Genomic DNA, 57,126 nt, shown 5'->3' on the forward strand with positions numbered 1-57,126 from the left:
GCGCTGGTACTTGTCCAGTCCCCACGTGGCGATGGGGCCGAGTGCGGCCTTGAACCCCAGTGCGGCAACAACACTCGATACCTCGAGCTGTCGACGGTCGACTCCGGTGCCGTCGACGATCGTCACCGATTCGACGGAGTCCACGCCCAGGATTTCCTCCACCTCGAACGGCGTGAGGACATCGACACCGGACCGCTCCAGCAAACCGAGGCTGTGAGCGTGGGCCCGAAAGTCGTTGCGCCGGTGCACCAGTACCACCGATTTCGCGATCGGCTCCAGGCTCAACGCCCAGTCGACTGCCGAGTCTCCGCCGCCGACGATCATCACCCGTTCGCCGGCGAGATCATCGAGTTTGGGCACGAAATACCGCAGGCCACGGTCGTGGAACTCGGCTCCGGCCGGCAATGGCCTCGGCGTGAACTTACCGATACCTGCGGCCACGAGAACGGCCTTGCCGACGACGGTCTCGCCCTTGTCCGTCGTGACCCGCACGAAGTTCTCGGATTCCTCGAGTTCGGTCGCCACGTGTCCCATGAGGTACGTCGGCTTCGCCTGATCCGCCTGTTCGACCAATGCGTCGACCAGATGTTGCGCCTTGATCGCCGGAAAACCGGCGACATCGAATATATTCTTCTCGGGGTACAGGGCCGCCAATTGCCCGCCCGGATGGGGCAGAGCGTCGATCACGGTGACCGTCATGCCCCTGAAACCCGCGTAGTACGCACCGTACAGCCCGGCCGGTCCGGCACCGACGATGATCAGATCACTCTCGGAAACCGTTGCGGCACTCACTTCTTCGCCACTTCGTCGATCGAGGGATGGTCGTGCCCAACCGGGCCGAGATCTTCCGCGCCACCGGAAGCATCTGCGTCCTCACAGAATTCGACGGCGATATCGACGAATTGCTTCTGTTCCTCCGGAATCTTGTGCTCCCAGAAGATGGCGTCGTTGGGACAGGCGGGCATGCACTTGCCGCAGTCGACGCACTCGTCGGGATTGATGTACATCATCCGAGCGCCCTCGTAGATGCAGTCGACGGGGCACTCCTCCGTGCATGCCTTGTCGAGCAGGTCGATGCACGCTTCGGTCACGACGTAGGCCATATCGAAATCCTCTTGTTCGTAGTAGGAGAAAGAGTTGTCAGGCGTCGAGCGCTGCGACCTCGACGAGGGTGTCGGAGAACGTCGGAGCGTTCCCGAGGTCGGCGAACACCGTCGGATTGAGTGAGGCCGGGGTCGACAGAGACAGCATGTTCTTGCGCCACGCCCCCATCGCACAGACGGTGACACCCTGCATGACCGACTTGTCGAGTTTGGCAACGACGGTGAATTCGCCGCGATCGTTGAAGACTCGCACCATGTCACCCGAAGCAATTCCCCGCTGTTCGCCGTCCACAGGGTTGATCAGCAGCGTCGGTTCCTTCTGCACTTTGCGGTGCATGTCGAGATTGCCGAAGCTCGAATTCAGGTACGCATGCGATTTGGGCGTGAGCAGATTGAGTGGATACTTCTCTGCCAGTTCGGGATTGGTCCTCGACGACTCGCGCGGCGGGATGTAGTGCGGGAGCGGATCCACCGGTTGTCCCGGCTGGTGATCGTTCGATCCCTGCCGGAACAGCGGCAGCACGAAGTTGCCACCCGCCGCCGCCGAGGACAGAAACTCCGTCTTGCCGGACGGCGTCCGGAAATTGCCCTCTGCGTGCGGTGCGTACTCGTCGGGGCCGGGAAGGTTGAGTCGCTGCCACCCGAGCTTCTTGAGCGAGTCGATCGTGATGCCCTCCATTGCCGGGGCATTCCAGTCGTAGGAGAGGGCGAGGAGTTCTTCATCGGTTCGGGAGAACACCGGTTCGGTGAAGCCCATCGCTGCGGCCAGTCGGCGAAACAGCTCGGTATTGGGGACGGCCTCCCCGAGGGGCTCGATCGACCGGTTGTTGTACGTGACGAACAGGTGGCCCCAGGAAAAGTTGATGTCGTCCTGTTCCAGCTGTGTCGTGGCGGGCAAGATGATATCGGCGTAATCGGCTGTGTCGGTGATGAAGTGGTCGCTGACGACTGTGAACAGATCCTCTCGGCTGAGCCCGTCGATCATGCGCTTCTGATCGGGACACACCACCACCGGGTTGGAGTTGTACACCATCAATCCCTTGAGGGGCGTATCCAAATTCAACCCGCCGGTCAGCGCCTCACCCAGCTGATACAGATTGATGACGCGTGTACCCGGAGTCTGCAGATCCGTCTGCAGAAACTCGGGCCAGTTCACCGGAAACGCCCACAGCGGCAGCTGCAGGATGCCGCCGCCGGGCTTACGCCATGCTCCCACCAACGACGGTAGACAGGAGATGGCTCGGACGCTCTGCCCGCCACCTGCACTGCGCTCGATGGCGACGCCGATCCGAATGACGGAGGGCTGACTCTGTGCGTATTCCCTTGCCAGCGTGTAGATGTCTTCGACGGGAATGCCCGTCTCCTCGGACGCCCATTGCGGGGTGTACTGCTGCACCCGCTCGGCCAATTCGTCGAAACCGATGGTGAAGCGTTCGATGTAGTCCGCGTCGGTCAATCCCTCGTCGATGATCACATGCATCATCGCCAGGGCGAGAGCGCCGTCGGTGCCCGGACGAATGGGGATGTACCAGCTCGCGGCCTTGGCTGTTCTGGTCTTGATCGGATCGATCACCACCACCTTGGCCCCGCGTTTCTTCGCCTCGGCTATGTACGGCCACAGGTGCAGGTTGGTGCTCATGGTGTTCGCCGCCCAGATCAGAATGAACTTGGAGTGGACGAAACTTTCGGGGTCGACGCCTGCCGTGTCGCCCACCGTCATCGCGTAGGCCGTGCACGAGCCGGCATCGCAGTAGGTGCGCTCGGCAACCGTCGCCCCGAGTCGGTTGAAGAATGCATCCCCGACGTTGAGACCCTGCGTGATTCCCTGGGTGCCGAGGTAGTTGCACGGCATGATCGCCTCGGGGCCGAATTCCTCGGCGATGGAGGTGAATTTCTCGGCGATGGTGGCCACGGCCTCGTCCCACGAGATCCGCTCGAACCGTCCCGAGCCCTTGGGCCCGGATCGCTTGAGCGGGTACAGCACTCGGTCCGGGCTGTAGACCTTGTCGAGATAGTTGTCCACCTTCACGCAGAGGCCACCGTTGGTGTACGGGTTGGTCTTGCTCCCGCTGACGCTCGTCGCCACCCCGTCCGCGACGGTCACCACCATCGAGCACGAATCCGGACAATCCTGCGCACACGCTCCGAGAACGGTGAGTTCCGTCGGGCGGTCGGCCGGGGCGTCGTGTGAGCGCGTATCTTTCTGAACAGTCGTCATGGGTGCTCCTCGGCGTGGATATCACTGGTATGTGTTATCCGTAGCCTGCACCGCGAGGACGCTCCCGACAGGACGCCGAGCGCCGTCTACTTTGCACTCTGTGCCCGAAGGCTCATCGCTCAGATCAATCCCTGTTTGCTCGCGGCATAGACGGCCTCGGCACGGCGGGACACCGCAAGTTTGCGCATGATGTTGCTGACGTGAAACTTCACCGTCGTCGCCGAGATGAACAACCGCGTTCCGATCATGTTGTTGGACAGACCCGTTGCCAGTAGCCGGAGCACTTCGAGCTCCCGCTCGGTCAGCCGCTCGATGCTGCTCGGTGTGCCGTTGAGAGAACGAACGACGGCCGACGCGCTCCGGGAATCGAACGCACTCTCACCGCGCGACACCGCGCGGATCGCGCGAACCAACTCGGTGGTGTCGACGTCCTTGACCACATATCCCCGGGCACCGGCATGCACGGCCTCCACCACCAGACGATCGTCGAGGAACGTCGTCAAGACGAGTAGACCGATTCCGTTGTGTGCCTTGGACAACTGCGCACACAGGGCGAGACCCTCGTAATCGGAGCTGGCAGAGAGCTTGAGGTCCATCAGCACGATGTCGGGTGTGACCTGAGCGACGACGGCCAACCCCTCCTCTCGGGTCGACGCCTCCCCCACGATCGTCAGATCCGATTCACGCTCGAGTACCGAACGCAGCCCGTCGCGCAGGATCGCGTGGTCGTCGACCAGGACGATCCGAACCCTGGGCGGCGCCGCCTGAGGCGAACCGTCTCGTACCGCTGTGACGCTCATGCTGTGCCCTTCGTGGAATTCGGGTCGAGCGGTATACGCACTGCCACTCGCACGCCCCCGGTGCGGGCACGGCGGATCTCGAAGACCCCGCCGTGTTCGCGGGCGCGCGCCGCCATGTTCGCCAACCCGCGGTGGCGGCCGTCGACGTCGGTGGACTCGGCCATGTGTAGCATCATGCGCAAGTGCGCCGGATCGCCGTCACCGTCATCGGCAATCGACAGCTGTACCTGATCGAGCGAATAGCTCAATCGAAGAATGGCCCGGGATGCATGTCCGTGCACTGCAGTGTTGAACAACGCCTCTCCGGCGATGCGGAGCAAAGCATGCTCGCATTCGCTGCTCAACTCGACGGGAGTTCCCTCCACCCGCAGCGAGACCTGTAACTCGTCGGGCATGTGGACCACCGAAAGCTGTTCGAGCATTTCGGGAAGCGACGTTCGGTCGGCGTCCTGAGGGTGATTGAGCGCGTAGATCGCCGACCGCAGCTGATCCACTGCCCGACGCGTCAGATCCTTGGCCAGATCCAGCCTGTCACTGCGCTCGTCGGCCGAGATGTCGCTGCGACAGACCTCGATCTGCATACCGGCCGACAACACGGCCTGGGTCACGCTGTCGTGCAGTTCGCGTGCGATGCGATGCCGTTCGTCGTCGAGCACCTGATGCCGATGCGCGGCACCCAGTTGTCTTTGCGTCAGCAGGAGTTCGGCATTGCGGGCGGCGAGGTCGGCCGCCGTTCGATTCGCCTCGGCGTAGGCATTCTCGGTGCGCTCGAGGAGTTGTCTTCGGCTCTGGAACAGAGCCGAATTCTGCAGGGCCACCGCAGTTTGGCTGGCCAGGATGCTGAGCACCGCGGCGTCGGTGGCGTCCAGCACCCGTTGCTCACCGGTCCACGCTGCAAAAGCGCCAACGACACCTCCGTCGTACGCGATCGGCACGAAGGCGTGATGGGCGGAGATCACCGGGGTCAGCCCGTCGCCGCACGTCGACTGTCGGATCGACTCGAGGCAGTCGACGACGTCGTCCGGCAACGGTGGCCCTTCGACGTTGTCGACCAGAAACGGTGTGGCGTCGGGTCCGAGTACCAATCTGCGAGGACCGGCGTCGGGGAACGCCCCGTCGGCGAGAGCGAACACGACCCAGCGCGCACTCAGATGGGCTCGTGCGGCCTCGGCCACAGCACACACCAGCGTTTCCGGACCGTCGACCGTGCGCACCAGCGCTCGCGAGATCAGTTCCAGCGCATAGACAACGCGTTCCAAGCGTTCTGCCGCGCCGCGATACTGGGGGTAGAACGTGTTCTTGCCCGAACGCAGTCCCGTCAACAACGAGAGGTCGGGTCCGGTTGTCACAGTGCGGTCCTGAACAGATCGACCATCTCGCGGTGCGTGGCCGAGCGCGGGTTGGTGGACATGCACGCATCGCGTAATGCGTTGGTGGCCAACACATCGAGATCGGACTCGCTGACGCCGATCTCGGCCAGGCCGGCGGGAACACCGACCTGACGAGCGAGGCGGTCCACTCGATCGGCCACGGCCATGGCGGCCTCCTCCGGCCTGGCCCTGCCCTCGGGTAGCCCGAGACTCGTCGCGATGGCCACGTACGGCAATGGATCCTCGGCAGCGTTGAAACGAATGACGTGTGGCAGCAGCACGCCGTTGATCACGCCGTGCGGGAGATCGAGCAGCCCGCCCACCTGGTGGCTCATCGCGTGGGTTGCACCGAGTATCGCGTTCGTGAATGCCAGGCCGGCTTCCAGACTCGCCTGCGCCATCGACCCTCGTGCAACCATGTCGGTCGGCTCGTCGATGGTGCGAGCCAACTGTGACATCACCATGGTGATGGCTCGGAGCGCATGATGGTCGGTGAGCTGGTTGTGGCCCAACGACACGAACGCCTCTATCCCGTGCGTCAGAGCATCCAAACCGGTTGCGGCGTTCAGCCATTCGGGCATCGTGGTGAGCAACATCGGATCGATTACCGTGATGTCCGGTACCAGGGCTCGGCCGAGAATGGTGATCTTCGTCGAGCGCGCAGTATCGGTGACGATGCAGAACTGCGAGACGTCGGCGCCGGTGCCGGATGTCGTGGGCACCATCACCAGAGGCGGGATCGGCCGCGTGGCCCGATCCACCCCCTCGTAGTCGAGGATTCGACCGCCGTTACCGGCGAGGACGGCAATCCCCTTCGCCGCATCCATCACCGACCCTCCGCCGATCGCCACCAACACGTCGCAGCCGAAGTCCGCGTAGTAACCGTGTCCGGCCTCGATTTCGACGTCCTTGGGATTGGGCGTCAGTGCGCTCCAGACCTGGGGCTCCAGCCCCTGCGCGAGAAGGAGGTCGACGAGCTGGCCGGCCCAGCCACTCTCGATCAACCCGGCGTCCGTGACGAGCATCGGCCGTACCCCTCCGAGACGACGCGTCGCATGCGCTACCTCGCCGAGCGAATCCGGACCGAACACGATCTCGGGCGCATGGAACTTGAGGACACGTGGCGTCTCGGCTCGGCTGCGCCGAGTATCGAGATCGTGCAGCGCCTTGCCTACGTTCGCAGTAGCTGCCTGGTCCACCGTTCACACCCTCGCTGTCCTTCGATCCGAACACGAACCGGACCTGTGATTCAGGTTACAACCTTACGAGCGCAGACGGTCCGTTCCCACCAGCACCGGGCCAGGTTCCTACCTACCCGATCGGGCAGGTAAGCGGTGTGACGGGTCGGGTCATGACAGCGCATGCCCCAGATCGGCGGCCTGCGCCGCCAACTGTTCCCCGTCTCGTGCCACCACCACTCGATCGCAGAATGGCTCGTACTCCTCCATCGAGCACGCGGCCTGCGCCCAGTAACGACGAGCTTCGGGAGTGATCCAGGCGATGCGGTGCACCTTGGACCGAATCTTCTCCAACGCATCGAGTCCGGGCGGCCGTCCGTTGCACCGACCGTCCCCCACGATGATCACCGCGGTGCGCTTGTTCAACACCTCCCCATGCGAGTCCAGCAGGTCCGCGAAGGTCCTGCCGTAATCGCTGCTCGCTTCGAGGTCCAATCGCGCATCTGCGAGTACTGCAGCCAGAGCACCGTCGCCCGTACTCCCGAGCAAGGTGGTCGTCACGTCCACCGGAGAATCGACGAAGCCCATCACAGTGCAGCGATGCGCACGCGAGTGCATCGCCTGGGCAAGTCTGAGCGTGAATGCGGTGATCGGGCGAACGGACAACGAGACGTCCGCCAGCACCAACAATCGAACCTTGTCCGGAACCGGTGTCCTGGTGACCAACCGAAACGGAATGCCGTCCGTGCGCAAGCTCGACCGAACCGTGCGACGCATGTCCAGCGGGCCCCGAGAGTGTTCGCGAGGCCGAGGCCGAGGAGTCCCGCGCATGTGCCGCAACACTTCGTGACTTGCGCGCTCGATCTCGGCATGGCTGTCGATCCCCCGCCCTGCGCCGTCGACCGGCACCGGTGACGACATCGTCCCGGTCAACTCACCCAGAGCTGCGACGAAGGCTTCGACGGCATCGGTGATCCTGTCCAACATCGCCGCGCTCAGCGGCCCGGAATCTCCGCCATCGCCGTACACGCTACTGGGATCGTAGGCATCGAACCATGCCAGGATACTTGCCGGATCCTCCCAGTTCAGTTGCCCTGCAACCGCTCCGCTCGTGCTCGACGCCAACTCCCCTGCAGCCGTCGAACCGGAACGCTCCAGATCGACGGTGTAGGTCACGCCCCGTCGACCCATGTCGCCATCGGTATCGATGGACAGATCGTGATCCTCCGACGACAGACTGATGTCGTCGTCGTCCTTGTGTGGGTTGAAGCCCTTGTCGGCCTCGGGGGCGTCGAGCAGATCTCCGATCTCGACGGCACGCTCGTTGTATTCGGCGTACTTCGCCGCCTCCTGGTCGGCTCCCACGTCGAGATCGGTCGGGAGGCCGCCCGCCACCTGCGCGCCGACCGGCGAAGTGTGGTCGTGGACAACAGCGTTCGAGCCGACTGCGAACAGCGAGTCGAACGCGAGATCGAATCCCTGCTGTTCGTGATCGTACTTCGCGCACGTGGCGCGTAACGCCGCGCGTAGAACCGTCAGGTCACCTGCCCCCAGGAGCCCGAGCACGCGTCGGACTTCGATGACCTCGGCCGGCGACGCCGCCACTCCGAACCGCCGCAGCGTCCGGCCGAACACTGCCGACAGCACGTCGAGTACCACCGACGGAGCGAACGGCTCGACCGCAGTCATCGTCGAATCCCGATGCCGCCCTTGTCCCGTCCACCATGACCCCGGAACGCCGTCGCAGTCGTGTTGACGACGGCTCCGAGAGATGGTGCTGCAGAGGCTGTCTCCGTCGCCGGGCCTGCCATCGCGATCTTCATGTCCGAGGAGTATTTGACCAGCGCGGCGAGCAGATACTTGCGGGTGTCCTCCGTGTGGCCGAGGACCGACGCGATACGAGCCGCGTCGATGACCTCCGAGATCGATGGGCTCTTGCGCAGCGGCAGCGCCCGCAGTTCGGTTGCCAGCGCCACGATGTCGGCTGCGACCCGATCGGGTACCTCCGGAGCGCGGGCGGTGACGATCTCCCGTTCCCGTTCGGCAGAGGGGTAGTCGAGATGAAAGTGCAGGCAGCGGCGTTTGAGGGCGGAAGACAGCTCGCGAGTGTCGTTGGAGGTCAGAATGACCCACGGATCACTTCGTGCGGTGAAGGTGCCCACCTCGGGAATGGTCACCTGCTTCTCGGCGAGCACCTCGAGCAGCAGCGCCTCCATGGATTCCTCAGTGCGGTCGACCTCGTCGACGAGAAGAACCACCGGCTCCTCGGACAGGATCGATTCCAGCAGCGGACGCACCGAGAGGAACGGCTCGGAATACAGGCCGAAGTCCTTGGCGGCGAGCATCTTCGAGGCGTCGTCGATGTCGGTGACGTGCTGGGTCAGCGCACCGATGTGTTCACGCAGCATCTGCACGTGCAGAAGTTGTTTGGCGTAATCCCACTCGTACAGGGCTCGGTTGTCGTCGAGCCCCTCGTAGCACTGCAGGCGCACCAACTTGCGGCCGCTCGCCGCAGCAAGCGATTTGGCCAGCTCCGTCTTTCCGACACCCGCCGGTCCTTCGAGCAGCAGCGGGCGATCGAGCGCTGTCGCCAGATGCACCACGGTCGCCAGGTCGTCGTCGGCGATGTAATCCTGCTCGGCGAGCGCCCTCCGCAGGTCGGCAGCGTCAGTGAATCGAACGGTGTCGGTGTCGTCGCTACGCACTGTCGACAGCGAGGTCATGTGTTTCCCTTCGTAGTGCGGCGGAGCCGCAGTGGTGCGGTTATGCGCCGCCCGGGGCACATAACCGCACCACTGCGCAGCATTAGTACGACTCGTTGATCGCGTGCGAGACGACCGGAATCATCGACTCGACGGTGACCTCGCGGGGGTTACCCGGGGTGCACCAGTCTTCTTGGATGTGCTCGGAGATCTTGAGTACCGACTTCTCGTCACCCTTGATCACGTCGCCCTTACCGGCGTACTTGCCGGTGTTCATCCGGTTCTTGTCGTACGTCGCAGAACGGATCGACCCGAAGTTGTCGGGAATGCCGACGTCCTTCGCGAGCCTGATGGCGGCTTCGACTGCGGCGTCGGCCGCCTGGACGGTGGTCATGTTCTTCGTGTCGACGCCCATGGCCACGGCGATCTCCGCGTAGCGCTCGTAGCGTGAGGGCAGGTTGTACTCCCACACGCGCGGCAGAGCGATGGCGTTGTTGAGGCCGTGAGCACTGTCGTAGAACGCACTGATCGCGTGGGAAATCGAGTGGATGACACCGAGTCCGCCGGAGTTGAACGCCTGCGTGGCGATGTACTGGGCGTTCATCATGCCCTCGCGAGCCTTCAGATTGCCTGGGTCGTAGACGGCCTCGCGAAGGTGCTTGGACACCAGGCCGATCGAGTAGATCGCGTTGCCCAGCGACGGCGCGAAATCGAGACGCGACACGTACGGCTCGGCACCGTGTGCCAGAACGTCGAAGCCACAGAACGCGGTCCATTGCTGGGGGCAGGTGTAGTAGAGCAGCGGATCGTCCAGTGCCAGAGTCGGTGTCGACGCCTCGTCGAAGGCGAGCCACTTGTGCGGCTTCTCCATGTCCGAGGTGTCGGTGATGACGTACGCCCAGGACGTCTCGGAACCCGTTCCGGCGGTGGTCGATACGGCGATATGCGGTGGGTTCTGCTTGTTCGTGGACTTGGAGAATCCCTCGAACTCGTTGATGTTGCGGCCGTCGTGGGCAACGACGACGCGGATGCCCTTGGCCGCGTCGTGGCTGGAGCCGCCACCGACGGAGATGACGCTGTCGCACTTCTCCTTCTGGTAGAGCGCGGCACCGTCCATGACGTTGTAGTCCTTGGGGTTCGACTCGACCTTGTCGTAGAGAACCACCTCGACGCCCTGGTATTCGATCTTGCCGATCAGTTCCTCGATGATCCCGGATCCGCGCAGTCCGGTGGTGACGAGCAGGGCACGCTTGAATCCGAGTTCCTTCGCCTCGACGCCGATCATGTCGTGAGCGCCGACCCCCAGCTTGGCGCGGGGCAGCGGGTGAAACTCCTTGATGGGGAATTCCCAGATCTGATTGAGCTCGATTGCCATCGGTGTCTCCTCGGTGAGTGTGGTCAGGAAACGCCTGGGGTGTGTGATCGGCGTCTCACTGATGACCACCATGGCCGCACCGAGAGGAGATCGGAACACCTGCAGGGCAGAACCGTTCCAACACCGCTGCCGGACTATCCGATTGGGCAGTACATGGTGCCCGTCCTCGGGAGGGGAGATCGAGGAGTGATTGCTGCGCTATCGATTTCGTCGCTGCACAACCGAGAACCCGACGACCGAGATCAGTGCAAGAGCTATGACGAACGCCCCGTACACCTCGACCGTGGTGCTCAATCCGAGCCGATGCACGGCGAGACCGGCGATCACCGCAGGCAGGCTGAAGGCGAGGTAGCTGATGACGAATGTCGTGGCGAACACGCCACCTCGCTCCGCAGCGGGGACCAACGAACCGAGCGTGCGCATCGCACCGAGAAACGTTGCTCCCCAGCCCGATCCTGCGACGACAGCGCCGACGAAATACAGCGCGACCGAGCCGATTTCGACCGACACCAAGGTCAGCGCGACGCCGCTTGCGAGCACCGACGCGCCGATCATCATCACCGTGCGAGGAAGCCCGTTGCGCACGACGACAGCTGCTACCGAGCCCGAGGCGAACAGCGAGAAGATCTCCAGGCCGCCCACGATGTGGTTGTCGATACCGAAGACGGTGCCGATGATCGACGGGCCCAGCGAGAGGTGGAACCCGCCGAGCGACCAGGTCGCGAACAGGGCAGGGGCAATGACCACGAACGGTGCCCGCACCGACTTCGGCAGCGAGGCTCGCGGCAGCAGGGTCGACGCCAGGTGACGTCGGGAATCGAAGCCGCGCATCGCCGACGTCTCCGGCACGAACAGCAGGGCCACGGCCAGTACTGCCGCGGCGGCGATCAACAGGGCGAACACGAGAATTTCGGGTGCCGGCGCCAACTGCACCAACAACCCGGCCCCGATTGCGCCTGCCGCCAGACCGAAGGAGGGGGCGACGCTGTTGAGCAGCGGGCCGGTCGACACGGTGGGCTGCAGATCGATGATGGCCGCACTCATGGCACCCGTCGCCGCGCCTGCGGCGATCCCCTGAACGACGCGAGCAGCGATCAATACCGGAACACTGTCGGCCACGATGAACAACACCAGACTGACGATCAGCAGCAGCAGTGACGCGACCAGGATCGGTTTGCGTCCGATGTGGTCCGACAGACTTCCCACCGTGAGCAGAGTCAGCAGCAGCGCCAGCGCATAGACGGCGAAAACGACCGTGAGGGTGATCGCGCTGAACCTCCACGACTGCTGGTACACCGGGTACAGCGGCGACGGTGCAGCCGAGGACGCCATGAGCACGATGAAGGCGACGCCGACCACCCAGAAGGCATACCGATGCGGAATCCGCGCCGCTGCTCTGCCCTGTACGTCCCGCGTGTCGACACCGACCATGTGCTCATTCCCTCCACTGCAACAACCGTTACCTCAGTGAAAGACAACGCACGAACCCACCGGGCATTCCCCGGCGGCGCGGAACTACCGGGCCCGCGCACCGTCGAGTAGCACCGTCGCCTCGCGGTAACGATGTGCACTCTCCGGCAGTACGCCTTCGATGCCGCTCAGCCACACCGAGACCGATCCGGTGCCGGCCCGCGCCGAACCGACCTCGTCCGCGCGCCGCACCGTCTGATTGGCCACGGCCGCCGCGCTGTCGAACATCGTCACGCCGTCCGGCAGACGCGCGACGATCTCGTCCAGCACCAACGGGTAGTGGGTGCACCCCAACACGATGGACTCGACGTCGTCGGGAGTGGCGGCCACCGCAGCGTCGATGGCCGCACGTATTCCGGTCGAGTCTCCGCGATCGATCGAATCGGCCAGGCCGTGGCAGGCCACGCTGGTCACCGTCCGACGAGAGGCGAATTCGTCGATCAACCGGGCCTGGTACGCACTTGCCGTCGTGGCCGCCGTCGCCCAGATCGCGATCCGATCACTGACCGCCGCTGCGGGTTTGATCGCCGGGACCGTCCCCACCACGGGGATCGAATCACCGAGCGCAGCCCGCACCTGGCTCAACGCCGTCACACTGGCCGTGTTGCACGGCAGCACCACGACCTCGGCTCCGAGTTCGACGGCATGCCGAGCGGTACCGACCACCCGCTCGATCACCCACGCATCCGGTTTTGGACCCCACGGAGCGTTGTCGGGATCCATCATCAGCACCAGATCGAGCTCGGGACGCGACTCACGCAGGCGAGCAGCCGTCGGGAGCATTCCCAACCCCGAGTCGATCAGTGCGACGATCATGCCAGCGCTTGCTCGACGTCGCCCACCAGATCGGCACCGTCCTCGATACCGACGGACAGACGCACCAGGTCGTCCGGGACCTCGAGCAGCGAACCGGCAGTCGACGCGTGCGTCATCGCGCCGGGGTGCTCGATGAGCGACTCGACGCCGCCCAAAGACTCTGCGAGAGTGAAGATCTCGGTCTTCGCGCAGAAATCGAGAGCGGCCTGCTTGCCCCCGGCCAGCCGCACGGAGACCATGCCGCCGAACCGTCGCATCTGCTTCGCGGCCACCGCGTGAGACGGGTGCGACTCGAGGCCGGGGTAGATGACCTGCGAGATGGCCGGATGCCCGTCGAGGAATTCGACGATCTTCTCCGCGTTGTCGCTGTGCCGTTCCATCCGCAACGCGAGGGTCTTGATGCCCCGCAAGGTCAGGAATGCGTCGAACGGTCCGGGAACGCCCCCGGCACCGTTCTGCAGGAACGCGAACGCGGTGTCGAGCTCTTCGCTGTCGGTCACCAGAGCGCCCCCGACGACGTCGGAGTGACCACCGATGTACTTGGTCGTCGAGTGCAGCACCACGTCGGCACCGAGGGACAACGGCTGCTGCAGGTAGGGAGACGCGAACGTGTTGTCGACGACCAGCTTGGCCCCGCCCTCGTGCGCAACGCCCGCGAGCGCCTCGATGTCACCGACGTTGAGCAACGGGTTGGTGGGCGTCTCGACCCACACCAGCTTGGTGTTCGGACGCATCGCGGCGCGGACCTCGTCGACGTTCGAGACCGCGGCCACGGAGTACTCGATGCCCCACTGGGTGAAGACCTTGTCGATCAATCGGTACGTGCCGCCGTAGGCGTCGTTGGGAATGACGAGGTGGTCACCGGGACGCAGCGCCGACCGCAGCATGCAGTCGGTGGCGGCCATGCCCGACGAGAAAGCGCGACCGTAGGTACCGGATTCGATGGCTGCGAGGTTGGCCTCGAGCGGCCGACGCGTCGGGTTGCCGGTGCGCGCGTACTCGAATCCGCTACGCATTCCGCCGACCCCGTCTTGCGCGAAGGTGGAGCTGGCGTAGATCGGCACGTTGACCGCGCCGGTCAGTGGATCGGGCTCGTAACCCGCGTGGACCGCCTTCGTGGAAAAGCCCTGCCAGGAGGTGTTGTCTGCCTTGCTGCGCTGCTCACTCATGGCCTCCACACTAATCGGCCTGCGTCGCCCGGCAGGGGCGTGGGTAACCTGCGAAGACAACCCCCAGCGGAAAGAGGCACCGTGGCCAACTCCCAGAGCGTCGACGAACTGTTCGCGATCGATTCCCTCCTCGACGACGAAGAACGTCAGATCCGGGACACCGTCCGCAAGTTCGGCAACGAACGCATCCGACCACACATCGCCGACTGGTTCGACGAGGGCACCGTTCCCGCGCGTGAACTCGCCAAGGAGCTGGGCTCGCTCGGCCTGCTCGGCATGCACCTCGAGGGCTACGGCTGCGCCGGAACATCGGCGACGGCGTACGGGCTGGCCTGCCTCGAACTCGAAGCCATCGATTCCGGCATCCGCTCACTGGTCTCGGTGCAGGGCTCGCTGGCGATGTTCGCGATCTGGAAGTACGGGTCCGAGGAACAGAAGCAGCAGTGGTTGCCGGGGATGGCCGAGGGTTCGCTCATCGGCTGCTTCGGTCTCACCGAGGCAGACTTCGGGTCCAACCCCGGCGGCATGCTCACCCGCGCCAAGCGCGACGGTGACGACTGGATTCTCAACGGCAGCAAGATGTGGATCACGAACGGTCCGGTCGCCGACGTCGCCGTCGTGTGGGCTCAAACCGACGACAAGGTCAGGGGTTTCGTCGTCCCCACGGACACCCCCGGATTCACCGCCAACACGGTGAAGAAGAAGCTGTCTCTGCGCGCGTCGATCACGGGCGAGCTGGTGTTCGACGACGTCCGGCTTCCTGCCGACGCGATGCTGCCCGAGGCCCGCGGCCTGAGCGGACCGTTGAGCTGCCTCAACGAGGCCCGATTCGGCATCGTGTTCGGAGCGATGGGCGCGGCGCGGGACTGCATCGAATCGGCCGTCGAGTACTCCAAGACCCGCGCGGTGTTCGACAAGCCGCTGGCCGGATACCAGCTCACCCAGGCCAAGCTCGCGAACATGGCGCTCGAACTCGGCAAGGGTCAACTGCTCGCGCTGCATCTGGGCCGGCTCAAGGACAAGGGCGAACTGCCGGGCGAGCGAGTGTCACTCGGCAAGCTCAACAACGTGCGCGAGGCCATCAAGATCGCTCGTGAATGCCGAACCATCCTGGCCGCCAACGGAATCACGTTGGAATACCCCGTACTCCGGCATGCCAACAACCTCGAATCCGTCCTCACCTACGAGGGCACATCCGAGGTCCATCAACTCGTGATCGGGCAGGCGCTGACGGGCTCCAGCGCTTTCCGATAAGGCGGCTGCGCCGCTTGTGAGCGGAACCTCGTAGCCTGCTACGAAGTTCCACTCACATGCCTAGGCACCCTTACTGAGGAAACCGAGCAGATCGTGGCGGGTGATGACGCCGACGGGCTTACCCTCTTCGACGACCATCAGCGCATCGGACTCCCCGAGGGCCTTGGTGGCGTCGGAGACGGTTTCGCCGGCACCGATCAGCGGGAACGGCTCACTCATGTGCTTGGCTACCGGGTCGGCCAACGCTGCGCGACCCTCGAACACGGCGCTGAGCAGATCGCGTTCGGTGACGCTGCCGGCGACCTCGCCTGCCATGACGGGCGGCTCGGCTCCGACGACGGGCATCTGCGAGACGCCGTACTCGCGCAGAATCTCGATGGCGTCACGCACGGTCTCGGACGGGTGGGTGTGCACCAGATCGGGCAGAGCGCCGGACTTGCCACGCAGCACTGCGCCGACCGAGGTCTCCTCGGTGGTGCCGTCCAACCGCGAACGCAGGAATCCGTACGACGACATCCACGAGTCGTTGAAGATCTTCGCCAGGTAGCCGCGACCGCCGTCGGGAAGCAGGACGACAACCAACGCGTCGGGGCCTTCGCGTTCGGCAACCTGAATGGCCGCGACAGCAGCCATGCCGCACGAGCCGCCGACCAGCAGGCCTTCCTCGCGGGCGAGGCGACGAGTCATGTCGAACGAGTCGTTGTCGGACACGGCGATGATCTCGTCCGGGATGGACGGGTCGTAGGCGGTCGGCCAGAAGTCCTCACCGACACCCTCGACCAAGTACGGACGTCCCGTGCCACCGGAGTACACCGATCCCTCGGGGTCGACGCCGATGACCTTGACCTTGCCGCCGGAGACCTCCTTGAGGTACTTGCCGGTGCCGGAGATGGTCCCGCCGGTGCCGACGCCTGCGACGAAGTGCGTGATCTTGCCGTCGGTGTCGGCCCAGATCTCGGGCCCGGTGGTCTCGTAGTGGCTGGCCGGGCCGGCCGGGTTGGCGTACTGGTTCGGCTTCCACGCTCCCTCGATCTCGCGAACGAGTCGGTCGGAGACGCTGTAGTAGCTGTTGGGGTCTTCGGGCGCGACGGCCGTGGGGCAGACGACGACCTCGGCACCGTAGGCACGCAGCACGTTGCGCTTGTCCTCACCGACCTTGTCGGGGCACACGAACACACACTTGTAGCCACGCTGCTGAGCGACGAGCGCGAGGCCGACGCCGGTGTTACCGGACGTGGGCTCGACGATGGTGCCGCCGGGCTTCAACTCGCCCGAGGCCTCGGCTGCGTCGATCATCTTGACGGCGATGCGGTCCTTCGACGAACCACCCGGGTTGAGGTACTCGATCTTGGCTGCGACCGTGCCGGCGCCGTCGCCGATGACGGAGGACAACTTCACCAACGGGGTGTTGCCGATGAGTTCGGTGATGTGCTGTGCGATGCGCATTGCTCCATCTTCCCAGATGCAGGTATCGGACTCTCGGCCACGGCTGTCGACACCCGCATACGATGGTGCGGGGGCACGACGAGAGGGATCGATCTGTGACGGCGAGCGGATGGCGTACCGCCGCGAAAGCGAGCGCCGCGACGGTACTTGCAGGCTCTGGAGCAGGGACTGCGTCCTGGGCCGCGTACCGACATCTGATGGGGCAGGCCGCTGCGGCCCGCGGCGTCATCGGACGCAACATTGCCAAGCCACCCGAGGCCGACGGGGTCTACACCGCCGGCTGCGCGGCACCCGAGCGGTGGCGCATCGGAAGTTCAGCAGATATTCATCTGATGATCTTCGGCGACTCCACCGCGGCAGGCGTGGGTTGCACTGTGGCCGACGAGGTCCCGGGTGTCCTGCTCGCCCGCGGGTTGGCCGAGGAAACCGGTCAACGAATCCGCTTGAGCACCAAAGCAATTGCCGGTGCCACGTCCAAGGGACTCGAAGGTCAGGTCGACGCCATGTTCGTCGCGGGCCCGCCGCCCGATGCCGCGGTGATCTTCATCGGCGCGAACGACGTCACCAAGAAATTCTCCATTCCGGCATCAGCGGCCAGGCTGGGCGATGCAGTCGAACGATTGACGGCCAAGGGCTGCGTCGTCGCCGTGGGAACGTGCCCCGATCTCGGTGTCGTGACGGCCATTCCGCAACCGCTGCGTACCGTCGTCCGCAATTGGGGTCGGCGGCTGGCCCATGCCCAGACGGCCAGGACTCTCGGCGCCGGCGGGCATCCGGTAGCCCTGGCGGATCTGCTGGCACCGGAGTTTCTGGCCGCCCCCGACACGATGTTCTCGGCGGACCGCTTCCACCCGTCCGCTGCGGGGTACGAGCTGGCCGCGCAACAGATTCTGCCGGTGCTCGCCTCGGCCCTCGGCGTATGGCACGGCGGTCCACTGCCCGAACTGCCGACGGTGTCCGCCGCCGCTGAATCACGCAGAGCCATCCCCCGCGCCACCGCCGCAGTGGACCGCTTTCTCCGGCGCAGAACTGCCGAGCTCGACGCCGAGATCGACAGCGCGGCGGAGGATCTCCTACGTCGTGGAGATGGCCGTCAGGCAGGGTTGTAAGTTCGATCGGGAGACATCGCCTACTCGGCGGTAACAGAGCAGATAAGCAGTATCGATATCGAAGGAGATCTCATGCCAGAGGCAGTCATCGTCGCCACCGCGCGCTCACCGATCGGGAGGGCGATGAAGGGTTCGCTCAAGGACATTCGTCCCGACGACCTCACCGCTCAGATGGTCGCCGCCGCGCTGGCCAAGGTGCCCTCGCTCGACCCGAAGGACATCGACGACCTGCTCCTGGGCTGCGGCCTGCCCGGCGGCATGCAGGGCAACAACCTCGCCCGCATCGTCGCGGTTCAGCTCGGCTACGACTCACTGCCCGGAACGACGATCACGCGCTACTGCTCGTCCTCGCTGCAGACCACCCGCATGGCGCTGCACGCGATCAAGGCAGGCGAGGGTAACGTGTTCATCTCCGCAGGCGTCGAGAGCGTGTCCAGCTTCATCCACGGCAGCTCGGATTCGCTTCCGGAAAGCCACAACCCGATCTTCGCCGACGCCGAGGCCCGTACCAAGAAGGCACAGGAAGAGGGCGCGGACAGCTGGACCGATCCCCGCGAGAACGGCGAGCTGCCCGACGCGTACATCGCGATGGGCCAGACGGCCGAGAACGTCGCCCTGCTCACCGGCATCAGCCGTGAGGACCAGGACCGCTGGGGCGTCCGCAGCCAGAACCGCGCCGAAGAGGCCATCAACGCCGGCTTCTTCGAGCGGGAGATCACGCCGGTGACCCTGCCCGACGGCACCGTCGTCACCACCGACGACGGCCCTCGCGCCGGCACCACGTACGAGAAGATCAGCCAGCTCAAGCCGGTCTTCCGTCCGAACGGCACCATCACCGCCGGTAACGCGTGCCCGCTCAACGACGGCGCAGCAGCGCTCGTCATCATGAGCGACACCAAGGCCAAGGAGCTGGGCCTGACCCCGTTGGCTCGCATCGTGTCCACCGGCGTCACCGGCACGTCTCCCGAGATCATGGGCCTGGGGCCGATCGAGGCCACCCGTAAGGCGCTGAAGATCGCGGGCATGTCCATCTCCGACATCGACCTGTTCGAGATCAACGAGGCCTTCGCGGTGCAGGTCCTAGGTTCCGCCCGTGACCTCGGCATCGAAGAGGACAAGCTCAACGTCTCCGGCGGTGCCATCGCGATCGGCCACCCGTTCGGCATGACCGGTGCCCGTATCACCACGACTCTGCTGAACAACCTGACCACACAGGACAAGACGTTCGGCGTCGAGACCATGTGCGTCGGCGGCGGCATGGGCATGGCCATGGTGCTCGAACGTCTCAGCTGATCCGAGACGCACAACGGAAAAGCCCCGCCCTCCGAATGGCGGATTCTAGGGGTCCTCGCAACACCTGATGGTCAGATGCCTGTCAGTAGATCACGTAGACGCTCGGCTGGAGTTTTCCAGCCGAGCGTTTTGCGTGGACGGGAGTTGAGGCGGTGGGCAACGTTCTCGAGGTCGGTGGCGCTGTACACGGACAGGTCCGTGCCTTTGGGGAAGTACTGGCGTAGCAAGCCGTTGGTGTTCTCGTTCGATCCGCGTTGCCATGGTGAGTGTGGATCGCAGAAGTACACCGGCACCCCGGTGGCGACGCTGAACTGCTTGTGCGCTGCCATCTCGCACCCTTGGTCCCACGTCAGTGAACCGCGCAAATGCGTTGGGAGAGAACCGATCAGAGGAACCAGAACGTCCCGGACCTCCTCTGCAGTGTGCCCGCCGGGGAGGTGACCGAGAAGCAGGTACCGGGTAGAACGCTCGACCAATGTCACGATCGCCGACTCCGATCGAGTACCGACGATCAGATCACCCTCCCAGTGCCCGGGCACGGAGCGGTCGGCGACCTCCGCCGGCCGCTCGGAGATCATCACCATCGCATCGACGAATCGTGAGGTGCGCTGCTCGGGTGAGCGGTGCTGTACGCGGCGAGTACGTCCGGTGCGCAATGCGGCAGCAACTTCTCGGCGTAGTCCGCCGCGCGACTGTACGTAGATGGCCTGGTAGATCGTTTCGGTGCTCACACGCATCGCCTTGTCATCGGGGAAGTCGACAACTAGAGCGTGGCAGATTTGCTCGGGCGACCACTGCAGGGCGAGTTTGCCGGCGACGTAGGACCGGAGCGAACCCTGTGCCGCCAGCTTCGCCGGTTTCGGCCGGGCACGCGAGATAGCCCACAGCCGATGTGCCCGGTGCGGGTGGTACTCGTCGGCGATGCCGTAGGTGTCGATCTCGCGTTTGACGGTCGAGGCCGCCCGGCCGAGGCGGCGTCCGATCTCACGCAGCGAACACCCGGCTCGACGCAGGTCGGCGATGTGTTCACGGTCGGTCACCATCAGATACCGAGGGTGCAGTGTGGACTCGATGCGGGCCAGCGACGGCCTCTGAGCAGCGGTGACGAACGTTGTCATACCGGTTTTGTAGTCGATACGTCGACCATCCGGGTGCAGGCGCGCACCACCGATCTTGCGGATGCCCCCGTCCCAGTCCTGCGCGGTCCGGAGGTGGACCCCAACCTCCCGAGCAGCCTCGCGCCGCGAGATTCCCGACGAGCGGAGTTCCTCGTATCGTCCCCGACCCGAATGCTCGGCCCGGCCGCTCTTTCCGCGCCCTTGCACACCCGCCTGACGAACCCACCCGAAGGCAGTGTTCCGGTTCACCCCGACACAGCGTGCGGCCGCGCTGACATTCCCGTCCTCACGGTCCAACGCCTCGAAAAACCGCACCTTCAACCCAGCACATGCCACGATCCCCGCAACTCCCTCAAATCGAGGGTGTTGCGGGGATCGTTAGAACCCGCCAATCGGAGGGCGGGGCTTTTCGCGTGAGTACTAGTCGTTCTGGAAGTAGCTCAGCAGACGCAGGATCTCGACGTACAGCCAGACCAACGTGATGGTCAGACCGAGGGCGACGCCCCAGGCTGCCTTCTCGGGAGCCTGTGCGCGGATCAGCTGATCGGCCTGGTCGAAGTCCAGCAGGAAGCTGAACGCCGCAATGCCGATGCAGACGAGGCTGAAGATGATGGCGATGGGTCCGCCGTCACGCAGCCCGAATCCACCGTCCATGAAGAAGCTGGCGACGAGGTTGCCGAGCATGAGCACGACGACACCGATGAGGGCACCGACGATCATGCGAGTCAGACGCGGCGTGACGCGAATAGCGCCGGTCTTGTAGACGATCAGCATGCCGAAGAACACGCCGAACGTGCCGAGGATGGCCTGGCCGATCAGTGCCGATCCGCCGACTCCGCCGAACGAGACGTCGGTGAACATCAGCGACAGCGCGCCGAGGAACACACCTTCCGCCGCGGCGTAGGCAAGCACAATTGCCTTGTTGTCCATCTTGCGACCGAACGTCGCGAACATGACCAAGCCGAAGCCGATGAGGCCGCCGCCGATCACGAAGGGGATGGCCAAGCCCGGATTACCCGAGACCAGGAAGTACGAGATGATCGCCGTGACGCTCAGCACACCGAGCGTGATGCCGGTCTTGGTGACGACGTCGTCGATCGTCATGGCCCGCTCGGCGGGCTGCGTGGTGTACGGGTCGGCCTGTGTTCCGGGATGCTGGCCGAACGTTGCGGCCTGCGAGGCTCCAGCCGTCGCAGATCCGAATGTGGCGTATCCGCCGCCCTGCTGCTTGGGCAGGTTGCGGAACACCGGGTTGCTGGAGGTGCGCACCGTGTCTCTTCCCTTCGTAAGTTCTGATCCCCACCGGGGATCTCCCCGTCGGTCATCAGTAGAACGTTCGACATCCGGACAAAAGTTCCCGTGACGAGAACCTCTACGTCGGACAAAACGGACTCTACCGGGTCGCCCCTCGACAGGCAGCCACGACCGCGTGTGTGACACCGAATCGAAACGGGCACTATGAGGAAATGGCAATCGAAGACGGACCCGACCAGACCTTGGACCAAAGCGAAAGCCTCGACTCCGACGAGGTGCGCAACGACGACGGCGACACCGTGGTCGATCCCCCGGACCACTGGAGCGAAGCCAACAGTTTCGGCACGACCGCCCGTGAAGCAGCCGAGGGTGAGAGCCTCGACCTCAAGCTCAGCGAGGAAGAACCCGACATCGCCGTCGAGGAGGATCTCGACCGCCCGATCACCGAGACCCCGGACGACGAACTGACCGAAGAACTGGTCGACCACGTCATCGAGGAGTCCGACGAGGATCCCGACATCGATTACGCGGAAGGCCAGCGTCAGGCCGAGATCGTCGAAGGGACTCTCGTCGAGGATCGTGGGCGCGACAGGGGCCAGATCGACGGCACCCCGGAAGACGGCGGCCCCGTCACCTGACGCTCTCGCATCTGGTCTTCACCGTCACTCGCTCGGGCGCACCGAGCGAGTGACGGTGAACTTGGTGTTGCGTCCCATCGGATCGGTGGGCCCGACGGCGTCGGCGAGAGCCCGACGATAGTTCAGGTGCGTGTTGAACACCGTCCACAGCTGTCCGCCCGGCCGCAGCACGCGTCCGGCGGCCTCGAACAACTTGCCTGCCCCGCCTGTGTGTACCGCAGCGCCCTCGTGGAACGGCGGGTTGCAGACGATCAGGTCGACCGACCGGGACTCGAACGTCGACATCGCGTCGTCGGCCACCACCGAGACCGTCGTCCCGTTCACCTCGGCGGTGGCAGCGGCCGACGCGATGGCTGCGGCCGATCGGTCCGTTGCGATCACCTCGAGACCGGGCCGGGTTCGAGCCAATTCGGTCGCGAGGATTCCACTGCCGCACCCCAGATCGACGGCGTTGGTTGCGCGAGGTGCCATCTTCGGCACGAACCCCAGTAGGAATCTCGTCCCGATATCGAGGCCCGCCCCGGCGAAGACCGCGCCGTGGGCCACGACCGTCAGGCCGAGGTCGTCGATTCGTTTGTCGACCGGATACGTCATCTCCGACGCCACTGCCCCGGTCGCGGTCAGTACCCGCGCCTTCTGCCGTCCCCGACCCGCCGTGACGGTCTCGAACGACCGCCCGAGGATGTCGTTCATCGCAGGCGTCATGTGTTTGTCTCGGCCGCCGGCCAGGACGACGACGTTCTGGAGCGCATGCGCCGCGATGTGCTCGGCGATCTCGGTGAGCTCGGCCAGACCTCGTGGCAACTGCATCAACACGGTGCCGACGCCGTCGAGCAGTCCCGCACCCAGCCCGTGGTGGGTGTACGTGCCGACCATCGACACACGCGCCGCGTTCAGCTCCAGAGCGCGTACGCCGGTAACAGCGTCCTGGTGCACTCGCACGTCGGTGAACCCCAGGGCCGCCGCACCCAGAGTCAGAGCGCCGTAGCGATCGCCGATCACAGCAATCGGTGCCGTGCGGTCGACCCCCAGTTCGGCGACGGTATCGAGCAGCAGACGATCTGCCGCGTCGACCGCATGCAGATTGGGTGCCTCGGCATCGGGCTCACGCCGCAGAGCTTCGAACAACGTTTCATCGGACACCCGGGCAGTATTCCACCGAACGCGACCGGCCGAGCGCGGTCGTTCCGCGCGGCAAGTGGCTATTGCGACCGATGAGGTGCATGCTCGGGGAATGGAACACAAAGACAAGAACGAGGCGCTCTTCAGCCACCCCGACGACGCATCGACCGATGCCTCGGCCGAAGCGACGAAGCCCGCCGTCTACACGGCCCTCTTCAGCGGTGCCAACGACTGACGCTCACGACAGATACCGCAGGTACTCCAGCGCCTTGGTCGCGTGTACGTGACCGCGCTCGCTCTGCACCACCATCCGCACCGTACGGTGCCGATCGATCACGAACGTCGTCCGCTTCACGGACAACAACTGCCGTAGATAACTGCGACGAGCCACGTTCGAGTGGCCGCGCTCGAAATCCCGAAGTCGACGCCTGCGGGCGAACCACCCGCCGCGCCGCACTCCGAACTGTTCGGCCACCGCACCGTCGGAATCCGAGAGCAACGGGAAGTCGAACGACCTCTGCAGCGCGAAATGTTGGTTCTTGTCTCGGGTATCGGTGCTGATCCCCACTCGCTGCGCACCGAACCTGCCGAACTCCGCTCCCAGATCCCGAAAATGGCACGCCTCGGCCGTGCAGATCGGACTGTTCGCAGCCGGATAGAAGAACAGGACCACCGGCCCCGACGCCGTGAGCTCGGTGAGCGCACGACGTTCACCGGAATGATCGGGCAGCTCGAAATCCGGGGCGGTCTGTCCGATTCGCATGACGCAGAGGGTACCGCTCGGCTTGCAACGAGCAGGGCCGTGGCCGTCAACCGCGCGGTACGAGCCACTTTCGCAGTCGTGCGGTGACGAACGGCATCACCACGTACACCATCAGCGGAGTGCACATCATCACTACGACCGCAGTCCGCAGGGCCACGTTCAGGTGGGTCAGATGTGGAGTGATCACGAGGTTCACCAACAGGCTGACGGCATAGAACGCAACACCGATGGACACGGCCTGCTTCCACCGCGGCGGCGGACCGCCCACGACGCGCACGGCGTCGGTCAAGTTCGACTGTGGCTCGAACCATCCCTCCACGCCGGAAAGCCGATGTGTCACAACGTCGTCCGCTATCGGTCGGCCACGGCCGAGCCAATCGCGCCTCGCCTCCGAACGCAACCACGCCTCGAGATGGTCGTGCGTCTCGAATCGATACACCACGTGATAGTCACTGGATTCGGCCGAGCTGCGCAGCCAGCCCCCGCCGAGAAAGCCCGGAAAGGTTCGCACCAGGTCGATGCCCCGGTCGGTCCATTCGACGAAGTCCGCCTCGTGTCCCTCGCGAACGCGTCGTGCGACCGAGGTCGTGACGTGCTCGAGCGTGTCGGTCATGGCCATGGGGTCCCCTCCTGCGCTGGTTCGTCGTCGGTGCGTTCTACACAGACTGTGTCGAAATGGACCGACTATCAAATCAGGAACCGGATTGCAGACTGATGGCATACTGAAGCTCGCTGTGTGACTATTCGTCCACGAGCTTACATCGAGATCGGTCTGGAGTGGACGTATGGCACCGAGCGAGACCGAGTACGAACTCGACGACGTCGACCGACGGATCGTCACCGAACTGAGCCGAGACGGGCGCATGTCCATGAGGGCCCTCGCCGAGGCCACCCACATTTCCCGCGCACATGCCTACGTTCGCGTCGACCGCCTCGTCGACGAAGGTGTGATCGAGGGTTTCACCGCCCGTATCGCGTACGAGAAAGCCGGATTCGGCGCATCCGCGTATGTCGCACTGTCGATTCGGCAGGATTCCTGGCGGGCTGTCGCCGACGACCTCAGCACGTTCCCCTTCGTCGAACACGTCAGTCTGATGGGCGGAGACTTCGACGCCTTGGTCCTCGTGCGCGCTCCGGACAACTCGGCATTGCGACACCTGGTACTCGACAAGTTGCAAGGGCTGGACGGGATACTCTCGACGCGGACGTGGCTGATCTTCGACGAAGCAGTCGGCCCCGGAGCGCAGTGGTTCACGCCGAAGCCGAACAGGAGACATCCATGAGCGCCACCGAACAGCCTGCCCTCTCGGACGTCGTTGTCATCGGCGGCGGCATCGGCGGTGTCTCACTCGCATACGAACTCGCCGGCGACCGCCGTGTCACGCTGCTCGAGCGTGAGTCCACGCTGGCGTTCCACACCACCGGTCGATCCGCGGCTCTGTTTCTGGAGACGTACGGCAACAGCACGATTCGCGCCTTGACGACCGCCAGCCGAGACTTTCTGGTGAACCCACCCGACTGCTTCCGGTCGGATTTGCTCACTCCGCGTCCACTGTTGCAATTCGCGGCCACGGGACGCGGCGATGCCCTCGAAGCGATGTACACCGACGTCAGTCGCCTCACTCCCGACGCGCAGCTGATCTCCCCCACCGACGCATGCACATTCTTCCCACCGCTACGGCCCGAGCTGATCGATTGTGCTCTGTACGAACCGCATTCGATGGAGGTCGACGTCCATGCTCTGCATCAGGGCTTCGTCGGAGGTCTGCGACAGCGGGGCGGACGGATCCACACCAAGGCCTCGGTGACCGAGCTCGAGCGCGTGAACGGTCTGTGGCACGTACACACCTCGGACGGGACGACTCATCGGGCTCCACTGGTCGTGGACGCGGCAGGGGCCTGGGCGGATGTCGTCGGTGCGATGGCGGGGGCCCGCCACATCGGCTTGGTTCCCAAGCGCAGGTCGGTCTTCATGGTTTCCGCACCCGACGATCTCGACACAGAGAATCTGGCGACACTGAGCGACATCGACGAGAAGTTCTACATCAAACCCGAAGGCGCACAACTGTTGTGTTCGCCGGCCGACGAGACGGCGGTCGAACCGAGCGATGCCCGTCCGGACGAGCTGGAGATCGCGCGGGCGTTCGACGACATCGCCGAGGTGACCACCCTGACCGCGCGACACGTTCGTTCGTCCTGGGCCGGACTGCGCAGCTTCGTTCCCGATCGCACCCCGGTGGTCGGGTTCGACCCCGAGCTCGAGGGCTTCTTCTGGTGCGCCGGGCAGGGCGGCTACGGAATTCAGACGTGCGCGGCGCTGGCCCGGGTGGGCGCGGCTGTCGTTCGCGGAGAACCGGTTCCGGCCGACGTGGCCGAGCGCGGCCTTCTCGAAGCGGATCTGTCGCCCCGCCGCCTCGGCTAGAGGCGCTGCGCGCCACGTGCGCGGAAACTCGACCTGGGCTACGAAGTTCTACTCACGACGTGAGATGTCAGCCGGCGACGACGCGTCGCAGATCGCGCACTGTCGTCCGATAGATGTCCAGCAGGTCTGCATCCTGCCCGCCGTCGACCCGTACCGCCCAGTCGTCGAAGGCGATGCGCAGGGCCATACCGGCACCTTCGACCAACAGTCGTGCATACGAACGTGATTCGTGGTCGCCGAGGCGCTCGGTCACCGCATCGGTGACGCGGCACAGTGTCATCGCGTCGGCCGCGAAGGCTGCGGCCCGCAGATGCGCGTCGATACCGATCAATCGCCGAGTGCGTAGGAGTCGGTCGCGCTCCTCCTCGGGCGCTGTCGACAGTCGCTCGACGGACTGCTCGTACAACGCTTCGATTCCAGGCAGCGTGATGTGCTCGGGCGCGGTGGCAGCGAGCCACTGGTCGAAGTCGACCTCGAAGTCAGGGTCGATGCCGAGAACGGACTCCTCCTTCGAGGCGAAGCTGCGAAAGAACGTACTGGGCGACACCCCCGCTCGGCGCGCGATCTCGTCCACCGTGGTCGCGGCGCAGCCCTGCTTCTCGAACAGCTCGAGTGCGGCGCGAGTGATCTCGAGCCGAGTTTCTCGGCGACGTCGCTCTCGCAGGTCCGGCACTCGTTCGCTCATCCTCGTCCATCCGTCGACTGCGGTCGTCATTCGCTGTCAACTTACCAGCAATCGTCAAGTTGACAGTCACTGTCATAATGATTGAAGCTATCTACATACGATTGCACGCTTCGATCCCATACGCGAAAGTTTGTCGACACATGAGTTCACCCGAGACCGACCGCACCCCCGACGAGCAACTCGCGCCGGGCAGCAAGTTATTGATCGGCATATTGGTCATCGCAGCCTTCGTCATGATCCTCAACGAGACGATCATGAGCGTGGCGCTCCCGACCCTGATGGTCGACCTCGAGATCACGGCAACGACGGCCCAGTGGCTCACCACTGGATTCCTACTGACCATGGCGGTGGTCATTCCCGTCACCGGCTACCTGTTCCAACGCTTCACGCTGCGTCAGGTGTTCGTGACAGCGATGACCCTGTTCACCGTCGGCACCCTGCTCGCGGCCTCGGCACCCGGTTTCGAGCTACTTCTGCTCGGCCGCATCACGCAGGCCAGCGGGACGGCGATCATGCTGCCGCTGCTCATGACCACAGTGCTCACCGTTGTCCCGGCCCACAAGCGCGGCGCGATGATGGGTGTGATCTCCATCGTCATCGCCGTCGCACCGGCTGTCGGCCCCACCATCTCCGGAGTCATTCTCGACTCGCTGAATTGGCGTTGGATGTTCTGGCTGGTGCTTCCCATCGCGCTCGTCGCGTTCGGCATCGGAACCACACTGGTGAAGAACGTGACCGAGACGGGACGGCCCTCGTTCGATCCCACGTCGGTCGTGTTGTCCGCCTTGGCGTTCGGCGGCATCGTCTACGGCCTGAGCAGCCTCGGTCATTCTGCCGAGGAGTCGGTCGTACCGGTCTGGTTGCCGTTGGTGGTGGGAGTGATCGCACTCGTCGTCTTCGTGCTGCGGCAGATCGCCCGCCAGGAACGCGGCGGCGCGCTGCTGGACATGCGTCCGTTCCGCACCCCCACCTTCAGCATCGGACTCGGCATGATCGCGATCTCGATGATGGCCCTGTTCGGTGCCCTGATCCTCCTGCCGATGTATCTGCAGAACGTGCGCGGACTCGACACCCTTGCAACCGGCCTGATGCTTCTGCCCGGCGGATTGCTGATGGGTCTGCTCGCACCCTTCGTCGGCCGCATCTTCGACCGAATCGGGCCGCGCCCGTTGGTCATTCCCGGAGCCATGGTGGTGAGCGCCGCGTTGTGGTCGATGACGGTGCTGGACGCACAGTCGGCACTACCGCTGGTCGTCGGTATCCACATGCTGCTCTCGGCGGGGCTCGCGCTCATCATGACTCCGCTGATGACCTCCTCGCTCGGATCCCTTCCCACCCGCCTGTACTCGCACGGCAGCGCAATCTTCAACACCGTGCAGCAGCTGGCCGGAGCCGCAGGAACCGCGTTGTTCGTCACCGTCATGTCGAACACCGCAGCGGCCCGAATCTCCGACGGGGCAACGCAGGTGGGTGGTTCCGAGGCAGGCATCCACACCGCATTCCTGTGCGGTGGGGCGGTGTCACTGGTCGCGGTGGCTGCGTCGTTCTTCATTCGAGCACAGGCAAGCAGCGATCGGGACGAGGCCGTGTCGGCGCAACCGGTGCACTGAACCCCGGCGGCATTCACACCGCGCCGCCGCGGTCAGCCGAGCGCGATCAGATCGATCGGGTGAGTCAGCAGACGACCGACGAGGGCGAGGAATTCCGACCCTTGTTGGCCGTCGACCAGTCGATGATCGAACGAGAGCGACAGTGTCGTCACCGACCGTAACGCGATCTCGCCGTTGTGTTCCCATGGCGTGCGACGGATGGACCCGAAGCACAGGATGGCCGCCTCGCCCGGGTTGAGGATCGGCGTGCCTGCGTCGACTCCGAACACCCCCACGTTGGTGATGGTGATGGTGCCGTCGGCCAGATCGGCCGGACTGCTCTTGCCCTCCTTCGCGATACGCGTCAGGTCGGCCAGGGCACGCGCGATGTCCACCAGAGAGAGCTCGTGTGAGTTCTTGATGTTGGGCACCATCAATCCGCGGGGTGTCGCCGCCGCGATGCCGAGGTTGACGTAGTACTTGGTCACGATCTCCTGCGCAACCTCGTCCCAGCTCGAGTTCAGCGACGGATTCGATTTCAGCGCGACGAGAACGGCTTTGGACACCAGAGCCAACGGTGTCAGACGCACGTCCCGGAAGTGTGTGGAGGACCGCAGCGACTCGAGGAGTTCGAGCGTCTCGGTCACGTCGACGGTCACGAATTCGGTGACGTGAGGTGCAGTGAACGCACTTCGCACCATGGCCTCGGCGGTGTGCTTGCGTACACCCTTGATCGGAGTGCGCTCCTCTCGACCGGTCCGCCCGGATCCCGACTGCTGCGCCTCGGTCTCGAGCTGCACGTCGGTGTCAGTCTGCACATCGGTGTCACTCCGCCCATCCGACCCGCTCTGCAGGTACGACTCCACGTCCTGACGGGTGACGTCGCCGTGGCGTCCACTCGCAGGCAGCTCGTTCAGATCGACGCCGTTGTCCTTGGCCATCTTTCGTACCGGTGGGGCCGCAAGCGGCTTTCCGTTCCGATCGTTCGGCGCGGACGCCGCGGGTGGGTCGACGCGGCCACCGCGTCGGCTCGAGCCTTCCTTCGCGACGCCGTAACCCACGAGCACCGGGACGCGCCCGTCCTCGTCCTCCCCGGACGACGTGTTCTGAATCGGGGAAACGGACTGCTCTGGATCGGTAGCGACCGGTTCGTCCTCACCGCCGACTCTGATGTCGATGATCGGCACTCCCACCTCCACCGTGTCGCCCTCGGAAACATGCAGAGCAGCAACCACACCGGCGAACGGGGAAGGCAACTCGACCGCCGCCTTGGCCGTCTCGACTTCGGCGATGTTCTGGTTGAGTTCGATGGTGTCACCGACCGCGACGAGCCAGGTCAACAGGTCGGCCTCGGTGAGGCCCTCCCCCAGGTCGGGCAGCGGAAAACTCTTGATGGTGGACATCGTCGAATCCTGTTCGGTCGGTATCGGCGGAGGATGTGATCGGGGCGAAACGGCAGCTCAGTGGGAACGGCAGCGGTCCACTGCGTCGAGGATCCGGTCGACGTCGGGAAGATAGAACTTCTCGAGCTTCGACGCCGGGTACGGCGTTCCGAATCCACCGACCCGTAGCACCGGAGCTTCGAGGTTGTAGAAACACCGCTCGGAGATGCGAGCGGCTATCTCCGAGCCGAGGCCCATGAAGACCGGTGCCTCGTGTGTGACGACGAGCCGTCCGGTCTTGCGCACCGACGCTTCGACGGTCTCGAAGTCGATCGGCGACAGCGACCGCAGATCGATGACCTCGATCGAGATACCCTCGTGTGCAGCAACTTCGGCCGCCTTACGGGCAGTGGACACCAACGGTCCGTAGGCCACCAGTGTGATGTCGGTGCCCTCGGTGACCACCCGCGCCCGGTGCAGCGGGAAGGCGGTGTCGAGATCGTCTACGCCGAGGTCGATCGGACTCTTCTCCCAGTATCGACGTTTGGGTTCGAAGAACAGCACGGGATCGTCGCTGGCAATGGCCTGCTGGATCATCGAGTAGCCGTCGGCGGCGTTGCTGCAGGTCACCACGCGCAGTCCGGCGGTCTGGGCGAAGTAGCCCTCCGGCGATTCCGAATGATGTTCCACTGCACCGATTCCGCCGCCGTAGGGCACCCGGATGGTCATCGGGATCTTGACATTTCCGCTCGTGCGATAGTGCAGCTTGGCCACCTGCGACACGATCTGATCGAACGCCGGGTAGATGAAGCCGTCGAACTGGATCTCGCACACGGGACGGAATCCGCGCATCGCCAGGCCCACAGCGGTACCGATGATGCCCGATTCTGCCAGCGGCATGTCCAGCACTCGGCCGGGTCCGAAGTCCTTCTGCAGGCCGTCGGTGATGCGGAAGACGCCACCGAGCTTGCCGATGTCCTCGCCCATCAGCAACACCTTGGGGTCGTTCTCCATAGCGCGACGCAGGCCGGCATTGATGGCTTTGCCGAGCGGCAGGCTGGTGGGCCGTTCCAGGGTGGTCATGACGTGACTCCTTCGAATCCAGCTTGGTAGGAGGCGAATTGGGCCCGCTCGTCGTCGAGCAGAGAGTGTGCGTCGGCGTAGACGTTGTCGAACACCGTCATCGCCGCGGGTTCGACGGTCTCGAGGCATCCACGTCGCAGATCGGCGGCGACGTCGCCCGCCGTCCGCTGGACCGAGGCCACGAACTCGTCGTCGAACACGCCGATTCGTCTGAGCAGCTTCTCGATTCGGTCGATCGGATCCTTGGCACGCCACTCGTCGTCCATGGCCCCGGATCGATACCTCGTCGGGTCGTCGGACGTGGTGTGCGGCCCCATGCGGTAGGTGACGGCTTCGATGAGCGTCGGGCCGCTGCCCTCACGGGCGCGGGCCAGCGCTGCTCTGGTCACGGCCAGCACCGCGAGGACGTCGTTTCCGTCGACCCGTACCGATGGGATGCCGAATCCCTCACCGCGTGCCGCGATCGTGGACTTGGTCTGCACGGTGACCGGTTCGGAGATCGCCCACTGGTTGTTCTGGCAGAAGAACACCACCGGTGCATGGAAGCTGGCCGCGAACCCGAGAGCCTCCGAGATATCGCCCTGGCTGGTCGCTCCGTCTCCGAAGTAGGTGATGGCCGCACCGTCGGCACCCTCGAGCTGCATGCCGATCGCGTATCCGGTCGCGTGCAGACCCTGCGAACCGACGATGATCGCCGGCGTCGTCATTCGATATTCGTACGGGTCCCATCCCGACAGGGTCGATCCCCGCCAGAAACGGAGCATCCGAGTGGGATCGACTCCGCGGCAGTAAGCCACCCCGTGCTCGCGGTAGCTGGCGAACACGAAGTCCTCGGAGTCGAGTGCGCGGGCCGAGCCGACCTGCGCCGCTTCCTGTCCGAGCAACGGAGCCCACAGCCCCAACTCGCCTTGCCGCTGCAGCGCGGTGGCCTCGGCGTCGATGCGCCGGACGACCACGAGATCGCGATAGATCTCCTTCATCGCAGCCGTGTCGATGTCCGCGACCAGAGGTGAATACGTCTCGTTTCGGACCACCGTTCCGGATTCCTTGATCAGCTGTATCAGCGAGGTGGTGTTCATGTCCGTGGCACTCTCCGTCGTGATGTGATGTCCTTCACAAGGACACCACCGACGCCCAGCGTGCACAAGTGATGACTTCAGAATTACGCAGTGTGCACAATATCGGGTAACGACCGAGCTACAGGAAGTGCGCAATGACCGATCTCGACAAGACCGACGCCCGACTCCTCCTCGCCCTCTGCGCCAAGCCTCGAGCCACCGGCGTCGAACTCGCCACCACGTTGGGCCTGTCCCGCAACACCGTCCAGGCACGCCTCGGGCGGTGGGACGACAAGGGGTCTCTCACCCCCATCGATCACCGTATTCCGCCGAAGTCGCTGGGACGTCCGTTGCAGGCCTTCGTGACCGCTCAGGTCAATCAGCACACGTTGGCAGCGGTCACCGAACACCTCCGCACGATCCCCGAAGTACTCGAGGTGTTCGGTCTGTCCGGCGCCGCGGACATGCACATCCGCATTGCGGCGGTCGACGCCGACGACCTGTACCGCATAGCAGGCCTGATCCTCGACATTCCTGGCGTCGAGCGGACCAACATGTCGATTGCCATGTCCGAGCTGATTCAGTACCGAACCAAGCCGTTGCTCGAACAGCTCGCCGACGACGGCCGCCGCTGAGCACCCCGACCATCCCCGTCGGGCCCATACCGACCGCATCACGCAATCTGCACGGTCCGAGCGATGCCGGTTGACCGGTCTGCGTCGTGCACGACACCCTGTGACGGACAAGACATCCGGGTAGCCGCTGCATCTGCTCCCATCCCCTGACCGAAAGAGACCGACTGTGTCCGTCGTTGCCGACCACTCTGCCGTCACACCCACTCGACATCGCTCTTCTGTTGCCCAGACCGCGAATTCGGCTTGGACGCCGGCCGCACCCGGCGTCTTCGACCGGCCCGACATGCCATCCGACTCCGCGCACGAGCGCGTGGTGTTCTGCCACGATCGAGACACCGGTCTGCGCGCGATCGTCGCGATTCACTCGACCGTGCTGGGACCGGCACTCGGCGGAACGCGCTTCTACCCCTACGCAACCGAGCAGGACGCCGTGACCGACGTATTGAGACTCTCCCGCGGGATGACCTACAAGGCGGCTGTCGCAGGGGTGAATCTGGGCGGCGGGAAGGCAGTCATCATCGGCGACCCGACCGTCATCAAGACCCCGACATTGCTCGAGGCCTACGGCCGGTTCGTCGAATCGCTCGGCGGCACGTATGTCACGGCAGGCGACGTCGGCACCAACAGCGACGACCTCGATATCGTCGCCGAAGAAACGGCCTACGTCGTCGGTAAGAACACCACCGCGGGCGGCACCGGCGACAGCGGTCCACAGACGGCGCTCGGGGTCTATCTCTCCCTGTTGGCAGCAGCCGAATCGACCTGGGGCTCCGACGATCTGACCGGCAGACGAGTAGGTGTCGAAGGCGCAGGCAAGGTGGGTTACAACCTGGTGGCACTCCTGCGCGGAGCGGGTGCCGACGTGCTCGTGAGCGACTCCTACGAACCCGCCCTCGAACGGATCGCCCAGGACTTCCCCGGCGTCACGATCGGAACCGACATCATCGGAGCCGACATCGATGTGTACGCCCCGTGCGCCATGGGAGCAACGCTCGACGCGTCCTCGGTGGACCGGCTGTCGGCGTCCATCGTGTGCGGTGCCGCGAACAATCAACTGCTCACGCCCGACGTCGAATCGCTGCTGGCCGCCCGGGGCATCGTCTGGGTACCGGACTACGTGGCCAACGCCGGCGGCTTGATTCAGGTGGAAGGTGAACTGCGCGGACGAAATTCGGCCGAGGTGATGGCAACGATCGGACAGATCCGTACTACCGTCGCCGGCATATTCGCCATGGCACGCAGCGAAGGGATCTCGCTCGGAGCAGCCGCGGACCGACTGGCCGAGAAGCGAATTGCGGCCGCCCGAGGTTAGGGACCGCACGCCCGGTGCGCTCCACCCGGCAGCGCATGTACCGCGCTGGGCTCAGGAGTGGAGCGCACCGCTGCGATCTACTGCAGCGCCCGTCTACTGCAGCGCAATGTACTTGGTCTCGAGGTATTCCTCGATCCCTTCCGAGCCGCCCTCTCGTCCGAAGCCCGACTCCTTCACACCACCGAAGGGGGCCGCGGCGTCGGAGATGGCACCCCGGTTGACCCCCACCATGCCGGTGTCGAGAGCAGCCGAGACCCGCAGAGCCCGATCGAGGCTCTCGGTGTAGAAATAGGCCACCAATCCGTACCGGGTGTCGTTGGCCGCGGCGACGGCCTCGTCCTCGGTCTCGAATCCGACGATGGCGGCAACCGGCCCGAAGATTTCGTCGCGCAACAGGTTTGCGTCGGCCGGGATGCGGTCGAGCACAGTGGGTGTGAAGAAGAACCCGGGACCGTCGGGTGCCGATCCGCCGGTGCGGATGCGGGCACCCTTGGCAACGGCATCGTCGACGAGTGCCGACACCGTCCGTCGCTGCTTGTCGTTGATGAGTGGTCCGATGTCGGTACCGTCGCGATCACCGGGGCCGACCGTCAGTGCTGCGATTCTCGCGGTCAGCTTCTCGGTGAATTCCTCGCGAACGGGCTCGGCCACGTACAGACGGTTTGCTGCAGTGCACGCCTCGCCGCCGTTGCGCATCTTCGCCAGCATCGCTCCGTCGACGGCGGCATCGATGTTCGCGTCCTCGAAGACGATGAACGGCGCATTGCCACCGAGCTCCATCGATGTCCGGAGCAGTCGGTCGGCTGCATTGCGCACCAGCAGCTTTCCCACTCCGGTCGATCCGGTGAAGGTGACCTTCCTCAGTCTGGGGTCGTCCATCAGCGGACCGGTGACGGATGCAGCGTCCGAGGCCGGGAGCACCGACAGCACACCGCTGGGCAATCCGGCGTCGGCGAACACCTGGCCGAGCAGGAGCATCGTCAGTGGGGTGTCCTCGGCCGGCTTGACGATGACGGTGCAACCCGCTGCGAGCGCGGGACCGATCTTGCGAGTTCCCATGGCCAGCGGGAAATTCCACGGAGTGATCGCGAGTACCGGGCCGACCGGCATCTTGGTGACCAGGATGCGGCCGTTACCGGCGGGTGCAGGGGTGTACCGGCCGCCGATTCGGACCGCTTCCTCGCTGAACCAGCGCAAGAATTCACCGCCGTAGTTGACTTCACCGCGACTCTCCGCCAAAGACTTTCCCATTTCCAGGGTCATCAGCAGAGCGAAATCGGCTGCACGTTCCTGCAACAGGACGAAGGCGCGCCGCAGAATCTCGGCTCGCTCCCGTGCAGGCGTTGCCGCCCACTCCGGTTGCGCCGCGGCAGCGAGATCGAGGGCCGCGATGCCGTCGGCCGCGCCTGCGTCGGCGACGGTGGTCAGTTCCTCACCGGTGGCGGGATTCAGGACGGCGAATCGCGCGCCCGACTGCGCGGGGGTCTGCTTTCCACCGAGCCACAGGTCGGTGGGCAGCGAGGACAACAGCTGCTCGAAGGCCATGTCAGAGTCCCTTCGAAGCGTCGCGCAGTGCGTTCTCGAGGACCGTGAGTGCGTCGTCGAGCAACTCGTCGGAGATCACCAGCGGCGGAAGCAGGCGGATGACGTTGCCGTAGGTTCCGCACGTCAACACGATCACGCCTGCCGCGAGTGCCGCAGCGGCAACGGCTTTGGTGGCCTCGGGGTTCGGCTCACGTCCACCCGGTACGACGAGCTCGACGGCAAGCATGGCCCCACGGCCTCGAACCTCACCCATGATCCCCACCTCCGGCATCAACGCCGTGAGCCGATCGACGACGATGCGTTCGATGTCGCGAGCGCGGGCGTTGAGGTCGAGGGTCCCCATCTGTTCGATCGATGCCAGCGCAGCGGCGCATGCGACGGGATTGCCTCCGTAGGTGCCGCCGAGCCCACCGGGATGCACGGCGTCGATCAGATCGGCCCGGCCCGTCACCGCGGCCAGTGGCATACCGCCCGCGATGCCCTTGGCCATGGTGATCAGGTCCGGCACGATGCCCTCGTGCTCGCTGGCGAACCAGGCACCGGTGCGGGTGAATCCGGACTGCACCTCGTCGGCGATGAACACGACATCGTGCTTGCGCGCCCACTCGGTCAGCGCAGGCAGGAAGCCGTCCGCCGGCACGACGAAGCCGCCCTCACCCTGGATCGGCTCGATCAGGATGGCCGCGAGATTGTCTGCGCCGACCTGCTTTTCGATCATGGAGATCGCACGGGCGGCGGCCTGTGCACCGGTGACGGCCGATCCGTCGGCACCGAGTCCTTCACGGAACGGGTACGACATCGGAACTCGATAGACCTCGGGAGCGAACGGCCCGAATCCACTCTTGTACGGCATCGACTTCGAGGTCAGAGCCATCGTCAGGTTCGTGCGGCCGTGATACGCGTGGTCGAACACGACCACGGCCGAGCGGCCGGTGGCGTGCCGGGCGATCTTGACTGCGTTCTCGACGGCCTCGGCACCACTGTTGAACAGGACGGTGCGCTTGTCGTGATCTCCCGGGGTGAGTTCGGCCAACTTCTCGGCGACCGCGATGTATCCCTCGTAGGGCGCGATCATGAAGCAGGTGTGCGTGAAGTGAGCGACCTGATCCTGCACGGCGGCAACGACAGCCGGATTCGACGCACCGACGGTCGTCACGGCGATACCGGCACCGAGGTCGATCAACGAATTGCCGTCGACGTCGACCACGACGCCGCCGTCCGCGTCGGCCACGTACACCGGCAGCGTCGATGCGACGCCTGCACCGACGACGGCCTTGCGGCGCTCGGCCAGAGCCGACGATTTCGGGCCGGGGAACGCGGTGACGATCCTGCGCTCCTGCGGAAGTCGGTATTCGATCGAAGCCATGGTCGCACCTTTCGGGTTGGTCTCTGTGCAGCAAGTATGCGACCGCGAGGGTCGACCGGAGACTGCCGATACGTACATTCAGGTGCAGAAGCACACGCCATTTCGTCAGGCACGATTACAGTGCGACAGGTGAGTGTGCAGATTTCCTGGTTGTTGAGACAACGCGACCTCCGGCTGAGTCATCGCGGCGGGCCCGAACGCAGCGGTGCCGCCATCACCTTCGCGCAGGCGACCGAGCTCACCGATCCGAGTCCGTGGTTGTCCGGCGGCGAGCTGATCCTCACGACAGGTCTCGGCTTCGACTCCGGCGGCCCCGCACTCGCGCAGTACGTCCGCACCCTCCGAACGGCAGGGGTTGCCTGCCTCGGATTCGGAACCGGTCTCTCGCACAGCGTGATTCCACGAGAACTTCTCGACGCGGCAGACGAGGTCGGGCTACCCGTCGTCGAGGTTCCCTACGACACTCCCTTCGCCGCGGTCATTCGGGCGGTCACCACACGCATCGCCGAGCAGGAGTACGAGGAAGTCCTGCGGGCGGCGTCGGTACAGAGCCGCATCACCCGCGCCGCACTGCACGGCGGCGTCGACGCGATCGTGCGCGAATTGGCGGTCGCCACGTCCACCTCCGTCGCGCTCATCGGACATCGCACCGAGTCGTTCCATCCGGTCGACGCGGCGGATCTGATCGCGCAGGCCCGCGAGATCGCCGCCAGTATCCGTCCGTCGTCGTCGCCCGCGACGGTGTCGGTGAGCGAGCCGGGCCGCACCGTGAGCCTGCACTCGGTACCGATCACCGCCAGTGCGCCGAGCTTTCTCGCGATTCGCACGAAGGGGCCCGTGACGGGAGTCGAGCAGATATTGCTCGGGCATGCGGTGTCGCTGATAACCCTCGAACTGGAAAAGCCTGCGCGGCTGCGCGCGGAGCAGACGGCCCTCAACTCGCGCGCGCTCGGACTTCTCCTCGACGGGCATCTCCTGTCCCCCGGTGACACGCACGTACCGAGCTATCTCGCCGATGCGGCCGACGACGACTCACGCATCACCGTGGTGGTTCTCCGCGGCGCGACGGGGCGGACGGGTTCGATCGCCGATGCCGTCGATGCTCAGTTCCGCGCCCACGCTCGGCCGACGTTCGTCAGGTCCACCGACGACGGTGCCGAGATGCTGCTACCCGGAGGCGATGCGAATTTCGTTGCGCAGCTGATGAATTCGCTGCCCCGTTCGGTGTGTGCGGGGGTCGGCACCGACATGCACATCACCGAGGCCCCCACCGCGCTGAGACAAGCGCGGCTCGCGTGCGCGGCGGCCGGTCCCGGTGATCGGGTCGTCCATTTCACCGGGTCGATGCTGCTGGCGTCGGAACCGGTTCGGGAGTCGTTGCGTGCCATGGCTGCCGTCACCATCGCCGTACTGGCCGAGTACGACCGCACTCACACCGCGGATCTGGTGGGTTCGCTTCGGGCGTTCCTGGAAGCCAACGGGCACTGGGAAACCGCCGCTGCCCACCTGTCGGTGCATCGTCACACCTTGCGCAACCGCATCACACGATGCGAGGAATTGCTGGGGGTGGATCTCACGTCGGCGCGGGTGCGAGCGGAATTGTTGCTCTCCCTACTCGCGGCATGAGTGCACCCCTCTGTGTCAGGATTTCGCGATGACCACCCCTCGTCCTGAACCCCAGATCTCCGTCGCCACCGCAAAGTCGGTTCGGCTCGGAGTGCTGCTGGCGGCAGTGGGCGGATTTCTGGATGCGTACACCTATGTCACTCGCGGCGGTGTGTTCGCCGGTGCCCAGACCGGCAACGTGGTGCTGCTCGGCGTGGACGTGGCGGGCGGGCGTTGGGTGGAGGCGCTGGTGTTCCTGCCGCCGTTGACGGCGTTCGTTCTGGGTGTCATGACGGCGGAGTTCATCGCGTTGCCTGCGATCGAGAGGATCGTGCGCAGGCCGGTGCGGGCTGTGCTCTGCTACGAGATCCTGGTTCTGGTGATCGTCGGGTTTCTGCCGGCAACGGTTCCCGATGCGGTGGTGTCGGTCATCCTCGCGCATGTCGCGGGCGTGCAAGTGACGACCTTTCGGGTGTTGGTGGATTCGCCGTTCAACACGACGATGACGACCGGCAACCTCCGCACCATGGCCATGGCGGCGTTTCATCGTGTGGTCGAGCACGATCGGGAGGCGGGGATCAGGGCTCGGCGGTTCGGCACGGTCATCGCCGGATTTCTCGGCGGCGCTGTACTCGGCGCGGTGTCGGTGGAACTGTTCGCTCTGCGCGCGATCTGGGTGGTGGCCGTCATGCTAATCGTTGCGCTGGCACTGTTCGTCTTCGACGAGCGCCCACCTCGGTCGGCTGCAACGAAGCGTTAGTCGCCCAGTCGAAGCGGCGCGATGGAGTCGAAGACGTCCCCCGGGCCCGGGTTGTCCGGTGCCGAGGTGCCACCCAGATGATGTACGACGCCCCACACCGCGTTCAGTGCTGTGTGAATCGCGCCCTCCGCCCAACCGGCGGTCCACGAGATGTCGTCGCCGGCAAGGAAGATGCCGCGGTGTCGGGGTTCGAGTTCGTCCTGCACGAAGTGGGTGAACAGTCTTTCCTGATAGCGGTAGTGCCCCGGCAGGTTGGCCTTGAACGCACCCATGAAGTCGCGCTCGGTCTCCCAGGACAGCGTCACCGGAGTCGAGATGATGTGGCTGCGGAAGTCGACGCCCGGGTAGATCTCCTCGAGCGATCGCAACATGATGTTCATGCGTTCGGTGGGATCGAGAGCCAGCAGTTTGAGCGAGTCGTCGGACCAGGTGTAGGACAGGCAGATCAGCCCCGGCTTTCCTTCGCCCTGATCGAGAAGGTATGTGCCGCGGCTCATCCGGTCGGTCAGCGTCATGCTGACCAGATCACGCCCGGTCACCGGGTCCTTGTCTTTCCAGAACGGCCGATCGACGAGTGCGAAGACCTTCGTCGACCCCATGTAGTGGGTACGTTCGATGGCGGTCCAGTGGTCGATCGGGAACAGATCGTCGTCGCACCTGATGTTGCTGAGCAACATCCAACTCTGCGCGGTCACGACCGCGGCCGCGTACGTCCGAATGTTTCCTCGGTCGTCGTGGATCGTCGTGCCGCCCCCGGTGCGCCTGATCTCGGTGACGCGCGGCATCGTGGTGCCGCCGTTCACCGAGGAGACCGACGTACCCGCCGGCCAGTGCGCCAGGTCCGCGGGTGTGTCGGTCCACAACCGCATCGGCAGCTGCTGTGACCCGCCGACTATGCCGCGGTGGTGATCGTCGGCTGCGGTGATGACGACACGAAGGATCTCGAGAATGGAGTTGGGATAGTCGGTGTCCCAACCTCCTGTTCCGAAACCGACCTGGCCGAACAACTCTCGCATGCGAAACGACGAGAAATGCTCGGACGCAGCGAGAAATCCGTAGAAGGTCTGATCGTCGAATTTCACGATCAGTTCGTTCCAGATGCGTTTGATCTCGGCCGCGTCCCGCCGGCGGATGGCGCGCTGCAACGGAATCAGTTCGGCGTGCTCCTCGAGCGTTCTGTTCCATGCGTCGGCGACCTCGGCGAAGATCGGCGGGAGATCCTCGAGCTTGCGGGCGTAGTGGCTGGTGCCCTTGAGATCGATCACCGTACTGGGGGTCGCCTCGGCCAACGGGTTCGGGAACGGCGTCGTCTCGAGCCCGACGGAGTCGAGGTAGTGGAACAACGCGGTCGAGGACGGCGGAAACCGCATCGCGCCCATCTCGGCCACCACACCCGGATGTCCCTCGAACGGCACCGATCGCATGCGGCCGCCGATCCGATCCGATTCGTAGACAACCGGTTCCAGGCCGAGCCGAAGCAACTCGCGGGCCACGACCATTCCTGCGAGTCCGCCGCCGACCACCGCGACTCGGGTACCGAGTGCAGCGTCGGGAACGCTACCCAGGCCGGCCGGGTGGGCGAGGTAATCGTCGTAAGCGAACGGAAAGTCCGGCCCGAACATGGTGAGCGGTTGTTCGTCCTCGGGCTCGATCGCGCTGTCCGGGGTGACGGGTGTGGTCATCTGTCGTTCTCCTGCTCGGCTCGTACCGGGCCTGCGGTCCCTGCGGGACGAGGAGCCGTCCGATACAGATCCGGACGTCGGTCGGAAAGGTGGGTGTTGATCGCTCGGGACCTGTCGAGGTCGGCGGGGTCCAAGTGCACCGTCAACAGTTGCTCGTGCACACCGGCTCTGGCGATGTCGGTGCCATCGGGAGAAACGGCGCACGTCAGGCCGCAATAGGTCAGAGTCGACTCGGTGCCGCAGCGGTTGACGTAGGTGACGAACACCTGACTCTCGTAGGCCCGCGTGGGAACCACGTGGGTTGCGATGATCTCGAACGGCGACATCAGACCGGTCGGGACGATCAACCATTGCGTACCCGCGTCGGCGTGCGCGCGGACGGTCTCCGGAAATTCGACGTCGTAGCAGGTGAGCAGACCGCAGCGCAGATCTCCGAAGTCGAACTGCACCACCAACTTCTGGCCTGGGGTGAAGTGGGCACGATCGAGCTCACCGAACAGGTGCGTCTTGCGGTACCGCGCCAGCGATTTACCGGTCGCATCGACGACCTGAACGGCGTTGTACACCGACTCGCCGCTGCGTTCGGGATATCCGTACACGATCGCGACGCCGTGAGCACGGGCGATCTGTGCGACCCTCCCGAAGATCGGCCCGTCCAACGGTTCGGCACGATCGACGACGAGTTCACCGATGTCGTAACCGCTGACCGACATCTCCGGAGTGACCAGGATCGATGCACCTGCCGCCGCGGCTGCCGCAGCCGCAGCATCGAGTGCCGTCAGGTTGGCCTCGACATCGCCGGAGTCCTCCGGCCCCTGATAGAGCGAGACGGTGTTCGTCACCGATGCAACCCCGGCTTTCCGATCGGTAATTCTTCGGGCAGTGCCGGTGCCAGTACCCACAACACTCGCGCCCCACCGCTGCTGTCGCTGCGGAAACTGTGCCGACGGCGCGGCGAGAACGTGAAGGCGTCCCCCGCCCCGAGAGAGATGTCGTCCCCGCCGAAGTCCGCGCCGGGATCGGCTTCGAAGATCACCCGTAGCTCGCCGTCGATCACGTACACGAAGCTCACGTCGAGCGGCAGCGTGTACGCCTCGGACCCACTTCCGCCGCCGTGTTCGATATGCCCCAACAACACCTGCACGCGACGCTCCCCTACCGGCGTCAGCAGATACTCGGTCATCTGTTCTCCACCGAACATGATGCGCGGCAACGACTGTGCGCGTACCATTTCGCCGACGGGTGCGTCGTCGAACAGCGAGCCGACCGGTACGTCGAGCGCGGCGCAGACTCTAACCAGGGATGCGACCGATGCGTTCACCTGATCGCGCTCGAGCTTGGACAGATACCCCTTGGTGACCCCGCAGGTGTAGGCGAGCGCGTCGAGCGTGAGCCGCTTCTTCAGGCGCGCCTCCTTCAGGCGCGCACCGATCCGTGGCGCATCGACGTCAACCTGCGCGGCTGAAGACACCCTTTTCGCCTTTCAGGAAACTTGTGTTGACAAGACCGAGCATCAGAGTAACGCTTGCCGAGCGACATGGTCGACCTTTCGACGGCCGGGCGCTCGACTGCGGAGGGACATCTCGATGAATGCGAACAACCCGGAACACACCCCGGTCGGCCCGCTCGACGCCACCAAGGTCCCCCGTTACGCCGAACCGACGACATTCGCGCGACTCCCCCGGCTCGACGAGGTGTCGCGGGCAGACGTGACGATTCTCGGCGTGCCGTTCGATTCGGGGGTGAGCTACCGGCCGGGTGCGCGCTTCGGACCCGGCCACATTCGTGCGGCGTCGAAACTGTTGCGGCCGTACAACCCTGCCCTGCAGGTCTCGCCGTTCGCACGCCAACAGGTAGCCGACTTCGGCGACATCGGGGTCAATCCGTTCGACATCACCGAAGCGCTGCAGACCGTGCACGATGCCGTGACGGACCTACGTGCCGACGGCTCTTCGGTGCTGACTCTCGGCGGAGACCACACCATCGCGCTCCCGATCCTGCGTTCGCTCGCGCGTGATCACGGGCCGATTGCGGTGTTGCACTTCGACGCCCACCTCGATACCTGGGATACGTATTTCGGTGCGCCGTACACACACGGGACGCCGTTCCGACGAGCCAGCGAGGAAGGGCTCATCGACCTCGAACGCTCCCAGCACATCGGTATCCGCGGCCCTCTCTACAGTGAGCAGGACCTCGAGGACGACCGGGTGCTCGGCTTCCAGGTGATTCGCTCCGACGACTACGAGGTCGACGGCGTGGCCAGCATCGTCGAGCGGATGCGTCGTCGCCTCGACGGTGGCCCGGTCTACGTCTCGGTCGACATCGACGTTCTCGATCCCGCGCATGCTCCGGGCACCGGCACACCCGAGGCCGGCGGGATGACCTCGCGCGAGTTGCTCAACACGCTGCGCGGTCTCGTGGGGCTCAACGTGGTCGGTGCCGACATCGTGGAAGTCGCACCCGCATACGACCACGCCGAGATCACCGGCATCGCGGCGGCCCATGTCGCGTACGAGTTGCTGTCGGTGCTGGCGCTGAACCGGTAGCGGGCACTCACCGGCGCGGCAACACCAGAATCGGTACGGGCGAGTGCCGAATGATCTTCGTTGCCCGTGAACCGAGGAACACCCGAGCGATCGGACCCAACGGCCCGGACGATCCGATGGTCAGCACTTCACCGTCCTGCCAGTGCAGTTCGTCGAGTGCTTCTCGCCAACTGCCCGCGGTCGCCAACTCGGTGTCGACGCGGTCGGCCGGTAACCCCACCGCGACAGCGTCGTCCACCGCAGCGGTCAGCGCCTCGCTCAGTCCTCGGGCGAGCTCCGCTGCTACGTCGTCCTCGGCTCGCAGCCCGATCTCGGGCGGATACATCGTCGCCCCGCGAACGACGAACGAGGCCAAGCGAAGTGGCACACCGGTGTCGCGGGCCAACTCCGCTGTGGGCCCCACGACGCGGGTGGCCTCGCTGTCGCCCGAGAACGCGCACGTGATCCGCGTCAGGACGGCCCGATCTCGAATGCGGTAGCCGCGCGGGGCCAGCGCGACGGTGACCGGCGAGGAATGGAGCAACTTGTCCGCGGTGGAACCGGCGACAACCTGCCCGAGAGCACCGTCACCCGAGGAACCCAGAACCAGGATCGACGCCCCGGTGGTCTCCGCGGCCTCGGTCAATGCAGTGGATACCGAGCGGTGCGACATCCGATGGAACGACGCCGCGACATCGGGTGCGCGTTCCTCCAAGTAGTGGCGGGCTTTCGCCTCCGACTCGGTGGCCGTCGACGCGGCCCAGTCGGCGAACTCGGCGTCGACCCTGGCCATCGACGGCGTCGACCACGGCTTGGGAACCACGGTTGCCACGTCGATGTTCGTGGTCAGGGATCGGGCCAGTTGCGCACCGAGATCGAGGGCACCGACACTCCCCTTGCCGGGCGCGAACGCGATCAGCACGCTCATTCCGCGACCTTTCCGACCGATCGAAGCGCCGAATGATGCCGACCCCACAGGAAGTAGAACGCGAGAACCACGGCGAGCCAGAGCCCGAACCAGAACCACGTGGTCCACCGCAAGCCGGACAGGATGTAGATGCACGCGGCGATGGACAGGATCGGTGTCACCGGGTAGCCCGGCACCTTGAACGGACGCTCGAGGTCGGGCATCGTCCGGCGCAGGACGATCACGCCGATCGCCACGACGATGAACGCGACGAGCGTTCCGATCGACACCAGATCGGCCAACTTGTCCAGCGGAACGAACGCGGCGAGGATCGAGATGATCACCGCGACGACGATCGTGTTGTTGACGGGGGTGTGAGTCCGGGGACTGACCTTCGCGAACGCCTTGGGCAGCATCCCGTCTCGGCCCATGGCGAACAGAATGCGCGTCTGCCCGTACATCGTCACCAGAGTCACCGAGAAGATCGAGATCACCGCGCCCGCCGCCAGAATCGTGGCCGGCCATGCCCGTCCGGTCACATTTCGGAGAATCTCGGCCAACCCGGCTTCTTCCTGCCCGGCGAATGCTGTCCACGGCTGTGTGCCCAACGCCGCGACCGCAACGACGAGGTAGAAGACAATCACCACGACGAGTGCGGCAATGATGGCTCGCGGCATGGTTTTCTGTGGATTCTTCACCTCGTCCCCGGCTGTCGAGACGGCGTCGAGACCGATGAACGAGAAGAAGATGGTGCCGGCCGCCGCGGTGACACCTGCCGCTCCGAGCGGCATGAAGTCCGAGAAGTTGCCGGAATCGAAGGCGGTGAATCCGACGACGGCGAACAGCGCGAGCACGCCCAGCTTGATGACGACCATGACTGCGTTCACCGCTGCGGACTCGCTCGCACCGCGAATGAGCAAGACGGCGCACAGAACGATCAGCACGACGGCGGGCAAGTTCAGGATTCCCGGATCGGCGTCACCCGGTGCCGCGGACAACGCGTGCGGGATGGTGAAGCCGAAGAGGTTACCGAGAAGTTCGTTGAGGTATCCGCTCCAGCCGACCGCGACCGCGGCACTCGACACCCCGTACTCCAGCAGCAGGCAGGCCGCAACACCCATCGCGACCACCTCCCCCATCGTCACGTATGCGTATGAGTACGTCGATCCCGAGACCGGCACCGCCGAGGCCATTTCGGCGTAACAGATAGCGGCGAGCCCGGCGGCAATTCCTGCGGCCAGGAACGACAGGACCACGGCTGGACCGGCTTCGGGAACGGCGAGCGAGAGCACGAAGAAGATGCCGGTGCCGATGGTCGCTCCCACTCCGAACATCGTCAGTTGGAACGTCCCGATGGTGCGTTCCAGACCACCGGGCTGCTGGTCCGGCTCTGCGATCGGTTTCTTGCGGAACAACTGCGAGCGCAGACCCGATGCGGGTCCGTTCGACGATGTCATGGTCGAGACTCCCAACGTGAAGACGAACGGTGCGGACCGAACCGTGCCGCGGGCGGTACAGCAGCCGACGCGAGGCGATTTCGGTGATTCTGCTCCCCGAGCCACCCGGTCGCACACCGAACACGCCGCGCGGTCCACGAGCTCGTCGTCGAGCCGGTGTCGGTGTGAGCGCCGCCTACCATTGACCTCGACTCGGATGGGAGACCCTCGAACACATGGCCACACAGCCGGACGCGACACCGCTCGACGCGGTGGCCGCGCAAGCGGCCTCGGACGCAGGCGGCCTGGACGTCGCGTTCCTGGGGAACTTTCTCGACGTCGTGACCGATGCGGTGGACGCAGGTGTTCCGCTCACCCGCAAGCAACTTCGGGAGTGCCGCGTACACGGCGACGAAGCAGCCCGAGCGGGTGTGGCTCTGCGCGCGTTGCTCGACCTCTACCTGTCGGCGGCGTGGCGATTGTGGCGCGAGTTGCCCGCCGTGCAGGCCGCCGCAGCAGACCCGGCCGGGGTCGTCACCGCGGGCGAGGTCATGCTTCGAGCCGTCGACGACGCCGCGGCCGAACTCGCCGAAGGCTTTCAGCTCGCCCGGCGGACCCTGGTTCGCGTGGAGGTATTGGCACGCCGCGAGTTCGTGGACGATCTGCTCTCCGGAACGGCCGATGTCGCCGGTGTCCTGGGACGTGCGCAGACGTTCGGGCTGGATCTGTCGAGTCCGCACGCAGTCGCCGTGGTCACGTCCACGACTCCGTTCACCGACGCGACGTCGGCCATCGGGCTGGTCGAACGCAGCGTGCAGGGCAGCAAAGGGGACGCCGATCTCCTCGTCGCCACCAAGCAAGGTCGGCTGATCGTGGTGTTTCCGGCACCCGATCGCGAGGCCGTCGACCACGTGCTCACCCGTGTGGGACGAGTCCTCGGTGCGTCTGCAGCCGGCCCGAGCGATACGGTCGACCTGCGCCGTCGCGGCGAATACGGACGGATACAGCTCGGAGTCGGTCGCCCACGCAGCGGCGCAGTCGGCGTGGCGGCGTCGTACCGAGACGCTCTGGACGCGCTCGACCTCGCGTCGTCGCTGGGGCTCGACACACCCGTCGTCGACGCCCGTGATCTGCTCGTCTATCGCGTTCTGATCAGTGATCGCGCCGCGATCGCCGATCTGGTCGAGACGTTGCTGACCCCGTTGACGAGCGCTCGGGGCGGAGCAGGCCCACTGCTGGAAACATTGCAGGTGTACTTCGAGACCGGCGCGAACTCGGCGTCCACCGCACGCCGGATGCATCTGTCAGTGCGCGCGGTCACGTACAGATTGTCGCGAATAAGAGATTTGACCGGGCAAGATGTGGGCAATCCCGTCGAGGCATTTGCGCTGCACACGGCAGTACTCGGCGCGATGTTGCTCGACTGGCCGCGATCCGGCCTGCACTCCTGAATCGCACCTGAGGCCGAGATTGCCGGAAGTCGGCAAGAAAGTCTGCTGAAACATGTCCGCAAAACAACCCTGCCTGCAGTAAAGCAAACAGTCAGACTGGAGTAGTTGCGGTCGAACCGCCCCACATACCGATCGAACGAGAACGTAAGGAGCAGGACAGATGTCGTCGTTGACACAGAAGTTGACCGCGTTCGCTCGCAGCCCTCAGGGCAAACAGATGATCGACCGAGCGCGCCGATATGCAACCAAGCCCGAGAATCAGGCGAAGTTGAAGCAATTGGGCACGAAGTTCACCGGTAAGGGTGGACGTTCATGAACGTCGTCCCATGGTGGGCGTGGGCCGCATTCGGTGCCGTCGTCCTGATCCTGCTGGCCATCGACCTGCTGGCGCACCGCGGCGCGCACATCATCGGCTTCAAGGAGGCCGCGTGGTGGAGCGCACTGTGGGTAGGCGTCGCCATCATCTTCGGCATCGTGGTGTTCTTCACGCTGGGAACAACGGCCGGAGTCGAGTACACGACGGCATGGTTGCTGGAGAAGAGTCTGTCGGTCGACAACCTCTTCGTCTTCGCGCTGATCTTCGGCTACTTCAAGGTCCCCCGTGAGTACCAGCACCGCGTGTTGTTCTTCGGTGTCATCGGCGCCCTGGTCTTCCGTGCCATCTTCCTGGCCGCCGGTGTGGCCATCGTCAGCAAGTTCGCCGCGGTTCTGTTCGTCTTCGCCGCCATCCTGCTCTACAGCGCGTACAAGCTGATGAAGGACGAGGACGACTCGTACGACCCCGGCACCTCCATTGCAGTGCGCTTGCTCAAGAAGATCGTCCCCGTTCAGGACGAGTACTCCGGTACCAAGTTCTTCGTCAAGGAAGCAGGCAAGCGGGTGGCCACGCCACTGCTCGCCGTCGTGGTGGCGATCGAGGCCGCCGACCTGGTCTTCGCGGTCGACAGTGTTCCTGCCGTTCTGGCAGTGACCGACGACCCGTTCATCGTGTATTCCTCGAACGCGTTCGCGATCCTGGGCCTGCGTGCCCTGTACTTCCTGCTCGCAGGGTTGCTCGAGAAGTTCCACTACCTGTCCAAGGGACTGGCGATCATCCTCGCCTTCATCGGCGTCAAGCTGATCCTGCAGGCCGGGCACAAGGTGATCAGCACGTCGATCCCCGAGATCCCGTCCTTCGTCAGCCTGGTGGTCATCGTCGTGGTCCTGGCAGGCTCGATCATCCTGAGCCTGAAGAATCCCCCGGAGGAAGACAGCGCCGACGCGGTCGACAGGGCCGCAGCCGACAGTCCGATCGTCGATCCGACGGACGGAACCTCCACCGCCGGCACCTCGTCGACGGGTACGTCGGGTACCGATTCGCCTCGACTCGACAAGTAGTTCCGCACGACACATGCCCCGCCGGAATCGATCCGGCGGGGCATGTTTGTACTTCGCCGTGATGGGGCAAACCGTCGTCATGGCTGACAAGAACTCGTACACCGTTCCCGGACTCTCGTCGGACGTGGGCGCGCGCGTCGCAGCGATCCTGCAGGATCGCCTGAACGCCTACAACGACCTCCATCTCACGCTCAAGCACATTCACTGGAATGTGGTCGGACCGAACTTCATCTCTGTCCACGAAATGCTCGATCCTCAGGTCGAGGCCGTGCGCGGCTTCGCCGACGAGGTCGCCGAGCGCATCGCGACCCTCGGCTCCTCTGCGAAGGGAACGCCGGGCACCATCGTCAAGGAACGTTCCTGGGACGATTACTCGATCGGCCGGGCGACGGCGATCGAGCACCTCGGCGCTCTCGATCTGGTGTACACCGGGGTCATCGAGACCACCCGTAAGAACATCGAAGAGGTCGGCGAGATCGATCCGATCACCGAGGACATGCTCATCGGCCAGAGCGCCCAGCTCGAACTGTTCCACTGGTTCGTCCGCGCGCACCTGGAGAACTCCGGTGGTCAGCTCTCCACCGCAAGCGCGACCAGCGAAGTCGACGCTGCGAAGCAAGCCGGCTGACAAACATTTCTACCCGAAGCACCGGTCTCGCCGATCACGGCGAGGCCGGTGCTTTTCGTTGTGACAGAGCCAGATCACTCCGTCGGACGCGCCTCGTGGCCGCTGCGACCGTGCGTTCGTCGCTGTTCTTTCATCTCGGCCTCGAAGACGTGCCGACGTCCGTCGAGCAGCTCGTTCCGGACCGCCCGCTCGTGATCACGAAGTACCGTCCAATACCCGTCGTCGAACTCTTCGACGAGCTGGAACGTCCACCGCCCCTGAGCGATGTTGCGGCCGATCATGTCGGTCTCGAGTCGCTGTGCCAACGCGTCGTGCCCGGCGTCCGACAACGCGTCGGAGGCCTCCCCGAGCAGCAGATCCGCGTGTCCCATCAGCTGATGGAACGAGTACAGGTGGCCGCGAGCGCGCTCGACGTATTCGAGTGCCTCGGACAGTTTGCCCGTGGCTGCCACGGTATCGTCGTCCACTCCGTCGGGGCGGCGGTGCTCCGGTGCCGGCGTCTCATGCGAATGTGGGTCGTTCGTCTGTGCAGTCATGAACGGCACGTACCCGCATCCCGTGCCGGCAACACGGCCGGGAGTCCGATGATTACCGACCGCGATCTCGGATATAGCTCCCATGCACGAGCAGCACAATCTATTTCGAGGAGTTCACATGGCTGATTTCATCGACAAGGCAAAGCACAAGGCAGAAGAGCTCGTGGGCGAAGCCAAGGAAAAGATCGGCCACAAGACCGACAACGACGACCTTGCTGCCGAAGGCGCAAAGGACCAGGCGTCGGGCAAGACCAAGCAGGTCGGCGACGACGTCTCGGACGCAGCCGGCAACATCAAGGACAAGTTCACGAACTGATCCATCGATGCAGCAGAACCCCGCACCCAGCCTTCACGGCTCGGGTGCGGGGTTCTTCTCTGTCACAGGCCTTCTGTCGGATTCGGCAGCGGCAGTGGCCGCCCGAACATCCATCCCTGCCCCAAGCTGGCTCCGAGTGCTCTCGCGCGCCGCAGATGTCGACGCGTCTCGATGCCTTCCGCCAGCACGATCGCATTGCTCGACCGAACGTAGGCGCGAACCTGTCGCATCGCCGGTCGGGACCGCAGCGGAGCTCGCACGATCGACGCGTCGAGCTTGACGATGTCCGGTGCCACCAGCGCCAGTAGATCCAGGGTTGCCGGTGTCGCTCCGACGTCGTCCATGGCCACCCCCATCCCGCGTGCGCGCGCGCCGCGGACGAGGGCCATCAGCAACGGAACGTTCCGATCCAGATCACGCTCGGTGATCTCGAGGACCACGTCGAGATCGTCGCCGATGGCGTCGAGGTGCATGTCGACGTCCTGCTCGTCACGGAAGCAACCCGGTTCGATGTTGAGGAAGAACCGCACCCTGCGGGAGTAGGCACGTTCCCTCGCCGCGCGCAGAGCTGCCGCGCGGCAGGCCACATCCACTCGGCCGACGAGTCCCCGTTCACGGGCCAGAGCAAAGACGTCCTCGGGAAGTGCGCTGCTCGGCGACGGCCACCGAGCGAGGGCCTCGTAGCCGACGACATGTCCGGTCGACAGTTCGACGACCGGCTGAAACAGCGCCGCCACCGAATCCACCGACTCGAGCGCCGCGGACGCTGCCAGCACCGCGCCGTCCGAGACAGTCACAGTGATCGCTCGTCCACCGGGGTTCGGCGTGCCTCGAGGCGATCGGCGATCAGTGCTGCGTGCAGTCGCCGCAACCCCGACGGTTTCATCGGATCGAGACCGGTGAGTTGATCCACCCGCTTGAGGCGGTAGTCGACGGTGTTGGGATGCACCGTCAGCCACGTGGCTGTCTTCTTCCTGTTGGAATCGGAGTCCACGAAGGCTTGCAGCGTCGGGAGTAGGTCGACCGAGTCACGGAGTGGATCGATCAGAGTCACGAGGTGCTTTCGACCGAGTCCGGGCCGGCTCACCTGGTACTCGAACACCAGATCCGAGATGCGGTAGGTGCCCGGCGTGTAGTGCAACCTGCGGACCAGGCTCAAGAGCTCGTACAGGTGCGGCGCAGTCACCGAGATGTCGTCGATCGCTGCCGACCCGGTCGTCGCCGTCACTGCGACCTGGCCGGCGTCGGCAAGCCGCTCGACCAGTTCGTCGACGTCGGCACCTGGAACGTCGGGCAGCAGTACCGTTCCGCCCGTCGCACTGATGGATGCGATGGGGGCGATGTCTCCGTTGTGCGCTGCCAGGGCCGCGTGAATTCTCCGCAGCTTCCGTGCGGCCATCATCGCCGCATCGCCGCGCCTACCCCCTTCGTCGGCATGCGCCGGAAAGTGCAGGGCCACGACGTGATACTCCTCGGCGAGCAGCGCACCCATTCGATCGGCGATCCTGCGGGCAGTGCCGTCGCCGGTCAGCAGAGCGTCGAGCAATTCGACGTCGTGCCGTGGACCGTTCTGCGCCAACGTGCGAAACTCGGTGAGATAAGCGTCGGACACCGCCTCGGTGACCACGTTCAGAAGCTCCATGATCAGGATCGTCCGGTCATCACCCGCCGCGCCTGCCTCCCGGTTCACCGCTGACTCGGCAGCCCGTAGACCCAGCGCGCAGCCCTCGTTGATCGCGTGCTGAATTCGGCCGAGTGGCACTCCGTCGCGGGCCCACCGCGTTGCGGCGTCCCGGAAGGTGTCCATGGCCCCCGCGACCGGTAGTCGACCGGAATCGAGGACCCCTGCAGCCAGTTCGCTGCAGGTGGTCGCCATGTCGTCGAGTTCGCCCCGTGCACAGTCGCGCGGCGGCGGTACGTCCTCCGGATCGACGAAATACCGGTTCAGCATTCGCGCGGCAGTCTCCCGGGGCGTCCGCAAGCGGTCCGATGCACGTCGACCACCTGCGTACTCCTCCTGCGCCGTGTCCACACTGTCTGTTGCAGTCACCGAACCCCACCCCTCGTACTCGAAACCCGCGTCAGGTCATGTCCTTCAGGCGGCCGATGTCTGCCCACAACGCCCCTGCCTCGGTATCGAACCGTCCTTCCCCGGCCGAACCGTCGGCCGGGGAAGGACACTCGAACCATAGTGCACAAATAAAACCTGGGGATTGTTTTGGACCGTGAACCCGGCAACAAATCCGCATTAGCGTCTGGTTCGTTGTCATTTGTGACGCCCCATCACGAATGAACGGTCACGTGCGGGCGGTTTCCAAACGTGATGCGGCGCACGTTCCGGGCCGAAATCCGGGCCTACAGTTCCGACTTGTCCACTTGACCCTCGTCGAAAGTCAGGCTCCATGACCACTTCTCGGTCCACCTTCCGTGCAACGAGGAAGGCCACGACAGTCCGCGCTGCGATGATTGCTGCAATGGCATGCTCCGTTGCCCTCGGTTCCGGTTTCGCAGCACAGGCTCAGCCGGCACCCGTCCCGGTACCGGCACCGCCCGCAACCGTGCAGGGCAACACCGTTGTTCCGCCGGGGCCGACCGGCGCATACCCGAAGGCCTCGGATCAGGGCATCACGGCACCGAGCATCGATTCGGCTGCCCCCGCCACCGCGACGTACGACCCACGGACCGAGACCACCGGATACGGGCCCGATCAGAAGAACTTCCTGGCCGGATTCCTCTACAGCATCGTCAACCCCAACGTCGCACCCCAAGGTGCCAACGATTGGAACTGCAAGCCCACCGCCGCGCACCCCCGCCCGGTCGTCCTCCTGCACGGCACCTGGGAGAACGCGTACAACAACTTCGCGCGCATGTCGCCTGCCCTGAAGAAGGAGGGCTACTGCATCTTCGCGCTCAACTACGGAGACGGCGACTCCAGTGTCGTCGGCAATCTCCCGTCGCTTCGCGGTACCGCATCGGTCGCGTCCAACGCGAAGGAGATCGCCACCTACGTCGACGCTGTGCGGACGGCCACGGGCTCTGCGCAGGTCGACATCGTCGGCCACTCCCAGGGTGGGCTCGTCACCCGTCAGTACCTCCGTTTCGAGGGCGGTGCCAATCCGACCGACCCGACCAAGAACAAAGTGAACACGGTCGTCAGCGTCGCCGGATCGAATCACGGCACCACCCTCGTCGGCATCGGAACTCTGGGGCGCACCATCAACAACCTGGGACTCAACGTCCTGGGAGTCGTCGGTGCCATCGCCGGGCCGGCAGCTTCGGACCAGGTGATCGACTCGCCACTCGTCAAGGGACTGGCCGTCGGCGGTGACACCGACCCCGGCATCAAGTACACCGTGATCGGCACCAAGTACGACGAGGTCGTCACCCCGTACAAGACGACGTTCCTCACCGCAGGCCCCGGTGCCACCGTCAACAATGTCACCCTGCAGGACGGCTGCGGCATCGACCTGTCGGACCACCTGTCGATCTCCGTCTCACCGCGCGCGATCGGCATCGTCAAGAACGCACTGGATCCGAAGGGCTTCCCCGCGAAGTCGATCCCGTGTGCCTACAACTCGCCCATCACGGGCCAGTAGGACACCGGTACCTCTGTTCCACCAGGGCGATCGGCCGATCGGGCCGATCGCCCTCGGCGGAAGTCCGGGTCAGTTCTGTGCTGGGGTCCACCCCAGCGCCGGGCCGAGCTTCTGCGCCGTGTCGGTCAGGATCTGCACGTAGTCCTCGTGGTCGAAGCTGAACGGCAGCGCGAACGCCACCTCGTCGACCTCGCGAAAAGATCGATTGGCGTACAACTGCTCCGCGATCTCGTCCTAGGTACCCACGAGGTCCGGTGCGAACATCATCCGAGCCGGCCCCTGCGGTGCTCCGGTCCGTGCAGTACGCGCGTGAACGTAGTCCTTGTACTTGCGCTTCTGCGCGGCGGAAGCACTGTCGGTGGGGATGACCACCAGCCCCTGGGAGACCCGCGCGTCGGCCCCGGCCGGGTGAGCCTCGCGGAACCGCGCGATGTGCGCGCGCTGGATCGCATCGAAATCCGTCGAGTCCTCGGCGCGCACCACACTGCTCACCAGAAGATTCATCGCGTTCTCCCCTGCCCACTGGGCAGAACGGAGACTGGCCCCGCCGTACCACATTCGGTCCCGTAGACCACGCGAATACGGTTGTACTCGTTCGGAATACGCTTCGACTCCCTCGGTCCCCGACCACGTGGACGCAGGTTCACCGGCTACGAACCGAAGCAGCCGCGAGACTCGGTCGTAGCCGAAGTCCTCGTCCTCGGCGGTGTCGGGATACAACGAGTGTGCGACGCGATCGAAGTGCATCGGTTGTCCCACACTGATTCCCGCGTTGACGCGCCCACCGGACAGCACATCCACCGTGGCCAGGTCCTCGGCGAGACGCAACGGGTTCTCCCAACCCAACGGCGTCACCGCAGTGCCGAGCATGATGCGGTCGGTACGTTGCGACGCGGCGGCCATGACCGCGATGGGAGACGAGATACCGAACTGCAGGTGACGATGACGAAGCCACGCACTGTCGAATCCCAGCCGCTCCCCGAGTTCGATGATGCGCAGCGTCGATTCGTGGCCGACCCCGGGTGCGTTCTCGTCGAAGAGCCCGATGGTCAGAAATCCGAGCGAACGCAGGGGCCTGGATGGTTCGGGCACGTCTGGACCTCGTTTCGTGAAAGTCCGGCCAGCCTAATTCACACCGTCGTCGGTGTCGTGAACAGCGGCGGTGAGACGGCGAATCTCGGTGCCGCCGTACTCGAGCAGTCCGAGCGACGCGAACGCTTCGAGCCATCCGACCATCGGCCACCGGCCCCACCGACGGAAGAAGATCCGAGCGTTGACGACGATGTCGTCGAGATGTTCCACCGGAGGATCGGACACGGGATGGAACTGGTGGTACGCGTGAGCGCCGCCCACCCACCGCAACCCGATGCCCGACGCGCGGGCCGTGGCCGCGAAATCCGTGTCCTCGCCCCCGTACCCGGTGTAGTCCTCGCAGAAGCCGCCGATCTCGGTCCACGTGTCGGCGTGCACGGCGAAGGACAACGACCAGAACAGGTCGAAATCGTGTCCGGGTTCCACTGCGCCCGCGGGCGGATTCGGTCGAGCCGGATGCGGCGCGGTGAGCGGGATCAGAGCGTCACCTTCGAGCCCGACGCTGTCGGGTTTCAGGTAGGTCACCGGTCCGCACAACAGAGTTCGCCGACTGTCGGGGCGCAGCGCGGCGCGGCGATACCTGTCGAGCATCTCCGGGGCGGGTATGCAATCCACGTCGAGGAACACCACCAGCTCGGCACCCCGATCGAGGGCAGCGGCTGCCCCGAGATTACGCGCTCGCGCCACCGGCAGCGGGGTCTGTGCCTCCATGTCGAGAACCGTTGCCGCAGAGCCGGATCGGGCGACCACGTCCGCAATGTCGTCATCGCCCATGGCGACCACGATGTGCTCGACGGGCCGGTCGGTGGACTCGGCCAACCCGCGAATCTGCGCGGCGAGGTGATCGTGACGACCCGAGACCACGGTCACGACAACCACGTTCATCGCCGAGCCGTCCCGGACGCAGCCTGCTCGATCGCGCGAGCCGCCCGATCGGGTGCGCCGTCGGTACCGAGCAGCGACCATGTCCGTCCGCCGATGCCCAGGGCGCAGTCGGCAGCGCGTCGCCACCGATCGACCGAGGGCCACTCGTCGAGCACCGCGGCGATGGATCCGGCCGCCAGTGCGTGCGCGGTGGCAGCCTGCTCGTCGAACGGCCGGGCTTGCGGAACCACGATGGCCGGTGTGCCCGACGCGGCGACGTCGGCCACGGCGTTCTGCCCGGCGTTGGTCACCACGAGGGCCGCCGAGCACAGCACCGGCCACACGTCGTCCACCCAGTCACCGCCCGCCACTCCGAGTGTGCGGAAGTCGAACCGGTCGTCCGCGGCGGACCACGAGTCCACCAGTTCACGCGTCAACGAGGTGCCGCCCGCCGCACCCAGTACGACAACCGGGCCTTCGGTGGCCGCAGTGTTCAAGCCCTCCGTTCGGGCTCGTCCGGCGAACCGGCTGATCGAGCCCGAGTACGTCGTCTTGGCGGCGTACGGATGCAACCAGGCCGGGTCGTACACACTGCGTGACCACGGTGCGAGAATGTGCGTCGCCGCGCGATAGGCCATCGCGTGGACGGGATCGGCCCGGTTTCCCGGAATCGCCATGACGATCACCCGGACACCCATCAGCCGCAGAAACATCGCCACTTCCACGGACACATCGACAACCACTGCCCGCGGTCGCTCACGCGCAACCCAGTCGGCGATGATCGCCATCCGTGCGGTCAGCCCGTCGACGTCGTGGGGTGCCCAGTGCACCACTCCCCCCGCCGAGATGTCGTCGGCGGCTGCCTCGCCCACGGTGTCGTTCACATCCAGCGGGAGTGCGATCCATTCCGCTGCAGCATGTTCCGGAGGCCGCGCCCGCGAGGACAGCACCGTGATCGGCTCACCCAGGCGGCGCGCAATCGCGTCGGACCGAGTGACGTGGCCTACCCCGTGGTGGTGTGCGTAGTAGCCGATCATGCAATCGCGAGACCGTGGGCGGACTCCGGTGCCGATGCG

At 65.1% G+C, this 57,126-nt stretch carries 54 protein-coding genes and 1 pseudogene (2 of these 55 only partly in view); 19 read left to right on the forward strand and 36 right to left on the reverse strand.

From position 1 onward, the window contains the following. The 12 genes from CH278_RS12335 to CH278_RS12390 all read right to left on the reverse strand — a co-directional run. Positions 1-792: the 5' portion of an NAD(P)/FAD-dependent oxidoreductase gene (locus CH278_RS12335; protein ID WP_094621998.1), read on the reverse strand. Its footprint begins 198 nt before the window's first position; only the first 792 of its 990 coding nucleotides appear in the window; its start codon is at positions 790-792; its stop codon lies beyond the left edge, outside the window. Continuing rightward, positions 789-1,103 (reverse strand): ferredoxin, encoded by a 315-nt coding sequence (gene fdxA, locus CH278_RS12340; protein WP_027496268.1) that lies wholly within the window; start codon positions 1,101-1,103, stop codon positions 789-791. The genes CH278_RS12335 and fdxA overlap by 4 nt, the downstream gene beginning before the upstream one ends. 37 nt (positions 1,104-1,140) lie before the next feature. Next, a complete protein-coding gene (locus CH278_RS12345; protein ID WP_094621999.1) occupies positions 1,141-3,321 on the reverse strand; it encodes a molybdopterin-containing oxidoreductase family protein in 2,181 nt (726 codons plus the stop codon). 119 nt (positions 3,322-3,440) lie between these two features. Then, positions 3,441-4,121, reverse strand: coding sequence for a MadR family response regulator transcription factor (locus CH278_RS12350; RefSeq protein ID WP_032365661.1), 681 nt, complete (start codon positions 4,119-4,121; stop codon positions 3,441-3,443). Beyond that, the gene (locus tag CH278_RS12355) at positions 4,118-5,470 is read right to left on the reverse strand and encodes a MadS family sensor histidine kinase (protein WP_032393370.1); all 1,353 of its coding nucleotides are present in this window, start codon (positions 5,468-5,470) and stop codon (positions 4,118-4,120) included. The genes CH278_RS12350 and CH278_RS12355 overlap by 4 nt, the downstream gene beginning before the upstream one ends. Continuing rightward, positions 5,467-6,654 (reverse strand): iron-containing alcohol dehydrogenase, encoded by a 1,188-nt coding sequence (locus CH278_RS12360; protein WP_027496264.1) that lies wholly within the window; start codon positions 6,652-6,654, stop codon positions 5,467-5,469. Before CH278_RS12360 ends, CH278_RS12355 begins: the two co-directional genes overlap by 4 nt. Positions 6,655-6,840: 186 nt before the next feature. After that, a complete protein-coding gene (gene madC, locus CH278_RS12365) occupies positions 6,841-8,358 on the reverse strand; it encodes a MadC family VWA domain-containing protein (RefSeq protein ID WP_094622000.1) in 1,518 nt (505 codons plus the stop codon). After that, complete coding sequence (locus CH278_RS12370; protein ID WP_048319847.1) at positions 8,355-9,392, reverse strand: MadB family AAA-type ATPase; 1,038 nt, start codon at positions 9,390-9,392, stop codon at positions 8,355-8,357. The genes madC and CH278_RS12370 overlap by 4 nt, the downstream gene beginning before the upstream one ends. 82 nt (positions 9,393-9,474) lie before the next feature. Further along, entirely contained in the window at positions 9,475-10,746 is a 1,272-nt protein-coding gene (gene mdo, locus CH278_RS12375; RefSeq protein WP_027496261.1) for an NDMA-dependent methanol dehydrogenase, read from the reverse strand. Positions 10,747-10,944: 198 nt separating this feature from the next. Beyond that, on the reverse strand, positions 10,945-12,177 hold the full coding sequence (locus tag CH278_RS12380) for an MFS transporter (protein ID WP_094622001.1): 1,233 nt from the start codon (positions 12,175-12,177) through the stop codon (positions 10,945-10,947). 84 nt (positions 12,178-12,261) lie between these two features. After that, a complete protein-coding gene (locus tag CH278_RS12385) occupies positions 12,262-13,032 on the reverse strand; it encodes a glutamate racemase (protein ID WP_032391299.1) in 771 nt (256 codons plus the stop codon). After that, positions 13,029-14,201, reverse strand: a complete 1,173-nt coding sequence (locus CH278_RS12390) for a cystathionine gamma-synthase (RefSeq protein WP_032365667.1) — start codon at positions 14,199-14,201, stop codon at positions 13,029-13,031. Before CH278_RS12390 ends, CH278_RS12385 begins: the two co-directional genes overlap by 4 nt. A gap of 81 nt (positions 14,202-14,282) precedes the next feature. Here CH278_RS12390 and CH278_RS12395 point away from each other — a divergent pair, with 81 nt between their 5' ends. After that, the gene (locus CH278_RS12395; protein ID WP_032388183.1) at positions 14,283-15,455 is read left to right on the forward strand and encodes an acyl-CoA dehydrogenase family protein; all 1,173 of its coding nucleotides are present in this window, start codon (positions 14,283-14,285) and stop codon (positions 15,453-15,455) included. A gap of 60 nt (positions 15,456-15,515) precedes the next feature. Here CH278_RS12395 and CH278_RS12400 read toward each other — a convergent pair whose 3' ends face one another. After that, positions 15,516-16,901, reverse strand: coding sequence for a cystathionine beta-synthase (locus tag CH278_RS12400; RefSeq protein WP_027496256.1), 1,386 nt, complete (start codon positions 16,899-16,901; stop codon positions 15,516-15,518). Between the two features lie 62 nt (positions 16,902-16,963). On the opposite strand from CH278_RS12400, the gene CH278_RS12405 reads away from it, so the two are divergent. Both CH278_RS12405 and CH278_RS12410 read left to right on the forward strand, forming a co-directional pair. Beyond that, entirely contained in the window at positions 16,964-18,010 is a 1,047-nt protein-coding gene (locus CH278_RS12405; protein WP_371128947.1) for an SGNH/GDSL hydrolase family protein, read from the forward strand. A 72-nt stretch (positions 18,011-18,082) separates the two neighbouring features. Beyond that, on the forward strand, positions 18,083-19,303 hold the full coding sequence (locus CH278_RS12410; RefSeq protein ID WP_094622003.1) for an acetyl-CoA C-acetyltransferase: 1,221 nt from the start codon (positions 18,083-18,085) through the stop codon (positions 19,301-19,303). A gap of 71 nt (positions 19,304-19,374) precedes the next feature. Here the strand turns inward: CH278_RS12410 and CH278_RS12415 are convergent, their stop codons facing one another. Together CH278_RS12415 and CH278_RS12420 are read right to left on the reverse strand one after the other, a co-directional pair. After that, positions 19,375-20,553, reverse strand: coding sequence for an IS30 family transposase (locus CH278_RS12415; protein WP_143536247.1), 1,179 nt, complete (start codon positions 20,551-20,553; stop codon positions 19,375-19,377). A 288-nt stretch (positions 20,554-20,841) separates the two neighbouring features. Next, positions 20,842-21,690 carry a Bax inhibitor-1/YccA family protein gene (locus tag CH278_RS12420; protein ID WP_094622005.1) on the reverse strand — a complete coding sequence of 283 codons (849 nt, stop codon included), beginning with the start codon at positions 21,688-21,690 and terminating at the stop codon, positions 20,842-20,844. 197 nt (positions 21,691-21,887) lie between these two features. Here CH278_RS12420 and CH278_RS12425 point away from each other — a divergent pair, with 197 nt between their 5' ends. After that, positions 21,888-22,313, forward strand: coding sequence for a hypothetical protein (locus tag CH278_RS12425; RefSeq protein WP_027496244.1), 426 nt, complete (start codon positions 21,888-21,890; stop codon positions 22,311-22,313). Positions 22,314-22,337: 24 nt separating this feature from the next. On the opposite strand, the gene CH278_RS12430 is transcribed toward CH278_RS12425, so the two are convergent. Then, positions 22,338-23,456: a class I SAM-dependent methyltransferase gene (locus CH278_RS12430; RefSeq protein WP_094622006.1), complete on the reverse strand. Its 1,119-nt coding sequence runs from the start codon at positions 23,454-23,456 to the stop codon at positions 22,338-22,340. Between the two features lie 91 nt (positions 23,457-23,547). Between CH278_RS12430 and CH278_RS27980 the strand changes: the two genes are divergently transcribed. Further along, positions 23,548-23,670: a hypothetical protein gene (locus CH278_RS27980; RefSeq protein ID WP_255032376.1), complete on the forward strand. Its 123-nt coding sequence runs from the start codon at positions 23,548-23,550 to the stop codon at positions 23,668-23,670. Between the two features lie 3 nt (positions 23,671-23,673). Here the strand turns inward: CH278_RS27980 and CH278_RS12435 are convergent, their stop codons facing one another. Beyond that, positions 23,674-24,198 carry a peroxiredoxin gene (locus CH278_RS12435; protein ID WP_027496242.1) on the reverse strand — a complete coding sequence of 175 codons (525 nt, stop codon included), beginning with the start codon at positions 24,196-24,198 and terminating at the stop codon, positions 23,674-23,676. Between the two features lie 46 nt (positions 24,199-24,244). After that, positions 24,245-24,811, reverse strand: a complete 567-nt coding sequence (locus tag CH278_RS12440; protein ID WP_032366526.1) for an antibiotic biosynthesis monooxygenase — start codon at positions 24,809-24,811, stop codon at positions 24,245-24,247. Positions 24,812-24,983: 172 nt separating this feature from the next. On the opposite strand from CH278_RS12440, the gene CH278_RS12445 reads away from it, so the two are divergent. Together CH278_RS12445 and CH278_RS12450 are read left to right on the forward strand one after the other, a co-directional pair. Beyond that, complete coding sequence (locus CH278_RS12445) at positions 24,984-25,481, forward strand: Lrp/AsnC family transcriptional regulator (RefSeq protein ID WP_027496240.1); 498 nt, start codon at positions 24,984-24,986, stop codon at positions 25,479-25,481. Next, on the forward strand, positions 25,478-26,620 hold the full coding sequence (locus CH278_RS12450; RefSeq protein WP_094622020.1) for an NAD(P)/FAD-dependent oxidoreductase: 1,143 nt from the start codon (positions 25,478-25,480) through the stop codon (positions 26,618-26,620). The genes CH278_RS12445 and CH278_RS12450 overlap by 4 nt, the downstream gene beginning before the upstream one ends. A 67-nt stretch (positions 26,621-26,687) precedes the next feature. On the opposite strand, the gene CH278_RS12455 is transcribed toward CH278_RS12450, so the two are convergent. Then, positions 26,688-27,335, reverse strand: coding sequence for a TetR/AcrR family transcriptional regulator (locus CH278_RS12455; protein ID WP_230593018.1), 648 nt, complete (start codon positions 27,333-27,335; stop codon positions 26,688-26,690). 110 nt (positions 27,336-27,445) lie between these two features. Here CH278_RS12455 and CH278_RS12460 point away from each other — a divergent pair, with 110 nt between their 5' ends. Then, complete coding sequence (locus CH278_RS12460) at positions 27,446-28,915, forward strand: MDR family MFS transporter (RefSeq protein WP_032371088.1); 1,470 nt, start codon at positions 27,446-27,448, stop codon at positions 28,913-28,915. Positions 28,916-28,947: 32 nt separating this feature from the next. Here the strand turns inward: CH278_RS12460 and CH278_RS12465 are convergent, their stop codons facing one another. The 3 genes from CH278_RS12465 to pdhA are packed head-to-tail and all read right to left on the reverse strand — an operon-like array spanning position 28,948 to position 32,438. Beyond that, complete coding sequence (locus CH278_RS12465) at positions 28,948-30,297, reverse strand: dihydrolipoamide acetyltransferase family protein (RefSeq protein WP_094622007.1); 1,350 nt, start codon at positions 30,295-30,297, stop codon at positions 28,948-28,950. Positions 30,298-30,354: 57 nt separating this feature from the next. Continuing rightward, positions 30,355-31,359: an alpha-ketoacid dehydrogenase subunit beta gene (locus tag CH278_RS12470; protein ID WP_032371090.1), complete on the reverse strand. Its 1,005-nt coding sequence runs from the start codon at positions 31,357-31,359 to the stop codon at positions 30,355-30,357. Then, entirely contained in the window at positions 31,356-32,438 is a 1,083-nt protein-coding gene (gene pdhA, locus CH278_RS12475; protein ID WP_094622008.1) for a pyruvate dehydrogenase (acetyl-transferring) E1 component subunit alpha, read from the reverse strand. The genes CH278_RS12470 and pdhA overlap by 4 nt, the downstream gene beginning before the upstream one ends. 134 nt (positions 32,439-32,572) lie before the next feature. On the opposite strand from pdhA, the gene CH278_RS12480 reads away from it, so the two are divergent. Next, the gene (locus CH278_RS12480; RefSeq protein WP_027496234.1) at positions 32,573-33,052 is read left to right on the forward strand and encodes an Lrp/AsnC family transcriptional regulator; all 480 of its coding nucleotides are present in this window, start codon (positions 32,573-32,575) and stop codon (positions 33,050-33,052) included. A 283-nt stretch (positions 33,053-33,335) separates the two neighbouring features. Beyond that, positions 33,336-34,364, forward strand: coding sequence for a Glu/Leu/Phe/Val family dehydrogenase (locus CH278_RS12485; RefSeq protein WP_094622021.1), 1,029 nt, complete (start codon positions 33,336-33,338; stop codon positions 34,362-34,364). 93 nt (positions 34,365-34,457) lie between these two features. Here CH278_RS12485 and CH278_RS12490 read toward each other — a convergent pair whose 3' ends face one another. Together CH278_RS12490 and gabT are read right to left on the reverse strand one after the other, a co-directional pair. After that, positions 34,458-35,909 carry an NAD-dependent succinate-semialdehyde dehydrogenase gene (locus CH278_RS12490; RefSeq protein ID WP_032371093.1) on the reverse strand — a complete coding sequence of 484 codons (1,452 nt, stop codon included), beginning with the start codon at positions 35,907-35,909 and terminating at the stop codon, positions 34,458-34,460. Position 35,910: 1 nt separating this feature from the next. Continuing rightward, positions 35,911-37,275 (reverse strand): 4-aminobutyrate--2-oxoglutarate transaminase, encoded by a 1,365-nt coding sequence (gene gabT / locus CH278_RS12495; protein WP_094622009.1) that lies wholly within the window; start codon positions 37,273-37,275, stop codon positions 35,911-35,913. Between the two features lie 129 nt (positions 37,276-37,404). Between gabT and CH278_RS12500 the strand changes: the two genes are divergently transcribed. After that, positions 37,405-38,901: a PucR family transcriptional regulator gene (locus tag CH278_RS12500; RefSeq protein WP_032391135.1), complete on the forward strand. Its 1,497-nt coding sequence runs from the start codon at positions 37,405-37,407 to the stop codon at positions 38,899-38,901. A 28-nt stretch (positions 38,902-38,929) separates the two neighbouring features. After that, entirely contained in the window at positions 38,930-39,640 is a 711-nt protein-coding gene (locus CH278_RS12505; RefSeq protein WP_032371096.1) for a YoaK family protein, read from the forward strand. Here the strand turns inward: CH278_RS12505 and CH278_RS12510 are convergent. The 3 genes from CH278_RS12510 to CH278_RS12520 are packed head-to-tail and all read right to left on the reverse strand — an operon-like array spanning position 39,637 to position 42,793. Beyond that, positions 39,637-41,322 carry a flavin monoamine oxidase family protein gene (locus tag CH278_RS12510; RefSeq protein ID WP_032371097.1) on the reverse strand — a complete coding sequence of 562 codons (1,686 nt, stop codon included), beginning with the start codon at positions 41,320-41,322 and terminating at the stop codon, positions 39,637-39,639. The two genes, CH278_RS12505 and CH278_RS12510, sit on opposite strands and share 4 nt — an antisense overlap. Then, positions 41,319-42,164 (reverse strand): carbon-nitrogen hydrolase family protein, encoded by an 846-nt coding sequence (locus CH278_RS12515; RefSeq protein ID WP_094622010.1) that lies wholly within the window; start codon positions 42,162-42,164, stop codon positions 41,319-41,321. The genes CH278_RS12510 and CH278_RS12515 overlap by 4 nt, the downstream gene beginning before the upstream one ends. Beyond that, positions 42,161-42,793: a helix-turn-helix domain-containing protein gene (locus tag CH278_RS12520; RefSeq protein ID WP_094622011.1), complete on the reverse strand. Its 633-nt coding sequence runs from the start codon at positions 42,791-42,793 to the stop codon at positions 42,161-42,163. The genes CH278_RS12515 and CH278_RS12520 overlap by 4 nt, the downstream gene beginning before the upstream one ends. Before the next feature lie 115 nt (positions 42,794-42,908). Between CH278_RS12520 and speB the strand changes: the two genes are divergently transcribed. Then, the gene (gene speB, locus CH278_RS12525; RefSeq protein ID WP_027496227.1) at positions 42,909-43,868 is read left to right on the forward strand and encodes an agmatinase; all 960 of its coding nucleotides are present in this window, start codon (positions 42,909-42,911) and stop codon (positions 43,866-43,868) included. Positions 43,869-43,875: 7 nt separating this feature from the next. Here speB and CH278_RS12530 read toward each other — a convergent pair whose 3' ends face one another. Both CH278_RS12530 and CH278_RS12535 read right to left on the reverse strand, forming a co-directional pair. Further along, a complete protein-coding gene (locus tag CH278_RS12530) occupies positions 43,876-44,775 on the reverse strand; it encodes a universal stress protein (RefSeq protein ID WP_094622012.1) in 900 nt (299 codons plus the stop codon). Continuing rightward, on the reverse strand, positions 44,772-46,211 hold the full coding sequence (locus tag CH278_RS12535) for an amino acid permease (protein WP_032383632.1): 1,440 nt from the start codon (positions 46,209-46,211) through the stop codon (positions 44,772-44,774). The genes CH278_RS12530 and CH278_RS12535 overlap by 4 nt, the downstream gene beginning before the upstream one ends. Before the next feature lie 215 nt (positions 46,212-46,426). On the opposite strand from CH278_RS12535, the gene CH278_RS12540 reads away from it, so the two are divergent. The 4 genes from CH278_RS12540 to CH278_RS12550 all read left to right on the forward strand — a co-directional run bounded on the left by CH278_RS12540 (position 46,427) and on the right by CH278_RS12550 (position 49,646). Further along, entirely contained in the window at positions 46,427-47,641 is a 1,215-nt protein-coding gene (locus CH278_RS12540) for a PucR family transcriptional regulator (RefSeq protein ID WP_032366258.1), read from the forward strand. 160 nt (positions 47,642-47,801) lie between these two features. Next, positions 47,802-47,957, forward strand: a complete 156-nt coding sequence (locus CH278_RS27530) for a hypothetical protein (protein ID WP_167326732.1) — start codon at positions 47,802-47,804, stop codon at positions 47,955-47,957. Further along, a complete protein-coding gene (locus CH278_RS12545) occupies positions 47,954-49,018 on the forward strand; it encodes a TerC family protein (RefSeq protein WP_032371100.1) in 1,065 nt (354 codons plus the stop codon). The genes CH278_RS27530 and CH278_RS12545 overlap by 4 nt, the downstream gene beginning before the upstream one ends. Before the next feature lie 79 nt (positions 49,019-49,097). After that, complete coding sequence (locus CH278_RS12550) at positions 49,098-49,646, forward strand: Dps family protein (protein WP_027496222.1); 549 nt, start codon at positions 49,098-49,100, stop codon at positions 49,644-49,646. A 74-nt stretch (positions 49,647-49,720) separates the two neighbouring features. On the opposite strand, the gene CH278_RS12555 is transcribed toward CH278_RS12550, so the two are convergent. Continuing rightward, a complete protein-coding gene (locus CH278_RS12555) occupies positions 49,721-50,182 on the reverse strand; it encodes a hypothetical protein (protein WP_027496221.1) in 462 nt (153 codons plus the stop codon). Between the two features lie 118 nt (positions 50,183-50,300). Between CH278_RS12555 and CH278_RS12560 the strand changes: the two genes are divergently transcribed. Then, positions 50,301-50,498: a CsbD family protein gene (locus tag CH278_RS12560; RefSeq protein WP_027496220.1), complete on the forward strand. Its 198-nt coding sequence runs from the start codon at positions 50,301-50,303 to the stop codon at positions 50,496-50,498. A gap of 62 nt (positions 50,499-50,560) precedes the next feature. Here CH278_RS12560 and CH278_RS12565 read toward each other — a convergent pair whose 3' ends face one another. Both CH278_RS12565 and CH278_RS12570 read right to left on the reverse strand, forming a co-directional pair. Further along, complete coding sequence (locus tag CH278_RS12565; protein WP_230074240.1) at positions 50,561-51,295, reverse strand: EAL domain-containing protein; 735 nt, start codon at positions 51,293-51,295, stop codon at positions 50,561-50,563. Beyond that, a complete protein-coding gene (locus CH278_RS12570) occupies positions 51,292-52,548 on the reverse strand; it encodes a PucR family transcriptional regulator (RefSeq protein ID WP_032366259.1) in 1,257 nt (418 codons plus the stop codon). The genes CH278_RS12565 and CH278_RS12570 overlap by 4 nt, the downstream gene beginning before the upstream one ends. Before the next feature lie 352 nt (positions 52,549-52,900). Between CH278_RS12570 and CH278_RS12575 the strand changes: the two genes are divergently transcribed. Continuing rightward, positions 52,901-54,094: an esterase/lipase family protein gene (locus CH278_RS12575; RefSeq protein WP_027496218.1), complete on the forward strand. Its 1,194-nt coding sequence runs from the start codon at positions 52,901-52,903 to the stop codon at positions 54,092-54,094. A 69-nt stretch (positions 54,095-54,163) separates the two neighbouring features. Here CH278_RS12575 and CH278_RS12580 read toward each other — a convergent pair. The 4 genes and pseudogenes from CH278_RS12580 to CH278_RS12595 form a co-directional block, all read right to left on the reverse strand. Beyond that, a pseudogene (locus CH278_RS12580) lies at positions 54,164-55,186 on the reverse strand (LLM class flavin-dependent oxidoreductase). 33 nt (positions 55,187-55,219) lie between these two features. Continuing rightward, positions 55,220-56,071: a glycosyltransferase family 2 protein gene (locus CH278_RS12585; protein ID WP_052053233.1), complete on the reverse strand. Its 852-nt coding sequence runs from the start codon at positions 56,069-56,071 to the stop codon at positions 55,220-55,222. After that, positions 56,068-57,087 (reverse strand): glycosyltransferase, encoded by a 1,020-nt coding sequence (locus tag CH278_RS12590; RefSeq protein WP_094622013.1) that lies wholly within the window; start codon positions 57,085-57,087, stop codon positions 56,068-56,070. The genes CH278_RS12585 and CH278_RS12590 overlap by 4 nt, the downstream gene beginning before the upstream one ends. Then, positions 57,084-57,126, reverse strand: the final stretch of a protein-coding gene (locus tag CH278_RS12595; protein ID WP_032371103.1) for a glycosyltransferase. It continues 1,070 nt past the right edge of the window; the window shows 43 of its 1,113 coding nt (coding positions 1,071-1,113); its start codon lies beyond the right edge, outside the window — the gene reads right to left on this strand; its stop codon occupies positions 57,084-57,086. Before CH278_RS12595 ends, CH278_RS12590 begins: the two co-directional genes overlap by 4 nt.

It is taken from the genome of Rhodococcus sp. 05-2254-5, from assembly GCF_002258575.1.
Classification (GTDB): domain Bacteria; phylum Actinomycetota; class Actinomycetes; order Mycobacteriales; family Mycobacteriaceae; genus Rhodococcoides; species Rhodococcoides fascians.

Bases quoted from the DNA above. Each gene is read 5' to 3' on its own strand.
- CH278_RS12380 (WP_094622001.1), bottom strand. From the start codon at position 12,177: ATGGTCGGTGTCGACACGCGGGACGTACAGGGCAGAGCAGCGGCGCGG.
- CH278_RS12540 (WP_032366258.1), top strand. From the start codon at position 46,427: ATGGCCACACAGCCGGACGCGACACCGCTCGACGCGGTGGCCGCGCAA.
- CH278_RS27530 (WP_167326732.1), top strand. From the start codon at position 47,802: ATGTCGTCGTTGACACAGAAGTTGACCGCGTTCGCTCGCAGCCCTCAG.
- CH278_RS12485 (WP_094622021.1), top strand. From the start codon at position 33,336: ATGCCATCCGACTCCGCGCACGAGCGCGTGGTGTTCTGCCACGATCGA.
- CH278_RS12590 (WP_094622013.1), bottom strand. From the start codon at position 57,087: ATGATCGGCTACTACGCACACCACCACGGGGTAGGCCACGTCACTCGG.
- pdhA (WP_094622008.1), bottom strand. From the start codon at position 32,438: ATGAACACCACCTCGCTGATACAGCTGATCAAGGAATCCGGAACGGTG.
- CH278_RS12555 (WP_027496221.1), bottom strand. From the start codon at position 50,182: ATGACTGCACAGACGAACGACCCACATTCGCATGAGACGCCGGCACCG.
- CH278_RS12490 (WP_032371093.1), bottom strand. From the start codon at position 35,909: ATGGCCTTCGAGCAGCTGTTGTCCTCGCTGCCCACCGACCTGTGGCTC.
- madC (WP_094622000.1), bottom strand. From the start codon at position 8,358: ATGACTGCGGTCGAGCCGTTCGCTCCGTCGGTGGTACTCGACGTGCTG.
- CH278_RS12345 (WP_094621999.1), bottom strand. From the start codon at position 3,321: ATGACGACTGTTCAGAAAGATACGCGCTCACACGACGCCCCGGCCGAC.
- CH278_RS12455 (WP_230593018.1), bottom strand. From the start codon at position 27,335: ATGACGACCGCAGTCGACGGATGGACGAGGATGAGCGAACGAGTGCCG.
- CH278_RS12460 (WP_032371088.1), top strand. From the start codon at position 27,446: ATGAGTTCACCCGAGACCGACCGCACCCCCGACGAGCAACTCGCGCCG.
- CH278_RS12585 (WP_052053233.1), bottom strand. From the start codon at position 56,071: ATGAACGTGGTTGTCGTGACCGTGGTCTCGGGTCGTCACGATCACCTC.
- CH278_RS12435 (WP_027496242.1), bottom strand. From the start codon at position 24,198: ATGCGAATCGGACAGACCGCCCCGGATTTCGAGCTGCCCGATCATTCC.
- CH278_RS12445 (WP_027496240.1), top strand. From the start codon at position 24,984: ATGGCACCGAGCGAGACCGAGTACGAACTCGACGACGTCGACCGACGG.
- CH278_RS12505 (WP_032371096.1), top strand. From the start codon at position 38,930: ATGACCACCCCTCGTCCTGAACCCCAGATCTCCGTCGCCACCGCAAAG.
- CH278_RS12480 (WP_027496234.1), top strand. From the start codon at position 32,573: ATGACCGATCTCGACAAGACCGACGCCCGACTCCTCCTCGCCCTCTGC.
- mdo (WP_027496261.1), bottom strand. From the start codon at position 10,746: ATGGCAATCGAGCTCAATCAGATCTGGGAATTCCCCATCAAGGAGTTT.
- CH278_RS12510 (WP_032371097.1), bottom strand. From the start codon at position 41,322: ATGACCACACCCGTCACCCCGGACAGCGCGATCGAGCCCGAGGACGAA.
- CH278_RS12560 (WP_027496220.1), top strand. From the start codon at position 50,301: ATGGCTGATTTCATCGACAAGGCAAAGCACAAGGCAGAAGAGCTCGTG.
- CH278_RS12370 (WP_048319847.1), bottom strand. From the start codon at position 9,392: ATGACCTCGCTGTCGACAGTGCGTAGCGACGACACCGACACCGTTCGA.
- CH278_RS12550 (WP_027496222.1), top strand. From the start codon at position 49,098: ATGGCTGACAAGAACTCGTACACCGTTCCCGGACTCTCGTCGGACGTG.
- CH278_RS12410 (WP_094622003.1), top strand. From the start codon at position 18,083: ATGCCAGAGGCAGTCATCGTCGCCACCGCGCGCTCACCGATCGGGAGG.
- CH278_RS12535 (WP_032383632.1), bottom strand. From the start codon at position 46,211: ATGACATCGTCGAACGGACCCGCATCGGGTCTGCGCTCGCAGTTGTTC.
- CH278_RS12405 (WP_371128947.1), top strand. From the start codon at position 16,964: ATGGTGCGGGGGCACGACGAGAGGGATCGATCTGTGACGGCGAGCGGA.
- CH278_RS12440 (WP_032366526.1), bottom strand. From the start codon at position 24,811: ATGACCGACACGCTCGAGCACGTCACGACCTCGGTCGCACGACGCGTT.
- CH278_RS12425 (WP_027496244.1), top strand. From the start codon at position 21,888: ATGGCAATCGAAGACGGACCCGACCAGACCTTGGACCAAAGCGAAAGC.
- CH278_RS12450 (WP_094622020.1), top strand. From the start codon at position 25,478: ATGAGCGCCACCGAACAGCCTGCCCTCTCGGACGTCGTTGTCATCGGC.
- CH278_RS12350 (WP_032365661.1), bottom strand. From the start codon at position 4,121: ATGAGCGTCACAGCGGTACGAGACGGTTCGCCTCAGGCGGCGCCGCCC.
- CH278_RS12385 (WP_032391299.1), bottom strand. From the start codon at position 13,032: ATGATCGTCGCACTGATCGACTCGGGGTTGGGAATGCTCCCGACGGCT.
- CH278_RS27980 (WP_255032376.1), top strand. From the start codon at position 23,548: ATGGAACACAAAGACAAGAACGAGGCGCTCTTCAGCCACCCCGACGAC.
- CH278_RS12470 (WP_032371090.1), bottom strand. From the start codon at position 31,359: ATGACCACCCTGGAACGGCCCACCAGCCTGCCGCTCGGCAAAGCCATC.
- CH278_RS12400 (WP_027496256.1), bottom strand. From the start codon at position 16,901: ATGCGCATCGCACAGCACATCACCGAACTCATCGGCAACACCCCGTTG.
- CH278_RS12530 (WP_094622012.1), bottom strand. From the start codon at position 44,775: ATGAGCGTGCTGATCGCGTTCGCGCCCGGCAAGGGGAGTGTCGGTGCC.
- CH278_RS12545 (WP_032371100.1), top strand. From the start codon at position 47,954: ATGAACGTCGTCCCATGGTGGGCGTGGGCCGCATTCGGTGCCGTCGTC.
- speB (WP_027496227.1), top strand. From the start codon at position 42,909: ATGAATGCGAACAACCCGGAACACACCCCGGTCGGCCCGCTCGACGCC.
- fdxA (WP_027496268.1), bottom strand. From the start codon at position 1,103: ATGGCCTACGTCGTGACCGAAGCGTGCATCGACCTGCTCGACAAGGCA.
- CH278_RS12390 (WP_032365667.1), bottom strand. From the start codon at position 14,201: ATGAGTGAGCAGCGCAGCAAGGCAGACAACACCTCCTGGCAGGGCTTT.
- CH278_RS12465 (WP_094622007.1), bottom strand. From the start codon at position 30,297: ATGTCCACCATCAAGAGTTTTCCGCTGCCCGACCTGGGGGAGGGCCTC.
- gabT (WP_094622009.1), bottom strand. From the start codon at position 37,275: ATGGCTTCGATCGAATACCGACTTCCGCAGGAGCGCAGGATCGTCACC.
- CH278_RS12575 (WP_027496218.1), top strand. From the start codon at position 52,901: ATGACCACTTCTCGGTCCACCTTCCGTGCAACGAGGAAGGCCACGACA.